Here is a 57671-nt window from a genome sequence, read left to right as displayed (position 1 = left end):
ATGTGGATGAATCAAACAACAAGATCAAGATCATACGCGGAGGCGGGGCATTTATTTTCCCAGTATTCCAGCAAGCGAAGCCACTCAGCTTATTATCTAGCAAGCTAGAGGTTATGACTCCCGAAGTTTATACAGAACAAGGAGTACCGGTTATGGCTGACGGTGTCGCCATTATCAAAATTGGCGGGTCTATTACAGAGATTGCAACAGCTGCAGAGCAGTTTTTAGGAAAAGAGAAAACAGACCGTGAAAATGAGGCGAAGGAGGTCCTTGAAGGTCACTTACGCTCCATTCTTGGGTCGATGACGGTTGAAGAAATCTATAAAAATCGTGATAAGTTCTCACAGGAAGTCCAGCGTGTTGCTTCACAGGACCTTGCTAAAATGGGTCTTGTTATCGTTTCATTTACCATTAAAGATGTGCGTGATAAAAATGGATACCTTGATTCTCTCGGTAAACCAAGAATTGCACAGGTAAAGCGCGATGCCGATATTGCGACTGCTGAAGCAGAGAAGGAAACAAGGATTAAGAAAGCTGAAGCGGCAAAAGAAGCGAAGAAATCGGAGTTGGAAAGAGCTACAGAAATTGCAGAAGCAGAGAAGATCAATCAGCTGAAAATTGCTGAGTTCCGTCGTGAACAGGATATTGCCAAGGCACATGCCGACCAGGCATACGATCTGGAAACGGCTCGTTCAAGACAAGATGTTACTGCGCAAGAAATGCAGGTTAAAATTATCGAGCGTCAAAAACAAATTGAGTTAGAAGAAAAAGAGATTATGAGACGTGAACGACAATACGATTCAGAAGTGAAGAAAAAGGCCGATGCCGACCGTTACTCCGTTGAACAGGCAGCGGCGGCTGAGAAAGCAAAACAGATGGCTGAAGCGGATGCGAATAAATATCGAATTGAAGCTATGGCACGTGCCGAAGCGGAAAGAGTAAGAATCGATGGTCTCGCTAAAGCAGAAGCACAAAAAGCGCAAGGGGAAACAGAAGCAGAAATTATCAGATTGAAAGGTTTGGCTGAAGCCGAAGCGAAGCAAAAAGTAGCTGAGGCATTCGAGCAATTCGGTAAGGCTGCCACCCTCGATATGATTCTAAAAATGCTTCCTGAGTATGCGAAACAAGTGGCAACTCCATTATCTAATATTGATAAGATTACTGTAGTGGATACAGGTGGCAACGGTGCAAATGGTGGAGCGAATAAGATTACCGGTTATGCAACAAATCTGATGGCAGGACTGCAAGAATCATTGAAGGCATCAAGTGGGATTGACGTGAAGGAATTGATCGAAAATTTCTCCGGCAAAGGGAATGTAAAATCGAAAGCCACTGAAGTTCACGAAGCTAAATAATAGCTGTTTTCGCATTGATTGTTGCTTTTCGGATGAAACTCTCATCCCGCATTCTTTATGGCTTCGGGGCTCTTTTCGAGAAGTTCCTAAACCAAGAATTCATGAAAAACCGTGAAAATCCAGAAGTCCTAAAAGCAAAAAAGGCGATCCAGTAAGTCTTAAACTTACTGATCGCCTTTTTGTTATTTCTGAAGCTGTGATAAGATCGTTTGAATATTCCATTCCATCATACTCAAGTACGTATCGCCATCTTCTCCCGGTTTTCCGAGGGAATCTGTGAATATTTTTCCACCGATAGGTACTCCGGTTTCCCTTGAGACCATCTCCATGCTCCGTGGGTCAATACTTGTTTCTAAAAATAAAACTTTAATATCATGTGAACGAATAAAATCAACGACTGTACTCACTTGTTGTGGAGTGCCTTGATTCTCTGAATTGATTTCCCAAATATAGCCTGCTTCAAAATCATAGGCTTCGCTAAAATATTTGAATGCGCCTTCGCTCGTAATTAACAAGCGGTCTTCCTTAGGAATCTTGTTAAAACTCTCGACTGCCTCTTGATGAAGTTTTTCAAGTTTGCTGATATATTCAGCTGCATTTTTCTTATAATCTTCTTCATGCTTAGGGTCCACTTTAATAAGAGCATCGCGGACATTTTCTGCGTAAATGATTCCATTGCGCACATCAAGCCATGCGTGAGGATCCTCTTCGCTTTCTTTACCCTTAGTTGTTAAATGCTTTGCTTTAACCCCTTCGCTTACCATGAATACAGGAGCATCTTTCCCTGTTTTTCCAGCTGTTTTCATTAGATTATCAAACCAGGCATTTCCGGCTTCTAAGTTCAAGCCGTTATAGAAAACGGCATCCGCATCGGTCGTTTTTTGAACATCCAAGGGCAGGGGATCGTATTCATGTGGATTCGAACCAATCGGTGCCAAACTATGAATCTCTACATGATCACCGCCGACGTTTTTGACAATGTCATAGATAATCGAGTAAGTCGTCACGATTTCCACTTTGTCGCTTTTATTGGAGTCTGTATTATTGCATCCAGATAAGGCAAACAACATAAGCGAAAGGATGGAAAGACCTTTAAGCCATTTTTTAATCATTTTTGTGTACCTCCTTTGATTCCTATAGAGCAGCTCTATTTTTTCTCGTTCTAAATGTTCTCCAGACGATACCGTTTTTCGGCGAAAACAAAAGTGTAATCATAAATAATCCTGTTGCTACGAGAACAATCGTTGCTCCTGAAGCCATGTTAAATGTAAAGCTGAAATAAAGGCCGATAATGGCTGAAATAACACCCACTAAGGATGATAAAAAGATCATGACAGAAAGGCGATCTGTTAACAGATAGGCTGTTGCGGCAGGTGTAATTAACATGGCCACAACCAGCACGATTCCAACCGTTTGAAGGGAAGCAACTGTCACGATTGTCAATAATGTCATCAGGAAATAGTGAATCATCTTATTAGGTAAACCGTAAGCTGCTGCCATCGTTGGATCAAATGATGTTACGAGCAATTCTTTATAAAAAGCAAATACGGCTAAAAGTACAAAGAAGCCGAGTATAATTGTCGTCCACATATCAGTCGGTTTGACGGCCAAAACATTTCCAAACAGGATGTGATAAAGGTCTGTGCTACTCTTTAACATTGTTACAAGCACGATGCCTGAAGCAAAAGCAGCGGTGAACATGATCCCAATGGAAGTATCATGCTTAATCCTGCTGTTCTGACTGACAAAACCGATTCCAATCGCTGTTAGGACGCCAGTAAAAACAGCGCCGAAGAAAAAATTAATACCGAGCATATAAGAAATCGCTACACCTGGCAACACTGCATGGGAAATGGCTTCGCCCATTAATGCCATGCCTCGTAAAATGATAAAGCATCCGATGACACCACAAATGATTCCTACTACAGAAGAGGTTAACAGTGCCTTTTGTAAAAAATCGTATTGAAATAAAGCGTCTATGAAATTCATTACAGACTCACCCCGACTTCATCTAAAAATGAAAATTGTCCACGATATGCTTTCGCCATCACCTCGGGACGGAAGACGGTGCTTACATCCCCATACTCAATCAATTCCTTGTTGATTAGTATCAGTTGATTAAAGTAAGTACTCGCTTTACTCAAATCATGATGAACGACAATGACCGTCTTTCCTTCGTCACGAAGGCCCTTCAAGATCTTCACAATCGTCTCCTCACTATCAACATCCACTCCAACGAATGGTTCATCTAGGAAGAAGACCTCGGCATTCTGTGCCAAAGCTCTAGCCAAGAACACACGTTGCTGCTGTCCGCCGGACAATTGGCCGATCTGTTTATGGGCAAATTTCTCCATCCCGACTTTTTCGAGGCATTCATGCGCCCACTCTTTATGGTGTTTTTGTGGTCTCTTAAAAAGGCCAAGATTCGGATACGTGCCAATTAAAACAGTATCAAGGACACTGATGGGAAAATCCCAATCGATATCACTGCGTTGGGGAACGTAGGCGATTTTCTTTCGAACATCCTGGATTCTTTGACCAAGAATCTTTACATCGCCTTTATCGGTCGGAATCAATCCGAGCATCGACTTTAACAAAGTAGATTTACCTGCACCATTGGGACCGATAATACCAACCAAATTGTGATTATGAATGGAAAATTGAATGTTTTTTAATGCTTCATTTCCATGGTAGGAAACGAAGAGATTTTGAACGTCAATGGCATAGCTCATTTTCTTTCCTCCTTTAGTTGGGTAAGAGAGTTATTATTTTGAATATATAAATACATTGATTTATACATTATATTTTTATATGACTATAATTATTACCCTGGGCTTAAAAAGTTTCCTTGGTGCAACTTTCTGGGATATGGATATCATATGCCTGCAAAAGAAAAATGTCAAACAATATTCAATGTTTGAAGAAAACGAGAATGGGAAAGGGCATGGGGGGCGGTTGGTGGGGATAGCAGGATATCTGGAATCAGGAAGTATTACGATGAGAGCCCGGAAAAAGGAAATTGAAACGTCCCAATGCCCCAAAAAAACGAAACCATTTTGGCTTAGCCTTAGTCTGTCGGGGCTGAACACAAAGGAAATCTATTTGGAAAAACAGCGCAGGCACAAGTGGTCTTTACTTTTGTCGAGGGCGTCTGCGCTTTTATAATTTAGAATTTATCTGCATACTGCAAAGCTAAAATCGCAATTCCTAATGCCCATACATAGAAGGCAAACGGTTTTAGGGAATGCTTTTTCAAAAAGTTAATCATCCATTTTACTGCGATGTAACCAAAAATAGCTGAAGAAAGAATCCCGATTGAAAGGGCCGTCAGCGATATCTTTTCTCCACCTTCACTTACCAAGTCAATGGATTGCAGTAAGATAGCCCCAGCTATTGCAGGAGTGGATAAGAGGAAGGAGAAGTATGCTGCTGTTCCTCGGTCCAAATTTCGCATAAGTGCTGCAACGATTGTTAAACCAGAGCGAGAAAGAGCGGGCATGATGGCCGCTGCTTGAAAGACGCCGATGATGAATGCATCGCGATATCCTATATCATTAAGCTTTTTATGACCATTTTTAACAGAATCGGCTATCCATAGGAATGCACCCGTCATCAAGAACTCCCAGCCGATGGTGACACCCGTTTTTGATATGTCTTCGATATAGTCCTTGAGAAGTAATCCGGCGGCAACCGCAGGAAGAGTACCGACGATAAGAAGGAAAGTCATCTTGCCGAAAGGGTTTTTGATGATTTTCATTAATTCTTCTTTGTAAAAAAACAACACGGCAAGCAAAGTGCCGACATGCAGCATGGTGTCAAGCAAAAGGCCCGCTTCTTGGAGACCGAATAGTTTTCTGCCTAAGTATAGGTGTCCGGTAGAACTGATTGGAAGGAATTCTGTTAAACCTTGAATAATTCCTAAAATAAAAGCTTCAAGTTTCGATAACATTCATATACCCTCGCTTCCTGATAAAATGCTCCATCTATACTTATGAGAAGCGGGACAACTTTTATTCGCAAATCATATCAAAGTGCGTGTAAAGAGATGCAAGAAATTAGTAAATTGGAACAATATCTCATACAATATACGGTAGAAGAGGGGGATGCATGGGTGAAAAAGAGACATTTGCAATTCAATACAACCATTGGGGCCAAGAAGCCTGAAAATATACGAAATACACAAAATCCTTGTCCTTTTTGCGATCGAGGGTCGTTAACCGATTTCATAGATGAAGATGGTTCTATTCTTCTATTAAAAAATAAATTCCCGGTCTTAGGAAATTCCTATCAAACGGTGTTAATTGAAACGGATGATTGCAAAGGGGAAATGTCCACTTACACGAAGGAACATCTATATCGGCTCATTCAATTTGGATTGAAGCATTGGTTAGCAATCGAGGCAACAGGTGAATATGAATCGGTGATTTTCTTCAAGAATCATGGTCCTTTCTCTGGGGGCACGCTTGCTCATCCGCACATGCAAATCATTGGGCTTAAAGATGTTGATTATCATGAGCATGTCATGGATGAATATTTTGAAGGCATCGAAATTTACCGTAATAAAGGGGTAACCTTTTCCCTTTCAACGAAACCACGCGTTGGATTTTACGAATTTAACGTGAAATTAGAGGACATGTCGCAAGTGAACGACTTTGCGGATTGCTTGCAGGTGGCCACTCATTTTATTTTGAACGGTTTTTCTTATTCATGCACGAGCTACAATATTTTCTTTTATCATCATCGTGAAGATATCTATGCAAAAATTGTTCCTCGCTTTGTAACAACGCCAATTTATATTGGATATAGCATTCCACAGGTTCCGAATAACTTGGAATCGATGGCAGAAAAAGTGAGGCAGACATACTTCACACTATCATCGGAAAATTTGTAAAAATAACCAACACCCTTTTAGAAGTTGTGATTTTCTTCTATTAAAAATATAATGAAGTATTGTAAGGAATCCTTTTCGAATGGATTCTTTTTTCAATTTGACATACTACGAAAACATAAATGAGATAACTGTCTAGCTACAGCGCTTAGAAGAAGCGTGCGCTTTTCTTAATAGAGGAGAATGACAAATGACTTCAAGAACGAATTCAACTTCAAGGGTTGATTATAACCTTGTTTTTATACTTTTCTTACTGTTTATCGCGAGCTGTGTTGCCATTTATAGTGCACAGTCTACTGGGCAATATGGCAGTAACTTTCTGTTTAAACAAATTATTTACTACATGATTGGCTGTGGAATCATTGCATCAGTCATCACCTTGGATTCGGATCAATTGAAAAAGATTTCCTGGTACGCGTACGGATTTGGATTGTTCTTGCTGACATTCCTCATCATTGCGCCAGAAAGTATTGCAAGGCGCATTAATGGGGCGAAAAGTTGGTATAACGTTCCCGGCATGGGTTCTTTACAGCCATCTGAGTTTGTAAAGGTGTTTATTATTTTGTCGCTTGCGCGAGTGATTGTTGATCATCATCAAAAAAATCCGATTAAAACCATTCAGACAGATCTTTGGCTCTTAATCAAGATTGGTTTGACAACCATGGTACCGTTGCTTCTCGTTATGCAACAGCCAGACCTTGGGACATCCCTCGTTTTTATTGCCATTATGCTAGGGATGATATTTATCTCAGGAATCACATGGAAATTACTTGTTCCGATATTCTCAGTAGGAGTAACGCTAATATCGGTCATCTTTTACTTTGTCTTATGGCAGCCAGACTTATTGGAAAAGTATTTAGGTGTTAAAGAGTATCAATTCGGCAGGATATATTCCTGGATAGACCCCTATAATTATCAAAGTACAACAGGATTCCAGCTTACAAAGTCGCTCTTGGCGATTGGTTCTGGGGAAACCGGTGGTAAAGGCTATGGGGAAAGGGAAGTCTACCTTCCTGAAAGCCACACCGACTTTATATTCAGTGTTGTTGGTGAGGAGTTTGGCTTTGTGGGTGCGAGCGTCCTGATTAGCTTGTTTTTCCTGCTTATTTACCACATCACAAAGGTGGGTATGGAAACAAAAAATGATTTCTACACGTATGTGTGCGTTGGGGTTATCAGCATGATTACGTTCCACGTTTTCCAGAACATTGGGATGACGATCGGATTGCTGCCTATCACAGGTATCCCGCTTCCGTTTGTAAGCTACGGAGGAAGCTCGCTGATGGGGAATATGTTGGCCATCAGTTTGATTTTTTCCATCCGTTACCATTATAAAAAATATATGTTTTCTGCATAAAAAGAGGCTGTTCCACTATTATAGTGGGACAGCCTCTTTCTCTTATAGATGAGATTAGAAGCAGTTTCAAATTGTCTAGCACCAAATGATATTTGCGCGAGATTATATGAAAGTACTTGTTTTCAAAATAGTCTCTTCGCTTGATTTATTCAATCGTACCCGCTTCTGTAATATTTACTTCTGTATTGAAGTTGAATTTTACGTTTTTATAATTTGCTTCCCACTTTTTTAAATCAAAGCCACGCGTCTGAGTTTTAGCGAAATGGCCGAAACCGACAGGGTCAATTTCCTGTTCTTGAAATCGTTTGGCCAACTTAGCGCAATGTTTATTTACTTTTTTTTCGAAATTCCTTTCAATTTGGTTGATTTCTTTTTGCGTTAATTTCGTACCGGAATATTCCAGAAGAATACCTCTAATTTTGATATTCATTGTAATTTCAGTTGGAGAATTCAGTTTCATTTTATGCTTAGATTTAAGACTTCGAATGATTGCCTCATCGTTTTTGATTTTTACTTTATGATGACCTTCGCTATAGCGATCTACCATCAACTTGAAAAAAAACATTTCATCTGGTACGAGATTATCTACTACAGCATCATCCTTAAATAAACTAATTCCGGTGAGAGTTACTTTATCCTTTTCAAATTTCCCTAAACGGGGCAAAAAAACGGTTTTTCCTTTTTGATAATAATCAGATAAGAACAACTGAAGATTTGTATCGGGTAGATCTCTATCCTTAATATTGTGTGATATTAAGTTTGAAATATATATGGCTTTGCCACTTTCACCATAATCCCCTTCAAGAATATTCTTTGCCTTTCCGTCTACTACTGCCAAAAATAATCTGGAACCTATACTTGCATCACGTTGAAACGAATCGACAAGTTCAATGACTCCGCGATTAGCAAGTTTTTCCCCAAATAAAGCAATTTCAAGACTCCCCGTTACTAAAGGCTGCTCAGATTGTCTTTGCATATCTCTGAGAAAATCTCTGCTTATGGTGGATGTAGCTGTGTACATGACATTCTTTACACTTTGATCAGGAAGATAGACAGGGATGATTGCGCTTCCCATTACTTTATTTTTACCAACGTAATCATAAGCTACCGCCCGCTCTAAATTTATATCATCCAAAATTTCCCTATCTACACAACCGGAAAGAAGGAGCAAGATAAGGAGCACGATCATAAAATATCTAGTTAGCATTTTTCTTCACCCTTTTCATAATCGAAACAACGATAAAGAGTAAGGGGATGTATCCATAATTCAGGTAAAGTGAAAACTTCCCTAAATAATTATTTAACATATTCACTTGCTCACGGCCTGAGAATAGATTCACGACAATTAAGCTGAATATGCTGACGAACAGGACTCCTTTTCGTTGTCGAAGATTTACAGTCTTTTTTAAGATTCTGCTTGCAATCCAAAGTGGTATACAAACATTTGGCAGGATAATGAGATTCCAATTTGCGATTCCGATATACTCAAATCGTTCCACAAAGGGAAGCTCAACGATTTTCCACATGGCCAGTGTTGCCCAAATGTTTTTTTGTAGTTGCCCCTCGGAAAAATAGGCAAAAGTGACGAAAGTCAATAAGGTATACAAAACGGTTGTGGTCAGAACCGCCAAATGAGCCCACTTTTTCGACCTTTTTGGCTCCTTAATGAAAGGGTAGACAAAAAGTAAGATTTCATAGCCTAAGTAAGTCAAAGCCATGTCTTTAGAGGCTTTCGCTAAGTCCTTAAAGGAATGGTCAAGGATTGGCAGCATATTAGTAGGGTCTGAATATGGAATGGTAAAGCCAAACATTAATATCAAATAAGCGGGTAGAACGGCTCCGAAAAATGCGATACCAGTTACAGTCCGGAATCCCCCGTAAACAATATAGATGGCGAGTAATATGAATCCAAGGGAAAACCAAAATGTGCTTAACTCTGGAAACATCCATACTTGGATCACTTCGATATAGGTTCGAATCGTTGTTACGGTTAGCATGCAAAAATAGAATATAAATATAAAACTGATGAAATTCCCCATCTTTTTACCAAGTAAATTGACATGTACAGTAATCAAATCGTCTTCGGCTGATTCGTTGATTTTGTAAATCATCCATATAATGATGTGAATGGCGAGTCCGGCTACGATGACAGAAATCCAAGCATCATAACCTGCCGACATGGCGATGATTCTTTGAAAACCAAGGATTCCGATTCCAATCTGCATCGAAATAATGAGGTAATACACTAAGAACGAGGAAACTTTATGTCTTTCTGGAATCGGTGTCACAAGTCATTCCTCCAACTGCTATTCGTCAATGTCCTTTTGTTTTTGTTTCTCTTGTTTTGGGAAACGAACAGGATTTTGTGTTCTTAAATATTGCGGTCGCATCCTTTGACGTCTAAAAGGAAGCCTGATAATCGCATCTTTTAAGTCGACCATTCTTGGTGGATATAGCGGCTCTAAGAACGGTCTATTTAAAGAAGTAAGTCTTAAAAGATGAGTCATTAATAAGCAAAAGCAATAGACGATCCCAAGTAATCCCCAAAGTTGTGCAAAAAGGAGAAACGGGAATCTAAGTAAACGAATGGTGTTGCCCATTTTATATACAGGAGTCGTAAAGGAAGCGAGTGCAGCAAGCGCAACAATAATCAAAAGGACATTACTTGTTAGCCCAGCTTCTACCGATGCGGTTCCTATTACGATCCCGCCTACGATACCGATTGTCTGACCGACCTTTGTCGGAAGTCTGGCTCCAGCTTCCCTTAACAGCTCGATTGTTAATTCTAGAAAAACGGCTTCTAATATAGGAGGCAATGGAATTTCCCGACGGGATGTGACCAATGTACTCAATAAATCTCGTGGGATTAATTCATAATGGTATGTGAGCGTTGCGACATAAATCGGTGTAACGAGTATAGAGAACGCTACCGCGAATAAACGAATTAAACGGAAAAAAGACGATAAATACCAATTTAGAAAGTAATCCTCAAAAGAACTGAAGAACTCAACTAAAGTAGTGGGTGCAATCAGTGCATGTGGAGAACCATCTACTAATACAGCAATCTTTCCTTCAGCTAGAATCGCGGCGACACGGTCTGGTCTTTCTGTATCGAGCAGCTGAGGAAAAGGGGAATTCTGATTATCAGAAATCAACTGCACAATGTAGGAACTGTCAGTGATTTCATCAAACTGGACTTCCTTGATCCGTTTTGTAATGGTCTCGACGTTTGTAGGGTCAGTAATTCCATCAATATGGAGAATGGCAACCTTTGTTTTGGACAAACTTCCGACAGTTACTTCTTCCATAATCAACTCTTTGATGGGAACCCTTTTGCGGATCAAATTTATATTTTGATCGATTGATTCCACAAAGGATTCTTTCGGTCCGATAACACTGAATTCAACCTCAGGTTGGGTGACCGATCGAACCACTTCTTTTTGAGCAGCAATAAAAGCGATTTGATTAGGTTCGGTTACGAGGGAGAGCACAGCATAACCATTGAACAGTTTCTGTTCAACTTGTGAAAAATCATCGCTGATTTGCACATCGGCGAGCGGAATGATTTTCTTGATATCCTCAAGCTTCTCGAATGGCTTTTCAAGCAGATAGGGAGTCGCATTCATTTGGATGGTACCTTCATCAATCAGGGAAGTCATAAAGGAAAATGAAAAACGTAAATTCGTTTTCTGATTGTAGTAGAAAACTTTCTTAAAGTCGTTAGATTTGGAAAATACAACTTCCCATTCTGCTAGATCCACATTTTGTTGTGTGTTTTCGCTCTTCTCACTTTGTTTATTCTGTGGGCTTTTATCACTTTTCTCGCTTTGTTCATTCTTCTGACTTTTATCACGCTTCTCGCTTTTTTTATTCCAGAATTTCATTTTCTCACCGCTTCGTCTAACTTTTATTCCGTGACTAAGGAGACCAAATTAGATATTTACCTTATTGTTACCGCATTTGGAGGAATTATGAATAAAAGGGAGTAAGAAATGTGGATGTGTTTGGTTTATTAGTGCGAAAGGAACGGAGCACAGAGGTAAATGCACAAAAAAACCCCACCGAGAGTCGGTGAGGTTTTATGATTATTTCAAGAATTTATTTTCAATATCATCAAGCATCAAGTTTGCTGCCAAAACGCCACCAGCCGTGTTCCAGATTGTGTCGCTTACTTTATGAACTTGACCTTTTTTAGATGCTTCGAGGTTTTTGAATAATGGATCTTCAATCCAGTCTTTTTCAACTGCAGAAGCTTTTCCATCTCCTTCTTCATAAGTGAAGTAGAAGACAATATCTCCGTCCATTGCAGGGATACGCTCTTTTGTTACACCTTTTTCTGCAAAATCATTTACATCTTGGCTTTCAGGACGAGCAAATCCTAGGTCTCCAAGAATAACGCCAGAGAAAGTATCTTTATGATAAATACGAACGTCCCCAGCCATGAAGCGTACCATTGAAACCTTCATGCTGAGTTTGTCGCCAAGCTTGCCTTTAAGATCCGCAATGCGATCGTCATATTTCTTTAGAATTTCGTTACCTTTTTCTTCTTTATTTACTGCTTTAGCGTAAAGTTTGAAGTTTTCTTTCCAGTCACCACGAAGAGTTTCAGCAAAAATTGTAGGTGCAATAGCATTTAATTGCTCATAAACAGCTTCTTGACGCATTTTATTACCAATGATTAAATCGGGCTTTAATGCCGCGATTGCTTCCACGTTTACTTGACTCTCAATACCAACAACTTGTGTATCTTTTAATTGTTTCTCAGTGTGGTCGTACCAAGGATCACCATTGAATGCTTCAACTGCTCCAACTGGTGTAACACCCATTGCCAATAATGCCTCAGTTCCTTCATTTGTTAAAATAACAACTCTTTCAGGAGTTTTCTTCAGTTCGGTTGTGCCCATTGCGTGTTCAACCGTATAGCTTTTTTCTTCGACTTTCTTTGGTTCCGTTTTCTTTTCAGCCGTTTTTTCTTCGCTTCCGTTACCACAAGCAGCAAGGATAAACAGTGCCGCAATAGCTAAAAAGGTAAAAAGAGATTTAATAGATTTCATTGAATTGAATCCTCCTATGTAATTGTTAATGATAATCATTTTCAATGACAACTTAATCATAAAAGGGAAAATAATGCATGTCAATACTTTAATTGAAATTGGTTCTCATTTATTTTTACAGAATTGTGAACGAAGTTAATATTAATTGAAAATGATTATCAGAGTCATTGACAGTAAATATCAGTAACATATAGACTGAAATTATAAAGTTTCTTCTATATTGATGGTAGAAAGGTCACATAATCATGATTTTAAAAAATTCCGGCTTGAGATGGCTTGGTCTGGTCTTAGCTATTTTCGCATTACTATTCTTAATGTGCGCAAGTATTGTCTATGGTTATACAGATACTACTTGGAAAATGGCAATAGACACTTTCACAAACAATAACGGTTCGAATGAACATATTATTATTCAATCTGTCAGACTGCCACGTGCATTTATTGCCGCAGCGGTTGGAGCCAGTCTTGCTGTTTCTGGGGTGCTTTTGCAGACATTAACAAAGAACCCACTTGCTTCTCCTGATATTTTTGGTGTGAATGCAGGAGCAGGAGTCGCAGTAGTTGTGGCAGTTACCATTTTCCAATTACAGAATTTGCAGATATTTACATGGATTTCGTTTTTAGGTGCAGCGATTGCTGCAGTGAGTGTATATACAGTCGGTTCGCTTGGCCGAGAAGGGCTAACTCCCATGAAGCTTACTTTGGCAGGAGCAGCATTGACAGCCATGTTTGCTTCTTTTACACAGGGGTTGCTTGTGATGAATGAAGCGGCTTTAGAACAAGTTCTATTTTGGTTAGCAGGATCTGTTTCAGGAAGAGAACTTGAAAATTTGATTGTCGTTTTTCCCTATTTGTTAATTGGTATGGTGGGAGCAATGTTAATCTCCGGTAAAATGAATGTCATGAACATGGGTGAAGATGTAGCCAGAGGTCTAGGATTAAACACGGGCAAAATCAAAATCATGGCTGGAATCATCGTCATCCTTCTTTCTGGGGGAGCGGTAGCTGTTGCAGGGCCGATTGGATTCATCGGTATCGTAGTTCCGCATCTTACCCGTGCAGTGACTGGAATCGATCATCGTTGGGTCATTCCGTTTTCGGCATTATTCGGTGGGATACTATTGCTTGCCGCTGACATCGCATCAAGATATATTATCATGCCACAGGAAGTTCCTGTAGGTGTTATGACTGCGATCATAGGAACCCCGTTTTTCATTTACATTGCAAGAAGGGGGTTCAATGCTAGATGAGTCAATTTAAGAATCTTCGAATGGGAAAAGGAAGAGTTTCCTTTCTAGTTGATCGGAAAGCAATTGTAGTTTTCTTTAGTCTCGTGCTTGTATCTGCTGTTGTTTTTGTTGTGAGCACAGGGATGGGAGAAATGAAAATGAGTCCGCTTACTGTAGTCAAAGTTCTACTAGGGGGCGGAACTGAAATGGACCAGCTTATCATCACATCCTTTCGGTTACCAAGGATTATCGTTGCTTTGGCGGTTGGGATGGGACTCGCTGTTGCTGGAGGTATTCTCCAGGGGATGATAAGAAATCCTTTGGCTTCTCCTGATATTTTAGGCATCACTGGTGGAGCCGGAGTCGCAGTCGTCACTTTCTTAGCTGTATTTAGTGATGAAAATAATGCATTGACCGTCAGTATTAAATGGATGCCTGTCGCAGCATTTGTTGGTGCGACAGTTGCAGCATTACTCGTCTATTTTCTGGCATGGAAGAACGGTGTATCGCCGATTCGTCTCGTTTTGATCGGAATCGGAATCATGACTTTAATGAAAGCATTGACGACATTGATGATGGTATTTGGCCCTATTTATCAGGCTAGTCAAGCAAACATTTGGATTACAGGAACGGTTTATGGGTCAAACTGGGCGAATGTTTCTGTCCTTGTACCTAGTATACTGATTCTATTACTTATAGCTTTCATGTCGACTAGGCATGTTAATATTCAAGAACTAGGTGATGATGTGGCAACGGGAGCAGGAGCTAAAGTGCAAAAACACCGATTCATTCTCTTACTTGTAAGTACAGGATTGATCGGTACATCCGTTGCTTTTGCAGGTGGTATCGGCTTTGTTGGCTTAATGGCTCCTCATATGGCCCGCAGGCTAGTAGGCTCTTCGTTTGGTGCACTGTTGCCTGCAGCAGCCATTATCGGTGGAATTCTTGTCATGTGTGCAGACTTAATAGGAAGAACCCTATTTTCGCCACTTGAGGTTCCGGCAGGTGTCTTCACGGCAGCAATTGGAGCGCCTTACTTTATTTATCTACTTTTTAAAACAAGGAACTCGTAATAGTTACGTCTCTAAAAAGGAGCTGGCAACATGGTGCAAGCGATTGAAACGAAAAATCTATCCCTTTCCTATGGGGATTCCATCATTATAAAAGAACTCGATTTGAAAATCCCTAAAGGGGAGATAACCGTATTCATAGGTGGAAATGGTTGTGGAAAATCGACCTTGCTTCGATCCATTGCCAGACTGTTAAAACCGAAATCTGGGACAGTTTTGTTAGAAGGAGATGCAATTGCAAACTTATCTACCAAAGAAGTTGCGCGTCGTATGGCAATCCTCCCACAATCACCGGTTGCTCCTGAAGGGTTGACGGTTCTGCAACTTGTTAAACAAGGACGGTATCCGTATCAATCATGGTTGCGTCAATGGTCTGAGGAAGACGAAATGAAGGTAGAGAAAGCTTTAAAAGCAACGGGACTCACTGGTCTCAAAGATAGATCTGTTGATTCGCTATCAGGTGGACAGCGTCAAAGAGCGTGGATTGCTATGACGCTTGCTCAAGATACTGATATCCTTTTGCTGGATGAGCCGACTACTTATTTAGATTTGACGCATCAAATTGAAATTTTGGATTTGCTATTTGAATTAAATGAACAAGAACAAAGAACGATTGTAATGGTCCTTCATGATTTGAACTTAGCATGCCGTTATGCCCATAATATTGTGGCTATAAAGGACCAAAAGATTTTTGCAGAGGGAAAACCTGAAACGGTTATCAATTGTTCCCTCGTTAAAAATGTTTTTGGGATGGATTGTGAAGTCACGATGGATCCTTTATTCGGTACACCTATGTGTATTCCTTATGGGAAGGGCCGCTGTATTGTAAAGAAAGTTGGGGCTGCCAATGGTGTCTGAGCTTAGTAAACAAGAACAGGAAGAATTGAGTGAGTTTCGTCTTAGTTTTATTGGGGATAAGAAGGAAGCCATCCATACGGTGCAGTTCTTGGATCCGTTATTTTTAAAGACGTATTTGCAGGAACTGAGCTTGAAAATAGGAAGCCCTTCTTTAAAAGTAACGGCCTCTATCTTCATGAAAAGATATGCTTTCTTGGCGGTCATTGGGCTATTTGCGATGTCACGATGGGATAAGCGAATTGATCTTTCGATGAAAAATGTATGGCTCGAAAACGCTAGTAACAGTTTCATCTGGCTGCCTGCCTTTTCTTTAGACAATCCTGTAGCTGTCGAACTGGATTCTACAACCGAACGTGATGAATGGAGAAAAAGTGTCATTGATGAACTATTTTCTCAGCACATTTCTCTATTAATTGAGCAATTAAATAAAGTGACCAAGATTTCTAAGTTGATATTATGGGAGAACATTGCTGTATATGTATTTTGGCTTTATGAAACCGTATTGAGCGGGGCAGGGGATGAAGAACGTCAGCAGATGATTGAAAATGATTTTAAGTTCATTTTCACAGGCGCAGGTGGTCAATTATATGGCCAATATAACCATAATCCGCTGGCAAGGTTTAATCACCCTAAAAAGCATTTTGTTGAGACAAACGAAGAAATTCGGATTCGAAAAACGTGCTGCTTCTCGTATAAACTTGGTTCTAGTATGAAAAGATGCAAAACATGCCCATGTCAGCCAATAGACGGAAGCTGTGCGGCAGGACAGGGGATATGTGAAGTGGATAAAAATGAATAAACAGCTAAAAGGGATTGCGCTCTGCAATCCCTTTTGCTAAGGAAAGAAACTTCAATTTCAGGAAAATAACGGTCTAGCTCAAGTGCCAAAGCCGGGCGCTTGCACTTTTCTTATTGAATCGTGCCATTCCCGTATGGAAATTGATTTGTGTAACCAGTGAATTGTTGGAATGACTGTTGCAGTTTTTGTTGTTCTGCTGGCTCAAGTTTGTACCAGCCTTTTTCAAACATTAAGTTGTAGATTTCTCTTTGTTTATTCTGGGTCTCCGTAAATACATTCAGTAAATCCTGATATAGTGCATCATGACTTGCTTCATGCAGTGCCACAGAATAGGATGTCGTCATATATTTTTCGGTTGATAACAGGTCGTTAATTAAATCACGATCATTCATTTGAGGCGTTTTTTGGATTGGTGATTCTGGATTTTGAATCTTTTGTCCGCTTTGTTGTTGTTGTTGTTGTTGTTGAAATTGAGGCTGCTGTTGTTGGTACATAGTCATGCTCCTTTCTCGATTAGCTATATGTGTTTGTTTGCTGCTGGGGAGTCGTGTTCAAATGACCTAGAATTGTTTGGTAATGGCGTTGATGCATTTGACCACAAGCTTCCATAGCCGCTTTAAGTTGCTGGTCTTGGCAATGCTCGGCAAAAAAGTGTGACTTTTTCATCGCAAGCAAATTCCAGGAAAGCATATCGGTTAAGTAAAGGGAATCTTTTGTTGTAACAACCTGTGGGGGTTGTTGCATGATGTGCTGCTGATTTTGAGCATTCATCATTGGTTGCTGTTGCATGAAAAAACCTCCTAATTAAATAATTTTCCTACCTGTTTAGCGTGACTCACGAGCGTGAGAAATATGCAATGAGAGTTGATTCGACTTTTTTCGCACAATTATTGTAGTAAAACATATTCAAAGCCAAGGAAAGATGATAAAATATTGTTGGATTAACTAGTCCAATGGATGTAATCGTTTTCAAGGGGGATATTATAATGGAACAATTAATGAAGGATTTCTTTCTTTTCTTATCAAAAAATAAGTTCTTTACTAAACTAGCAAAACGATATGGATTACGATTTGGTGCAGCTCGTTTCGTGGCAGGAGAAACGATAGTGCCTACTGCACAAGTCATAAAAGAACTTAATAACAAAGGTCTTTGTGTTACCATTGACTATTTGGGAGAGTTTGTTGATAACGAGAGAGAAGCCAATGAAATGGCAGATAGTTCAATCGAAGCAATTAAAGTCATTGGTCGTGAAAAATTGGATTCTCAATTATCGTTAAAAATGACTTCAATGGGTCTTGATATCTCTGATGAAATCGTTATGAAAAACATGCGTCGCATTTTGGATACTGCCAAAGAAAATAATGTATTCGTTACCATCGACATGGAAGATTACTCTCGTTGTCAAAAGACAATTGAAATCTTTAAGGAACTAAGAAAAGACTACGATAACGTCGGAACGGTATTACAGGCATACTTATATCGCGTAGAAGGCGATATCGCTGACTTGAATGAATATCATCCAAACCTCCGTCTTGTAAAAGGGGCTTATAAAGAATCTCCAGAAGTTGCTTTCCCTGAAAAGAAAGACGTGGACGAAAACTACAAGAAAATCATTAAGCAACATTTATTAAATGGAAACTACACAGCGATTGCCACTCATGATGACGCAATGATTGAATATACAAAGCAATTGGTAAAAGAGCATAACATTCCAAATAGTCAATTTGAATTCCAAATGCTTTATGGAATCCGTGCTGAGAGACAATTGGAACTTGTAAAAGAGGGCTATAAAACGCGCGTTTATGTACCATTCGGAAATGACTGGTACGGTTATTTCATGCGCCGCCTTGCAGAACGTCCAGCAAACGTTGCCTTCGTATTAAAGGGAATGTTGAAAAAGTAATAAGAGTAGCAGGCTGATCATATGTCAGCCTGCTTTTTTTATTTCTTATATTGGCTGTTTTGGCTGTTCACTTTGCCGTGGCCGCCGACATTTTCGTTGTGTGGTCCAGCATTACCTTTTACACTTGCTGCACTAACGCCTCTTTTTGAAGGTTCCTTCTTTAAACGTGACAATTACTTTCACCTCGCTTTTTCTTTGAAAACTTATTTTGTCCCAAATGTCTCTCTTTTAAAAAAATGGATATGTTAAATTACAATGTTGAGTTTCTGCAATTAGTTAATTGGAGCGGAGGGAGCTTGACTCTTCAGAAAGTAAGCGACTGGAGCGTAAATCAACGGGCAATATTAACAGAGCATATTTTTTAGGAAATCGACGGGTTTTTCTTTGATTTCGGGTTATTTCTAAAAGTCGTATATGAACTTAGCGAATAAATTTTTGAAAACGTTCATTACCATGAAAAAACAAGCGATAACATTTTTAAATTGGCGATTACGACCAAAAAACACGAGTATAAAAAAGGTTGTAAACCCCTTGAGGGTATAACAGGAAATTCTTATATCCACTTTAAAATAGATAATTACGCCAAAATCTCCATATTTAATCATGCACATTTTTGTACAAGTAGACTTTTCGTGCTCTGTGCCAGTATTCCTGAAAAATAAAGGTAAATTAAAGTGAATTGTTGATTTTCTGTACTTTGTAAATTGAGTGGAAGGCGCGGGAGTCCTCAAAATCCGCAATGATGTTATCGCATCATTTCGTGCGGTGATTATTCAAAGATGCTTTCCTAGTGCTACCGCATTTACCTCAAGCGTGGGTTCTTTCGAGGAAGATCATCAGTGTCTTGGGGGATTAGCGATACAGGCGCGGCGAACGCCCCGAAGACGAATTTTCCCATGAAAAAGCAGGCATTAAGGCTTTTTCATAATTAGTACAGGAAACCAAACGTTAGAACGTAAATTAACAGGCAAGCTGAATAGTGAAAAAATAAACTTTTCAAAAAATTTTCATTTTTAGGCAGGTAATTATTGCTTAAATATTTAAAATATTTTATAGTTAAAGAAAGTAAGACTCATTCGAGGGCAAAATTTTTTTGTCATAAAAATGAATGAGTATTCATTCAAAAAGTTTTAAAGGGGGAGACAAAGTTGATCCAAACGATTAAAAAGGCAGCGGTACTGGGGTCTGGTGTCATGGGATCAGGCATTGCCGCACACTTAGCTAACATTGGAATTCCTACGTTACTACTAGATATCGTACCTCGTGAATTAAATGATGATGAGAAGAAAAAAGGACTTACTCTTGAAAATAAACAAGTACGTAACCGCATTAGTACGACAGCAGTACAAAAATTATTGAAACAAAAGCCAGCTCCATTAACAGCGAAGAAAAACTTAGCACTTATTGAAGCAGGTAACTTTGAAGATGATATGCAGCGATTAAGCGATGTAGACTGGATTATTGAAGTTGTAGTTGAAAATTTAGAAGTAAAAAAACAAGTGTTCTCAAAAGTGGACCAATACCGCAAACCTGGTAGTATTGTCAGCTCTAATACTTCCGGTATTTCAGTTGAAGCAATGGTTGAAGGACGCTCAGAAGATTTTCAAAAGCATTTTCTTGGAACGCACTTCTTTAATCCGCCACGTTATTTGAAGCTTTTGGAAGTTATTCCTACTAAGCGAACTGATCCTGAAGTGCTTGCGTTCGTTAAACACGTTGGCGAAGATGTTCTTGGAAAAGGTGTTGTAGAAGCAAAGGATACACCTAACTTTATTGCAAACCGAATCGGAACCTACGGTCTCTTGATTACATTGCAGGAAATGTTAAAAGGCGGATACAGTGTTGGGGAAGTCGACTCTGTGACTGGCCCATTGATTGGCCGTCCAAAGAGTGCCACATTCAGAACACTTGATGTAGTTGGGCTTGATACTTTTGTCCATGTAGCTAAAAACGTATATGACCAAGTAGATGGAAAAGAAAAGGAAGTATTCCAAGTGCCAGCTTTCATGAAAGAAATGCTTCAAAACGGTTGGCTTGGAAGCAAGTCAGGCCAAGGTTTCTTCCTAAAGCAAGGGAAAGAAATTTTGGAACTTGATCCAAACACTTTGGAATACGGTCCTCGTAAGAAATTGAAAACTGCTTCTACAGAAATGAGTAAGCAGGCAAAAGGTCTTGCTGATAAAATGAAAGCGCTTGTATATGCAGATGATCGTGCAGGCCAATTATTGTGGAACATCATCAGCCCGGTTCTCGTTTACTCCGCTGATTTGTTAGGGGAAATTGCCGATGATGTGGTGGCGATTGACCGTGCAATGAAATGGGGCTTTGGTTGGGAAATGGGTCCTTTTGAAGTTTGGGATGCAATCGGTCTTGAAAAATCTGTTTCGAAGCTCCAAGCTGAAGGTGTCGAGGTCCCAGCATGGGTTACTGAAATGATTGCAAACGGTCATACTTCTTTCTACAAAGAGGAAGAACGTGAAATCTTATTTTTCCAAAACGGTGAATACAAAGCTCTTGAGGAAAACCCTAAAGTAATCAATCTAAAGCAATTAAAGAAGCAAAAAGGCGTTATTAAGAAAAACAGCGGAGCAAGTTTGATCGACCTTGGAGATGGCGTAGCATTGCTTGAATTTCATTCGCACAGCAATGCGATTGGCTTAGATATCATCCAAATGATTAACTTTGCTGTTGAAGAAGTTGAGAAGAACTTCAAGGGGCTTGTCATTGGGAACCAGGGAAAGAACTTCTCTGTTGGAGCCAATCTTGCCATGATTCTGATGGAAGCTCAAGATGACAACATTTTTGAACTTGATATGGTCGTTCGTCATTTCCAACAAGCGATGATGAAGATAAAATACAGCTCCAAGCCAGTAGTAGCAGCACCATTTGCGATGACGCTTGGTGGTGGAGCAGAAGTGTGCTTACCGGCTGCGCATATCCAAGCTTCGATGGAAACTTATATGGGCCTTGTAGAAGTAGGTGTTGGTCTGATTCCAGGCGGCGGCGGAAACAAAGAGCTTTACATTAAGCACTTGAACAATCTACCTAACGGCGTTGAATTCGATTTACAAAAGGTAGCAAATAAAGTATTTGAAACAATCGCCACAGCTAAAGTTTCAACTTCAGGTGAAGAAGCTCGTGAAAATAACTTCCTTAACTTTGCAGACGGTGTGAGTGTAAATGGTGACCACCAATTATACGATGCTAAGCAAGCAGTACTTGCACTTTATGAAAAAGGCTATCAAGCCCCTGTTAGAAAGAAAATTCCAGTGGTTGGAGAAACGGGATATGCAACGCTTCTATTAGGAGCACAAGCCATGCTTTCTTCAGGCTATATTTCTGAGCATGATTTGAAAATAGCTAAGAAACTTGCCTATGTCATTGCAGGTGGAAGAGTGCCATTTGGTACAGAAGTGGATGAACAATACTTATTGGACCTTGAGAGAGAAGTCTTCTTGAGTTTAGTGGCTGATCCAAAATCTCAACAAAGAATGCAGCATATGCTTGTAAAAGGAAAGCCGTTGCGCAATTAGTTTTATTAATAGATTATTAGTTTCATATTTGTATAAACAGATGGAAAGAGAGGGAACGAAATGAGAGAAGCTGTTATCGTTGCCGGAGCACGTACACCGGTCGGAAAAGCCAAAAAAGGGACACTTGCTCAAGTTCGTCCGGACGATCTCGGAGCCTTAGTGGTAAAAGAAACATTAAAGCGTGCCGGAAATTATGAGGGAAATATTGACGATTTGATTATCGGATGCGCAATGCCTGAAGCTGAACAAGGATTAAATATGGCGCGTAATATCGGTGGATTAGCAGGTCTTTCCCATACAGTGCCTGCCATTACAATCAACCGTTATTGCTCTTCTGGATTACAGGCAATCGCATATGGAGCAGAAAAAATTATGATTGGTCACGCAGATACGATTATTGCGGGCGGAGCCGAATCTATGAGTCTTGTTCCAATGATGGGGCATGTTGTACGTCCGAACGTAAAGTTAGCTGAAACTGCTCCACAGTACTATATGGGAATGGGGCACACAGCTGAAGAGGTAGCAAAGAAATACGGCATCTCGCGCGAAGAACAAGATGCATTCGCGGTACGAAGCCACCAGCGCGCGGCGAAAGCCATTGCAGAAGGAAAGTTCATTGATGAAATCGTTCCTGTAGATGTAACTTTACGTAGCGTTGGGCATGACCATAAATTAGTTGAAAAGAAAATTCTGTTTTCACAAGATGAAGGCGTTCGCCCAGATTCAAATATCGCATCACTTTCGAAACTCCGCCCGGCATTTAACGTCCTAGGTACTGTAACCGCTGGAAATTCATCGCAAACAAGTGATGGTGCAGCTGCAGTAATGGTAATGGACCGTGAAAAAGCTGACTCATTAGGTCTTGCACCAATGGCTAAGTTCCGTTCGTTTGCAGTTGGCGGTGTACCGCCAGAAATCATGGGTGTAGGTCCAGTCGTGGCAATCCCTAAGGCATTGAAAATGGCAGGTTTGGAGCTATCAGATATTGGCTTGTTCGAATTGAATGAAGCATTCGCATCTCAATCTATTCAAGTCATTCGTGAGTTGGGTCTTGATGAAGACAAAGTAAACGTCAATGGTGGGGCAATTGCTCTAGGACATCCGCTAGGCTGTTCCGGTGCAAAGCTTACATTAACTCTGCTTCATGAAATGAAGCGCAGAAATCAGCAATTTGGAGTCGTAACAATGTGTATCGGCGGCGGAATGGGTGCTGCTGGAGTATTCGAATTACTATAACCTTAAACATATTATTTCTTAAAATAGAATGGAGGAAGTTGAATGTCTAATCAAACAGATCGCTTAATTAAAGGCGGAAGTTTCCTAATCGATGATGTATCTTATGAGAGTGTTTTTACACCTGAGGATTACACTGACGAACAAAAGATGATTGCAAAAATGACTGAAGATTATGTTGTAAACGAAGTAGTACCTCAAGTTGAGCACCTTGAAAATCATGAATTTGACCGTTCAGTAAAGCTGTTAAAACAAGCAGGTGAACTTGGCCTTTTGGGTGCGGACGTACCAGAAGAGTACGGCGGCCTTGCATTAGACAAAGTTAGTTCCGCTTTAATCGCTGAGAAAATGTCTCGTGCTGGCGGATTTTCAATTACTCACGGAGCTCACGTTGGAATCGGCTCCCTTCCAATCGTTCTTTTCGGAAACGAAAATCAAAAACAAAAGTACCTTCCAGAGCTTGCTACCGGTGAAAAAATTGCAGCTTACGCTCTAACAGAACCAGGTTCAGGATCTGATGCACTTGGTGCAAGAACGACTGCAAAGCTTAATGCAGATGGAACACACTATGTTCTTAATGGTGAGAAACAATGGATTACAAACGCTGGCTTTGCTGATGTATTTGTCGTCTATGCAAAGATTGATGGCGAACAATTCTCTGCTTTTATCGTAGAAAGAGAATTCCCAGGTGTTTCTACAGGGGCAGAAGAAAAGAAAATGGGGATCAAGAGTTCCTCAACACGTACACTGATCCTTGAAGATGCTCAAGTTCCTGTTGAAAATCTTTTAGGTGAAGCTGGTAAAGGACATATTATCGCATTCAACATCTTGAACATTGGACGTTATAAGCTTGGAGTAGGTGCAGTAGGTGCTTCCAAACGTGCTTTTGAAGTAACGGTTCAGTACGCTAACCAACGTCAACAATTCAAAACGCCGATTTCTCAGTTTAACTTAACAAAGGAAAAAATCTCGACGATGGCTTCTAAGCTATATGCTGCAGAAAGCTCTGTGTACCGCACAGTTGGTCTATTTGAAGACCGTATGAGCAAGCTTACGGCTGAAGAAGTGAAAGATGGTCGCGGAGTGGCAAGTTCAATTGCTGAGTATGCGATTGAATGCTCATTGAACAAATTCTTTGCAACGGAAGTACTAGATTATATCGCTGATGAAGGTGTACAAATCCATGGCGGTTATGGATTCATGGCTGAATATGAAATTGAAAGAATTTACCGTGATTCCCGTATAAACCGTATTTTTGAAGGAACGAACGAAATCAACCGTTTGTTAGTTCCAGGTACATTCTTAAGAAAAGCAATGAAGGGTGAACTTCCACTTCTTCAAAAAGCTCAAACGCTTCAAGAAGAGCTTATGATGATGATGCCTGAAGAGCCAGGAGATGAGCCATTAGCTCAAGAAAAGTACTTAGTGAAGAATGCGAAGAAAATCGGTCTTCTAGCTGCAGGTCTTGCTGCACAGAAATTTGGTAAAGCTTTAGAAAAAGAACAAGAAATTCTTGTGAATATCGCTGATATCGTTTCAAACGCTTATGCAATGGAATCTGCTGTGTTACGTACTGAAAAAGCGATTGCCAAAAATGGCTTAGAAAAGAACAAGCAAAAGCTACTTTACACTCAAATTTTCTGTCAAGAAGCATTCAACGAAATCGAACAGCATGCGAAAGAAACATTGGTGGCAACAGAACAAGGAGATGCGCTCAGAATGCTCGTATCTGCATTGCGCAAATTCACAAGACATACTCCAATCAATGTAATCGCGAAGAAGCGTGAGGCCTCTGAGAAGCTCATTGATGCTGAAAAATTCATCGTTTAATTCTTAATGATCATTTTCCCCTTCTTCGAGTATATTTGAGAAGGGGATTTTATTTTTTCTTTTTAAGAAGAAGGAATTTTGAAAGATAAAGTCGAAATTAATTTATTTGAGATGGCTTTATGCTTGCTAGTTAGTATTTTATGAAAACATATGATACTATTTCTTTGAATCAATCGTGAAGGTGGTGGAATATGTGGCTTTAACCTTTTATTGGTATCCGAAATGCGGAACATGCAGAAATGCGAAGAAATGGCTCGATTCTCATGAGCTAGAGTATAAGGAAGTACATATTGTTGAAAATCCTCCTTCTAAAAGCGAACTGGAAGAAGCGTATAAGCAAAGTGGTCTCGACCTAAAGAAGTTCTTCAATACTAGCGGTCTAAAGTATCGTGAATTAGGTTTAAAAGATAAGCTTAAAACGATGTCAGAGGATGAAATGTTAAGCTTGCTTGCATCAGATGGCATGCTTATCAAAAGACCTCTTTTAACCGATGGCCAAAAGGTAACTTTAGGTTTCAAGGAAGCAGACTACGAAGCGCAATGGAGTAAATTGCATTCATAGAGCAAGAAACCATTAATATTGAAATCGATCATTTTCGATTATAGATTGTAATGAGAAAGCGGAGGGATTTTAAATGAGTACACCAAAAGAATTGCGTTATTCTGAAGAGCATGAATGGGTAAAAGTTGAAGGGGAACAAGTGCGTGTTGGGATTACATATTTCGCACAATCTGAACTTGGAGACATCGTATTCGTTGAGCTTCCAGAAGTAGGCGACGAAGTATCTGCTGATGAGCCTTTCGGAAGCGTTGAATCCGTAAAGACGGTATCTGAATTGTATGCACCAATCAGCGGAAAAGTAGTCGCTGTAAACGAAGATTTAAACGATAACCCTGAGTTTGTTAACGAATCTCCGTATGAAAAGGCATGGATGATCGTGGTTGAACCAACTGATAAGAATGAAATTGAAAGCTTAATGACGGCTGAACAATACGAAGAAATGATCAAGTAATATTGCGAGCACCCTTTTTTAAGGGTGCTTTTTCTATTTAATGGCAAACCAAAAATCACGAAAGGAGGGAATGCTATTTGTAAATTAAGAGAGAGGAAGTCATATTATGACATTGAAACATCATAAACTTGAAATCACAGACAGAGTAATTGGGAAGTTAGAAAACGGACAAATACAACTATATTTAGAAAATGAAAAAATCGGAAATATTGAGTTGCCAGAAGGATTTCAAATTCATTTAGAACATCATTATGAAGCAGAACAGCAAAAAATATATCAAAATGTCACTGCAACTGAAGGAAAAGATGCACGCTACACTGATTGTGATGAAGGTGGCTGGTGTTAAAAACGTCTAGTAAATGGCATATTGTTTGCAAAACTAAAATAAAACAGGGACAATGTTGTTAGAGAATAACGGCACGTAAAGACACCAAAACGACAAACTTGAATATGTTAACAATAACCAACTACTTCGTCCCGGGTGATCATAATGAATGAAACGACTGTTGATAAGGTGATTATTGTTGAAGGTACATCCGACAAGAAAAAAGTAAAAAAAATCGTAAAAGAACCAGTGGAAATCATCTGCACGAATGGCACGATTAGTTTAACAAAACTTGATGAATTGATAGAAATGCTTTTTGAAAAAGATGTCTATATATTGGTTGATGCCGATGATGCTGGTGAAAAGCTTCGTAAGCAATTCCGAAGGGAATTCCCGGAAGCTGAACACCTTTATATTGACAGAATGTATCGGGAAGTAGCTACGGCACCTCAGCGCCACCTGGCTACCGTTTTACTAGGGGCAAACATTGATGTGCATACCGAGTTTTTAGAATGGACTGACTGAAAAATGATAGAGTGGACTAAAGAGGAATTTAATGATTTTTTAAAAAGCCAATCGACAGGATTGGCCTATTTTTATACGCCGTTATGTGGAACCTGTGCTATGGCATCCAAGATGTTGGAAGTAACAGAAGCGGTTATGCCTGAATTGAAGATAGCCAAAATCGACTTAAATTACATACCGGAACTTGCCTTGAAATTTAAAGTCATGAGTGTACCATGCCTTGTGTTCATAAAAGAAGGTGAAGTGAAAGAGATGATATATGCTTTTCGATCCGTTCCCTATTTATTAACGAAAGTGAGAGAGTTCTTTGCCTAACTGGTACGAGGATAGGAATAAGGAGTGTAGTGTCCGACATATTTCTCGGGAAATGATTGTGTTTCGAGGGAATATTTAGGAATTATTGGTGTATACATAGATATTGTCGAACGATTATAAAAGGAAAAGAGAGTCTAAAACATGAATTATCACCGTAGAGTAGTTAAGGAACGGAGTGATATTCATGCAAGAATTTGTAGAACAGTTCTCAAAATCTCTGCGTTCAAAAAAGCATCTCCTTCAACTAGTGCAAACTAAGGATCTTGGAATTCTTTTTGATACAGGTGAGGACAGGAGTTTTCTTCATTTCAAAGACGGAGAAATCGTGGACAGGGAAAGTGATGCTTCAAAAAAAGAGCTCGTCCAGCTCCAATGTAGTAGAGAAGTTCTGAATGATTTATTGGGTGGGAGAATTAAATTGAGAGAGCTTTCGAATGAAATTAAGGTGAAAGCGTCTTTCAGAAACGTATTGTTAGTGGAATCGTTATTTTATTTAAGTAAGTCGGGTTCCTAATTTTTTTAATAAAAGGTATTGCATGTTTCAGATAATGGTGTTAATATTTGATTTAAATATTCTGATAACAACTAAAACTTAATATGATTCTTATCAAGAGTGGCGGAGGGAAATGGCCCTGCGAAGCCCGGCAACCGGTTTATTCACGGTGCTAAATCCATCAGAGCAACAGCTCTGAAAGATAAGAAGAGTGTAAATCCCTCTTCTTAATGAAGTGGGATTTTTTATTTTAACCAAAGGAGAGATGCGTGTTGGGTGAAAAGAAGAAGCAATATCGGCTTGAAACGATTGGTGTTCATGGAGGATTATCAGCAGATCCCGTAACAGGTGCGCGTGCTGTGCCTATTTATCAGAATAATGCATACCAATTTCAAAACACAGAACACGCGGCCAATTTATTTGCACTAAAAGAGCCTGGCTACATATACACCCGCATTCATAATCCAACTGTCACCGTTTTTGAAGAGCGTGTCTCCTTGCTTGAAGGGGGAGTAGGAGCGCTGGCAGTAGCCAGTGGAATGGCAGCCATATCATTAGCTATTTTAAATCTTGCAGAAGCAGGCGATGAAATCGTCGCCTCATCACAGCTCTATGGTGGAACCCACAATCTTTTCGCTGTTACGTTACCTAAATACGGTATTAAAGTTCATTTTGTTGATCCAGATGATCCAGAAAATATCCGTAACGCCATCACTGAAAAAACAAAAGCTGTTTTTGCTGAAACAATCGGTAATCCAAGCTTGCGTGTCCTCGATATCGAAAAGGTTGCTTCAATTGCACATGAATATGGAATTCCTTTGATTGTTGATAACACGTTTGCAACACCTTACTTGTGCCGTCCGATTGAACACGGAGCTGATATCGTTATTCACTCTGCAACGAAATGGCTTTTAGGTAATGGAACCACTCTTGGTGGTGTTATCGTGGATGGAGGAAAATTCGATTGGAAGTCGCCTAAGTTTCCAGGGTTTACAAAACCAGATCCTAGCTATCATGACCTTGTTTATAGTGAGGCGCTCGGACCGCTTGCGTTTATCATTAAGGCAAGAGTGCAATTGCTTCGGGATCTTGGACCATCTTTGAGCCCTCAAAACGCATTCCAATTCACTCTTGGACTTGAAACGCTTCATGTCCGAATGAAAGAGCATGTTGCAAATACAAATAAAGTAGTAGAGTACTTAGAGCAGCACCCAGCGGTTGAGTGGTTATCCTATCCTGGTAATAAAACGCATAAAGACAAAAATTTAGCCGACAAATATTTGCCGAAAGGTGCCGGAGCAATTGTGGTGTTTGGCATCCGTGGAGGAAGGCGAGCTGGAGCGAAACTTATCGATACGGTAACACTATGGGCACATGTGGCGAACGTTGGGGATGCGAAGAGTTTAATTATCCATCCCGCCAGTACAACGCATCAGCAACTCGATGCAGAGGGATTACGCTCTTCAGGTGTCACAGAAGATCTAATCAGACTGTCAATTGGAATTGAAAATGTAGAGGATCTAATTGAAGATTTGGAGTTTGCGATCGAGCAAGCAACAGGGGTGACATCACAAACGACCACTGTATAAAGCTATTTTTAGAAAATTGATTTTTTTGTTGACACTCATTTTTATCCATGTTACGATAGCTTTCGTAATGAAATTTACTGCTTAAATCCATTAAAGTGTTAATTGAATATAGTTGTTTTACTCTTATCAAGAGAGGTGGAGGGATGTGCCCGATGAAGCCCGGCAACCGTCAATGAATCGTCATTGAAATGGTGCCAATTCACACAGAGCGTTATGGCTCTGGGAGATGGGAGAAAGGATATCGTTTATTATGCCTTTCTGCCTGCGCAGAAAGGTTTTTTTAATATAATAAGATGATTATTCGAACACTAATTGGGAAAAGAAACAAGCAGGCTTAATCGGAATAAAAGTGGGTGAATCTATGATTTCAATAAAAAATGTCAAAAAGACCTTTTCTTCAAAGCACGGACAGGTAAAAGCAGTTGACGAAGTGAACCTCGAAGTAAAAGAGGGAGAGATCTTTGGTGTAATAGGTTACAGTGGTGCTGGTAAAAGCACGCTGATCCGAATGTTAAACGGTTTGGAAATCCCAACAGAAGGTTCCATAACAGTTGCCGGAAGAGTGGTTTCGCAAATCAAGGGTTTACAGCTTAGGAAAGCACGTCAGGAAATCAGTATGATTTTCCAACATTTCAACCTTCTATGGTCGAGGACGGTTGCGGAAAACATTGCGTTTCCATTAGAAATTGCCGGTGTTGGAAAACAAGAGAGAAGCAAGAGAGTAAATGAGCTAATTAAGCTAGTTGGTCTTGAAGGTAGAGAAAATGCTTACCCTTCCCAACTCAGTGGCGGACAGAAACAAAGGGTAGGAATTGCTAGAGCGCTAGCCAATAACCCAAAAGTACTCCTTTGTGATGAAGCCACTTCCGCTCTTGATCCACAAACAACGGATAGCATACTAGACTTACTGGTGGATATTAATAAGCGACTTGGATTAACCATTGTTCTTATTACGCACGAAATGCATGTCATTCGAAAAATTTGTCACCGAGTGGCAGTGATGGAGGGTGGACGTATCGTTGAACTTGGTCCGGTGCTTGATGTTTTCAAAAATCCAGAGCAAGCCATAACGAAACGTTTCGTTCAACAAGTGACAGAACCAGAAGAAACGAAGGAAACAGCGGATCATTTGATAGAACTTTATCCGCAAGGACATATCGTTCAACTGACTTTTGTTGGTGAATCGACGGAGAGTCCACTCATTACGAATCTTGTTCGCAACTTTAACGTTACGGTTAATATCTTGCAAGGAAAGATTTCACAAACTCAAAATGGCTCTTATGGAACATTGTTTATTCATATAGATGGAGATGGTGAAGAAGTCGAAAGAGCAGTTGACTTCATACGCTCTCAGCAAGTCGGAGTGGAGGTTGTTAACAATGCTTGATAAATTGCTGCCGAATGTAATTTGGGATAATATGTGGCAAGCGACGATTGAAACCTTATATATGTCCGCAATTTCAGTTGTCGTGACGTTCTTTTTAGGGGCTTTGCTTGGACTTCTTTTATTCCTGACTTCAAAGGGGAATATTTGGGAAAATCGTCCAGTTAATATAGTCATCAGTGCTTTTGTAAACATCTTCAGATCGATTCCATTTATCATCCTGATTGTGTTGCTCATACCATTCACGAAACTGTTGGTAGGCAGCATGATTGGGGAAGAAGCTGCATTACCGGCATTAATAGTCGGTGCTGCACCGTTTTATGCGAGAATGGTTGAAATCGGCTTGCGTGAAATTGATAAAGGTGTCATTGAAGCGGCAAAATCAATGGGTGCTAAAACAAGTACAATCATCTTTAAAGTATTACTTCCAGAATCTATGCCAGCGCTTGTTTCTGGTATTACGGTTACAGCAATCGCACTTGTCGGTTATACGGCAATGGCCGGTGTAATCGGAGCCGGCGGTCTTGGAAATCTTGCGTACCTTCAAGGATTCCAAAGGAGCCGTCATGATGTAACCCTAGTTGCAACAATTATCATTCTTGTCATTGTTTTCGTTATTCAATTTATTGGTGATAGAATCACTACAAAATTAGATAAAAGATAAGGGAGAGGTCAAAATGAAAAAATGGTTGAGCGTTCTTTTAACATTAGCAGTTGCACTTGTTTTATCAGCTTGCGGAAAAAGCGGTAGCGAAGATTCAAAGAAATTGGTTGTTGGTGCATCAAACGTCCCACACGCTGAAATTTTAGAAGAAGTTAAGCCTTTGTTAAAAGAAAAAGGCTATGAGCTTGAAATCAAGACGTTCCAAGACTATGTATTACCAAACCAAGCTTTAGAATCAAAAGAATTAGATGCGAACTATTTCCAACACATTCCTTACCTTAATGCTCAAAACAAAGAACATGGCTATGGATTTGTTAATGCAGGCGGAATTCATATCGAACCAATCGGTGTTTACTCTAAGAAATACAAGAGCCTTGATGAGCTTCCAGAAGGCGCGCACATCATCGTAAGTAGTTCAGTCGCAGACCATGGACGTATCCTTTCATTATTAGAAAAGCAAGGTTTAATCAAACTAAAAGACGGTATTGAAAAAACTGAAGCAACAGTTGAAGACATCGTTGAAAACAAGAAGAACTTGAAATTTGACGCAGAATACGAAGCATCACTTCTTCCACAAATCTACAACAACAACGAAGGCGATGCAGTTTTAATTAACTCTAACTATGCAATCGATGCTGGTTTAAATCCATTGAAGGATAGCATTGCTATCGAAGAAAGCGATTCTCCATACGTTAACGTAATCGCAGTTCGCAAAGGTGACGAAAACAAAGCAGGTATCAAAGCACTTGTTGAAGTTCTTCACTCTAAAAAAATCCAAGACTTCATCCTTGAAAAATACGAAGGTGCAGTCGTACCAGTTAAATAATATAGTTTTATTGGCAAAAAAGCAGACCTTTGAGGGTTTGCTTTTTTGTATGGGGTGGTCTGTGTCGGAAAAAGTGGCAGCACCGTCGGATTTAAGAAGGAAGCCGACCTAAGGTTCGAGGGAAAAGTACAACAAAATCGAACTAAATCAAGGACACTTAATCTTCGCTAATTTCATCGCATACTTTTTCCCCCTCGAATCCATACTAAATGGGAAAATGACGAGATTGGAGTGTTTAAGATGGAGCATCATTATGAGCCTAGGAATTCGATTGACGCATCATTACACAATTATAAGATGGGCTTAGGTGCCTTTACGCAGAAAATGCCAGAACTTGTTCAGCATTATAATGCTTTTACGCAGGCATGTTTTGCCGAAGGGCATCTTTCTAAAAAAGATAAGCAACTTATTGCACTTGGAATCAGCCTATATTCACAAGATGAGTATTGCATGATCTATCATGTAAAGGGGTGTCTTGATGAAGGGGCTACTGAACAGGAAATTCTTGAGGCGGTAGGCGTGACGGCGGCTTTTGGTGGAGGAGCAGCAATGAGTCAAGCTGTTACATTAATCCAAGAAGCGATGACAGAATTGAATCAACTTAAGCAATAACTGTAAAGAGCTCCATAAATTGGATTGAATAAAGACGTTTTTTCCAAAAACCATAGGGTACATGTTTAAAGTAACTCTTAATGCATACAAATCTGGAATGCAAAAAGGAAGGGACGGAAAAACATGAACACAATCAAAATGAACTACACGGGTGAAATGGAAAAGGCGATGCAGGGTGCACATGGAATTGGATACGCAGAATACAGCAAAAGCCATGAAGTGCGAATGGAAGTAGAGCAACGACGCGAAGAAGACTATTTGCAGAGTCAACGCATGGTTGCAGATTTGGATAGAAAAGTACATTCTTAAATAATAGACATATATAATAATGAAGAAACTAGGAAGCCGGTGATGATTTCACTGGCTTTCTTCACTTTTCATAGCAGTCAATTCCCCTATACATGAAAGCTTTCACTTAGGTAAAAATAAAGATGAGTGCAAAGTCATTATCAATCTTAGACCCCCTAATTGAATTAGAATCTTTCAACATCCTCCAATTGTTTATTACTGTGAAAGAGTTGCTAACACTTTTCATTTGTTATAAGATTGTAATGAGAATAAAATGAGAATAGAAGTAAATGACCTCTCAGGTCTCAAAGATACAAAACTTTTTTTATTTATCGGAGGTATAACAATGGCTGGATCAACTTTAACGATTAAAGATTTACATGTTGAAATTGACGGAAAAGAAATTTTAAAAGGTGTAAATCTTGAGGTAAAAGGTGGAGAAATCCACGCAATCATGGGACCAAATGGTACAGGTAAATCAACTTTATCTTCTTCCATCATGGGCCACCCAAAATATGAAGTAACTAGCGGAAGCGTTACATTAGATAATAAAGATGTTCTTGAAATGGAAGTTGACGAGCGTGCACGCGCAGGTCTATTCCTTGCAATGCAATATCCAAGTGAAATCAGCGGTGTAACAAATGCTGACTTCTTGCGTTCTGCAATGAATGCACGTCTTGAAGAAGGTAACGAAATTTCACTAATGAAATTCATCCGTACAATGGATTCAAAAATGGATTTCCTTGAAATGGATCAGGATATGGCTCAGCGTTACCTTAACGAAGGTTTCTCTGGTGGTGAAAAGAAGCGTAATGAAATTCTTCAATTAATGATGCTTCAACCAAAAATCGCTATCCTTGATGAAATCGACTCCGGTCTTGATATTGATGCATTGAAAGTTGTTTCAAAAGGAATTAACGAAATGCGCAGCGAAGATTTCGGATGCTTAATTATTACACACTATCAACGTCTTTTAAACTACATTACTCCTGACTTCATCCACGTAATGATGCAAGGCCGCATTGTTAAATCAGGCGGACCTGAGCTTGCACAGCGTTTAGAAGCAGAAGGTTACGACTGGATTAAGAAAGAACTTGGCATCGAAGACGAAACTGTTGGTCAAGAAGCGTAAGTGTTGGGGGGATTAAAATGACAACCGAATTGAAATTACCGTTTGACAAGGAGTTTGTTAATTCCTTCTCTAAAAATAACGGCGAACCGGTATGGCTAACTGAGCTTCGTCAAAAGGCTCTTGCTGATGTTGAAACACTGCCAATGCCAAAACCAGATAAAACTAAAATTAAGAATTGGAACTTTACTCAATTCGAAAACCACACAGTTGAGAGTAATGGCCTATCTTCTCTTGACGAATTAACGGAAGAAGTAAAGGCTCTTATTGATGCAGGAGCGGAAAATAAGAACCTCTATGTACAACAAAATCAAACAGCAGCTTTCCTTTCTCTTTCAAAGGAATTAGCGGATAAAGGTGTTATTTACACGGATATCTTCACGGCTGCTCGCGATCACAGTGAGTTACTTGAAAAATATTTCATGACTCAAGGTGTGAAAACGACTGAACATCGTTTAACGGCTTTACATGCAGCATTGATGAACGGTGGAGCTTTCTTATACGTTCCTAAAAACGTAGAAATTAGTGAGCCAATTCAAGCTGTGTATCTGCATGACAATGAGAAGGCAAACCTTTTCAACCATGTTTTGATTGTTGCCGATGAGAACAGCTCTGTAACCTACGTGGAAAACTATATTTCTACTGTAGAAAATGCAACGGGCATTTTTAACATCGTTACAGAAGTCATTGCAAATGCAGGAGCTAAAGTTCAATATGGTGCGGTTGACACGCTTGCAAAAGGAATTACAACTTATGTGAACCGTCGTGGAACAGCTGGGCGTGACGCTCGTATCGAGTGGGCATTAGGCTTAATGAATGACGGCAACACGATTTCTGAAAATGTTACAAACTTAATGGGCGACGGCTCTTTTGGCGATACAAAAACGGTTGTAGTGGGCCGTGGAGAACAGACACAAAACTTCACAACCAGCGTCGTTCACTTTGGTAAAAACACTGAAGGCTATATTTTAAAGCATGGTGTTATGAAAGATTCTGCAACTTCTATCTTTAACGGAATCGGCAAAATTGAGCACGGTGCTTCTAAATCTAATGCAGAACAAGAATCACGTGTTCTTATGCTTAGTGAAAAAGCTCGTGGAGATGCTAATCCAATCTTGCTTATCGACGAAGACGATGTAACTGCAGGACACGCAGCTTCTGTTGGACGTGTAGATCCACTTCAGTTGTACTACTTGATGAGCCGTGGGATTTCAAAGAAAGAAGCAGAGCGCTTAATCATCCATGGTTTCCTTGCACCAGTTGTAAATCAGCTTCCAATTGAAGGTGTAAAAAAGCAACTTGTCGAGGTAATCGAAAGGAAAGTAAAGTAATGAATATCAAAGATATTCGCCAAATGTTTCCGATCCTTGACCAGGAGGTAAACGGGAAGCCGCTCGTTTACCTTGATAGTGCAGCAACTTCTCAAAAGCCAATCCCAGTTATTGAAGCGGTAAACGAATATTACCGTCAATATAACTCCAACGTACACCGCGGTGTTCATACACTTGGTACTCGAGCTACTGACGGATACGAAGGGGCAAGGGAGAAGGTTCGTAAGTTTATTAATGCGAAGTCAACTCAGGAAATCATCTTTACTCGTGGAACAACAACAGCGTTAAACACTGTTGCGGGAAGCTATGCTGCTGCCAATCTAAAGGAAGGCGATGAAATCGTGATCTCCTATATGGAACATCACAGTAACATCATTCCTTGGCAACAAGTAGCTCGACGTACGGGAGCGACACTGAAGTATTTGCCACTTCAAGAAGATGGAACAATTTCGATTGACGATGTGCATGCAACGATTACTCCCAACACAAGACTTGTCTCTATCATGCAAGTTTCAAATGTACTGGGTGTCATGAATCCTATTAAAGAAATAGCCAAGATTGCTCACGAAAATGGGGCAGTTATGGTCGTCGATGGTGCACAAAGCGCACCTCACATGAAAATAGATGTTCAAGATCTAGACTGTGATTTCTTTGCATTTTCAGGTCATAAAATGTGCGGTCCTACAGGTATCGGTGTTCTTTACGGAAAGAAACAATTGCTCGAAAACATGGAGCCAATTGAATTCGGTGGAGAAATGATCGATTTTGTTGAATTGCAACAATCAACTTGGAAAGAGCTTCCGTGGAAATTCGAAGGCGGTACACCAATTATTGCAGGAGCAATTGGTCTAGGCGCAGCCATCGACTTTTTACAGGAAATTGGTTTAGATAATATTGAAGCACATGAGCACAAGTTAGCTGCTTATGCTTTGGATAAGATGTCTTCCATCGATGGAATGACTATTTACGGACCTAAGGATCCTGCAAAACGTGCAGGTCTTGTCACATTCAACTTAGCAGATGTACATCCTCACGATGTTGCTACAGTTCTTGATGCAGAAGGCATTGCTGTCCGAGCAGGACATCACTGTGCACAGCCATTGATGAGATGGTTGAAAGCCTCCGCTACAGCGAGAGCAAGCTTCTATCTATACAATTCAGAAGAGGATATCGATAAGCTAGTTGAAGGGCTTGTTAAAACAAAGGAGTATTTCAGCGATGTCTTTTAATAATTTAGATACCCTATATCGCCAGGTAATTATGGACCATTATAAAAACCCGCGCAATAAAGGCGTTTTAGAAGAAGGCAGCCTTACAGTGAACATGAATAACCCTACATGTGGTGACAGAATTCAACTCACGTTAAACGTCGAAGATGGTGTTGTAACAGATGCCAAATTTGAAGGCGAAGGCTGTTCGATTTCAATGTCTTCAGCTTCCATGATGACACAGGCAATCAAAGGTAAAAAGATTGATGAAGCCATTAAGCTTTCAAAGATTTTTTCCGACATGATGCAAGGAAAAGACTATGATGATGATATCGATCTTGGAGATATTGAAGCACTGCAAGGAGTGGCTAAGTTTCCAGCCCGTATCAAGTGTGCGACATTAGCTTGGAAGGCAATGGAAAAGGGCTTGCAGGAAGACGGAAAATAATAGAGTGGAGTAGAAATTTTCATAATTCCTAATCCATTCGATAAGGAGGAATACGACGATGGCTAAAAAAATGCCTGAAATCGGTGATTATAAATATGGCTTTGCCGATAAAGACGTTTCCATCTTCCGATCAAAACGCGGCTTGACGCGTGAAATCGTAGAGGAAATCTCAAAACTGAAGGATGAGCCTCAATGGATGCTCGACTTCCGTTTAAAATCTCTTGAACACTTCTATAATATGCCAATGCCACAATGGGGCGGCGACATGGCTTCATTAAACTTTGATGAAATTACGTACTACGTAAAGCCTTCTGAAAAAACAGAACGCTCTTGGGACGAAGTACCTGAGGAAATCAAAGCGACATTTGATAAGCTTGGTATTCCAGAAGCAGAACAAAAATACTTGGCAGGGGTTTCTGCACAGTATGAATCAGAGGTTGTTTACCACAACATGCAGGAAGACCTTGAAGCACTAGGAATCGTATTCAAGGATACGGATTCAGCTTTAAAGGAAAACGAAGATATTTTCCGTGAGCACTTCGGGAAAGTAATTCCTCCTACTGATAACAAGTTTTCTGCATTGAATTCGGCTGTTTGGTCGGGTGGATCTTTCATTTACGTTCCTAAAGGAATCAAAGTTGATACACCGTTACAAGCATACTTCCGTATTAACTCAGAAAACATGGGTCAATTTGAACGTACACTGATCATCGTTGATGAAGGTGCACACGTTCACTACGTAGAAGGCTGTACAGCTCCGGTTTATACAACTAACTCACTTCACAGTGCTGTTGTAGAAATCATCATCAAAAAAGACGCTTACTGTCGTTATACGACGATCCAAAACTGGGCAAACAACGTCTTTAACTTAGTTACTAAGCGTGCGGTTTGTGAAGCTCATGCTACTATGGAATGGATTGACGGCAACATCGGTTCTAAATTAACGATGAAGTATCCAGCTGTTATCTTAAAAGGCGAAGGTGCTCGTGGAATGACACTTTCCATCGCCCTTGCTGGTAAAGGACAGCATCAGGATGCAGGTGCAAAAATGATTCACTTGGCTCCTAATACTTCATCTACAATCGTTTCAAAATCGATTTCTAAGCATGGCGGTAAAGTAACTTACCGTGGAATCGTACACTTTGGCCGTAAAGCTGACGGTGCTCGTGCGAACATTGAGTGTGACACATTGATCATGGATAATCAGTCTACTTCTGATACAATTCCGTATAACGAAATCCTAAACGATAACATTTCTCTTGAGCACGAAGCGAAAGTATCGAAGGTTTCTGAAGAGCAATTGTTCTACTTGATGAGCCGTGGTATTTCTCAGGAAGAAGCAACTGAAATGATCGTAATGGGCTTCATCGAGCCATTCACGAAAGAGCTTCCAATGGAGTATGCAGTAGAAATGAACCGTTTAATCAAGTTTGAGATGGAAGGTTCCATCGGATAAAAGATACCGCTTGCCGAATCTGGCAAGCGGATTTTTTTTTGGTCTAGGAAATTTTAAAATAAATTGATGTGGATAACTTTCTACGATTTTCTAATAATCCAGCTCCAGCGCCCAGCCCCTCGGGGTTGTTTCCTAAAGCCGAAACAACCTTGGTCATAAGCTAAATCACTTCAGAAATCAGGACAAGGAACGCTTCGGCAGCATTAACATCGCATGAAGAAAAAGCGGTAGCTTTTTCGAGGATGACTGCGTGATTCGTCTTATGCCTGTCGGGGCTAAACAGGGCGCCTGCGCCTTTTGTTCTTTTTCGATTATTTAGTTTAATATGTCAATAAACATTCAACTCATAAGTTTACTTTTCTAACCATGTGCTATTATGAAATAGGGAGGTGCCACTATGATTTACATAGGCGTTACGGGGTGGGGAGACCATGATAGCTTATATCGGTCGTGCATAGCTTCTCGCGACAAGCTGAAGGACTATGCAGGACATTTCCCCATAGTAGAAGTCGATGCTTCATTTTATGCGGTTCAACCGAAAAGGAATGTAGAAAAGTGGGTAAAGGACGTTCCTGATTCCTTTCAGTTCATTGTGAAGGCCTATCAAGGGATGACGGGGCATCTGCGTGGCGATATTCCGTTTGAAAGCCGTGAAGAGATGTTTACTGCATTTATAGAGTCATTAGAACCATACATAAAGAGCGGAAAATTGGCTGTGGTGTTATTTCAGTTCCCTCCATGGTTCGATTGCCGAAAAGAGAATGTAGAGTACTTACGTTGGTGTAAACAACAGATGGGTAATATTCCATGCGCCCTTGAATTTCGTCATCAATCATGGTTCTTACCGCAATTTCGTGAAAAGACGGTTGCGTTTATGAGAGACGAGAAATGGATTCACAGTATTTGTGACGAACCTCAAGCGGGTTCAGGTTCGATTCCGACCGTTCTGGAAGTGACGGATTCTAAAAAGGTAATGGTCCGTTTTCATGGCAGGAATGTACATGGTTGGGAAGGAAGAGGGCAGCAAAACTGGCGAGAGGTCCGCTATCTGTACCGATATAACCGTGAGGAATTGAGCGAGTGGTCGCAACATTTAAACTCACTTGCGAGAGAATCTAAAAACGTATATGTACTTTTTAACAATAATTCAGGCGATGATGCCGCTGACAACGCTAAGGAAATGATGGGCATATTAGATATTGAATATGAAAATCTTGCTCCAAGGCAGCTTGATTTATTTTAATTTTGGAGAAAGAAATGGGATGAGTTAATGGCATGGTTTGTGTTAGTTTTGATTGGCCTTTTGGCTAGTGCGTTAGGTTCTTTAATCGGCCTGGGCGGAGGTGTGATTGTAGTGCCGGCCCTGTTATCATTAGGTGCTTTCACGGGTGCTTTTGGAGAAATTACCCCACAGGTAGCTGTTGGGACATCACTATTTACAATGATTTTTACTGGCCTATCTTCAACTCTTGCTTATCTTAAACACAAGACAGTGGATTATAAAAGCGGTCTTATTTTCCTCATCGGAAGTGGACCGGGAGGCATACTAGGTGCCTGGTTAAATAAAGAACTCGATCTAGATAGTTTTAATATTTATTTTGGTTTTTTCATGATTTTTGTTTCCATAATCCTAATGATTAAAAGTAGATTAAAACCTCTTCCGTATCAGCCAGGAAAGGGTATTAACAGAACGTTTACAGATCCAAGCGGGGAAACGTATCAATACGGTTATAGTCCTATATTGGGCATCCTCATATCATTTGCAGTGGGCTTTTTATCAGGTATCTTTGGAGTCGGAGGCGGCTCATTGATGGTACCTGCAATGATTGTATTTTTCTTTTTCCCTCCCCATGTTGCTGTAGCAACGTCTATGTTTATGATCTTCCCATCTTCACTGCTCAGTTCGATAACTCATATTGGTCTAGGGAATGTCGATTGGTTCATTGCACTTGCGCTTGTTCCTGGTGCTTGGATTGGTGCAAAGATAGGGGTATTACTAAACTCAAAGTTAAAGAGCAGTACACTGGTCATTATTTTGAGGTTGATTTTGATCATCGTAGGTATCCGAATGATATATGAAGGATTTTGGGGCTGATTTCACAATTCAGATTCACGCTTTTTCTTGTTCATTCATAATGTGTTATGGATAGAAAGGAAGTGTAGGTCATGATTGATTTGTCGCCTGTTGAAATCGGAGGACACACCTTTTTAAGCGTTACTGTAATATTGCCGAAAACTACATTGCTTGTTGTTACAAGCGATCATGGATATATAATGTGTGGAGCTTTGGATGTCGGTTTATTAAATGCTAAGTTAAAGGATCGTAAAATCATTGCCGGAAGGGCGGTTGGTGTGAAAACGATCCAGCAACTGCTTGATGCTCCGTTGGAATCTGTGACTGTTGAAGCAGAAGCCCGTGGCATTACCAAAGGCATGATTGGGAAAGACGCATTATTAAAGATGATTTAAGGAGCTTGCCAATAACGGCAAGCTTCTTTTTATGATTACAATCTCACCAATTTTCTTGTCATATTCTTTTCCCAAGGTTCTTTTCGTAAACTTTGTTGTTATTGGAGCAAGAAAAAGCCGGCAGTAGGGCTTTTTCTATACTAAAACCAGACGATATTTTGCGTTTAGAATTAAATTTTGAGGAAAAGAGCACGAAATAAGAATCTATGCGTGTTTTTGCTCTGATCGTAAAAGCAACAATCTATGCGAAAACAGCATTTCCCAATTATTCTTTATGAAAATTAGCTCGATTTGGGGTTGAAAGTTGTTTAACATAAGGATAATAATAGGAACATAGAGAAATATGTCGATTTCTGTAGTATTTTATTTGTTTGAATGGATGGGATTACAATATGAGGCTTGTTGAGACATCATCAATAGTAGAAGGTGCCGTATTAGGCAGGACGATATATAACGAAAAGGGCCAAGTTCTATTAAATGAAGGCGTACAGTTGAACAATAAATTAATAGAGCTCTTAATGATCAAAGGCATTCATCATATACATATACAAGATGATAAAACGAAAGATATTAAATTCCATGAAAAGATTTGCCCAAAGTTGCGCTTGGAAGCAATCGGCACGATAGAGTCTACTTTTAAGCAAATACAGGATGAAGCATTCTTATCTAATTCCTTTGTTATTGAGAAAGCTTCCAAGCGTTATACAGAGCTCATTCGCAGCTTATTGATAGAGTTGAAAAAAGATGATGAATTATTAGCACTTATGTCAGAAGTGTATGTGTACGACAACTACATATTTACCCATTCATTGAACGTTACAATGTATTCCCTTGCTATCGGTATGCAGTTGAAACTTTCACAGAAAGAACTTGAAACACTTGGTCTGGGGGCTATCCTCCATGATGTGGGGAAAATGAAAATACCTGAACATATCTTGCTGAAACCGGGAAGATTGACATTGGAAGAGTACGAAGAAGTGAAAAAACATGCAGAAGAAGGATTTCACTTACTGCGAAATGTACAGACTTTGCCTTTACTTGTTGCTCATTGTGCATTTCAGCATCATGAGAGGCTGAATGGAACAGGATATCCTCGTGGAATTATGGGCAATGACATCCATGAGTTTGGAAAAATCATTGCTGTCGCTGATGTTTTTGACGCGGTTACATCTAATCGGGTTTATCGTCAGGCCATGCTTCCCCATGAGGGTCTAGAGATTTTATATGCAGGATCAAATACTCTATTTGATTCGAAAGTTATTGAAGCCTTTAGGCAGTCTGTAGCGATTTATCCGATTGGACTCACAGTGGAATTAAGTGATGGACGTAAAGGGGTTGTATCCCGCCAAAATATTGGCTTAAGTGAAAGGCCTATTGTGAGGATACTTCAAGAGAATGGTGCAGAAGTTTCTCCTTATGATCTGGATCTGAGAGATGAACTAGCAATCGTGATCCGTAACTGTGATACGACTTTTAAAAACGAATAAGCCTAATATTTCCCCCCTTCAAAGCATACATATAGCTAGGAAGGGGGGATTTTTATGGTTAATATTCGCAGGCGCATGACGCGGCGTGGCCCGTTGCCTTTTAGATATGTTTTTTTGCTAACATTTGTTTTTTTTATCTTTTCGACAGCTGCCAGCTTATTTATTATCGACAAAGGGATAGAACCGACATTAATGAGTTATGCCGATTCCCAGACCCGAAGAATTGCTTCCCTCGTAATCAATAATGCCGTTAAAAGCAATGTAACGAATGTAAAAGACATCCGGGATATCATTGAAGAAGACTCATCAAACCAAGGGAATTCATCCGTAAGAAGGTTGAATACCGCTACGATTACCCAAATTCTTTCGGAAACCCAGAGTCTTGTGCAAAAAAACCTTTCTCAGGCTGAGAAAGGAAATATTGCTGAATTGGAAGAATCCTTCGATATTGAAATTGATGAAAATGGTTCTGCAAAAGGAGAGGGAATTGTTTATCATATACCACTGGGGCAAGCGACAAACAATGCTTTATTGGGGAACTTAGGACCAAAAATCCCTGTGCGTTTTACACCTATTGGTGACGTTAGCACAAATATTGTTTCAAAGGTTCAAGATCATGGAATCAACAATATGTGGATTGAAGTTTACGTGAAAATAGAGGTAAACGTACAAATCATTGTTCCATTCGCAACAAAGATTACGAAGATGGAACAGAGCATTCCGGTTGCGATGGGACTATTTGAAGGTGATGTACCACAGTTTTATAATAACGGTGGTGACTCTGCTCCTTCATTGGAACTACCGATGGAATAAAAATGCGGTTGATTATGATTTAGAGCGGTCTTATTGTAAGTACGATAACCGCAGTAAGGAAATCTCGATAAATAAAATGGTTAAGATGACTCCTTCATCCATAGAAGGAGTCATCTTTTTATCTCTTTCGTGCTCGTTGTCTTTCCATCCTTTCCCACAGTCTTAAGTGTGGATAAGGATCAAATGACCATTCTGTATAACCGTTATCTTTATACATTCCGTAATGTAAGTGGGGAGGGAACTTTCCAGATGTTCCAGGAGGCCCATATCCCGAGCTGCCAACCCCACCAATAATCATCCCAGGTTCAACGATTTGTCCCACTTCTAAATCCTTGGCAAAACCACTGAGATGGGCGAAATAATGATACGTATTATTGACGTCGCGGATCCCTATTCTCCAACCTCCGTAACGGTTCCAGCCTTTCATCTCGATAATGCCATATTTTGTTGCACGTACAGGAACGCCATAATCCGCAAAAATATCTGTACCTTCATGTATTCTTCGACCACCCCAGCCTCGTGCATCACCCCATGTATTCTTATAGCTGTGATTACTTCTAATAGGAACAGGGAAAGAACTGGTTTCTAAATCGATTCTTCCATAATGTCTGTAAATTTTAGAAAGCCCGATAATGATGCCTACAGTCTTATCTCGCTTATAATAATTCCAAAGCCCAATCTTTATATGATCATGATCAGCTCCATAGTTCACCAGATAACGTGCAAAGGCATATAGAACATCTTCGTCGCTTTTTCTACTAGCTTTTCCATCCCCATCGCCATCAGCTCCCATTCCATTAAAAAATTGAATGGATGTTGGGTTTTCATCTTCTGGGTTTGGATTTATCATCCCAGTCCACACTTCTGGACGAATGTAGATACCAATGTTGCCTTCGGCTTTAGGAAGATCTTTCCGTGCTAGTCTGACATTTCTTTCATATTGATCAATGCCAGCAAAGTAATACCATGGGATTTGAGTAATGGTTTCCATTTTTTTGTAAAGGTCTATTCGTTTCTGATAAACACCAGGTTCTTGAGCATAAACCCCTGAATTTGTTGTTGAAACGCTTAAGGTTATCATTACGGTGAGAATTATTAAGAAAAAGCGCACAGGAAAACTCCTTTCCGAGTAACTAGTAAATATAGTTTGTGGCAAGCTGGGAAATTCATTAGGAGTAATAATTGGTAATCAAAAAAATCCTTCGGCTTGTCCGGTTTTTTTTTGTATGATAAAGTGAAACAGTGGTATTTTTACCGTTTATATTGTAGTTACTATAGTTCCACGATTGTTTAAGAACGGAGTGAAATGATGAGTACAAAAGAAGAATATTTACGTAAACCGGATTGGTTAAAAATAAAGCTTAATACAAATGAGAATTATAATGGCTTAAAGAAAATGATGCGTGAAAAGAACTTGCATACCGTTTGTGAAGAAGCCAAATGTCCAAACATCCATGAATGTTGGGCAGTAAGACGAACAGCAACATTTATGATTCTTGGTGGGGTTTGCACGAGAGCTTGCCGCTTCTGTGCCGTTAAAACAGGCTTGCCAAATGAGCTTGATTTGAAAGAACCAGAGCGCGTTGCGGATTCAGTACAACTCATGAATTTAAAGCACGTCGTCGTTACGGCAGTTGCGAGAGATGATTTAAAAGATGGCGGAGCAGCTGTTTTTGCTGAAACTGTCCGTGCAATCCGCAGAAAAAATCCGTTTACAAGTATCGAAGTCCTTCCTTCTGACATGGGTGGAGTGGAAGAAAACTTAAGAATGTTGATGGAAGCGAAACCAGATATCCTAAATCATAATATTGAAACAGTCCGTCGTCTTACTCCGAGAGTTAGAGCACGTGCAACCTATGAGCGTTCACTGGAATTTTTACGCCGATCTAAGCAAATGCAGCCTAGTGTTCCAACAAAGTCCAGCTTGATGATTGGACTCGGGGAAACAAGGGAAGAGATTATCGAAACGATGGATGATTTACGTGCAAACGATGTTGACATCATGACAATCGGTCAATACTTGCAACCATCCAAAAAACACATCAAGGTTGTTAAATACTATAGCCCTGAAGAGTTCCAGGAGTTTAAAGAAATTGCCATGAGCAAAGGATTTAGCCATTGTGAAGCAGGCCCGCTCGTTCGCTCATCATATCACGCAGATGAACAAGTGAATGCTGCTGCAAAGCAAAAGCAAATGCTTGGAGAACAAGAAGCAAAAGAAGCATAAACATGAGGAAGCAGAGCTATGGTAGCTCTGCTTCTTTTTACCGACTACATACCCATATCTTCGGCTGTTTCTCCGTTTTCATTTTCACTTTGATTGATTCGCTTTCCTTGTGGGGAAGCTTTCATTTTTTCAATGAGATTGTCGACAATACTATTTACATCACGACTGTCAGAATCTAATTGGGCATGACTTTCGAGATTCTTCATCAAGTTTTTATCATCACTTACATAGACATGATAAAATCTCGGTACGACTGACAATGCTGTTCTCTTTACTTGGTCGGCAGTCAGGTTGCGATCCTTCGTATCTGTATCGTAAATGACTAAGACTTCTGAGTCAGTAACAAGAGTAGCCACATCATTTACGTTAGGAAGATCTGTACTAAGTTTGCTGATGGTATTGGCGAGTTTCTCTCTATCCAATGCCTCATAATGACCATTGGAATTGTTTCTGCCCATTGGATTTTTTTGATGGCGAACATATCCAAAGTCTTCACTTACATTTTTCATCTTACTGCCATTTTCATTGTATAGCTCGGAACGCTTGTTATTGACGTTGATGGTATTGCCACTTTCCTGATAGATATCTCCTCTTGCTTCATCTTTGTCTGCTCCACAACCAGCGAGTGCGGTCATACTGCACAGTCCTAAGATGACAATGGATTTTTTCAATTAAGCCACCTCCTCTTATTAGAATGACCAGAGAAAGTATTTTTTCTATTAGTAATTGATTGGGAATAAGTTATAATGGATATAACATATGTGGAGTATTTGAGGTGATGATGTGATTATTATTAATAATGCTACTTATGAAATCATGGAAGATAGCAGAGACGGTTATAATGAGGAAGCTCTAAAGGCGAGGTACAGTGATATTTTATCGAGATATGATTACATTGTCGGCGATTGGGGCTATGGACAACTCCGTTTGCGTGGCTTTTTTGAAGATCAGAATCAGAAAGCATCTTTTGATACAAAAATCAGTACTCTAAGTGAATATCTTTACGAATACTGTAACTTTGGCTGTCCTTATTTTGTTTTAAGGAAAGTGAAGAAATAAGAAAAACGGGTCAGACTCTTATAAGAGTCTGGCCCGTTTATTTTTCTTAAACATGCACTTTTCTATGAATACGGTCTTTGATCATCCTTATCAGGATCGTCATGAGGAGGATGTGCACCCTCCATTTGACGGGGCAAATCTTGATGTAGCGACTTGAATTCATAGTTGAAAGCACTCTGATAACGCTGCCCCTTTTCCCAAGGCGTACTTTTATTTTGTACGGGCTCTGTTTTGCCTCTCGGAGAACCGTAAGGACCTTCAGGCAAATCCTCTGGGATTAAGTAATTCCGTTGCTTTTCAACATTGGAAAAATCAGAATATAGATCATCATCGTCTTGAAATTCAGTCATATTCTCACCTCTGCTTCCATTTTTAATATTGTTGCCATGGAAGCAGGAATGATGTGTTTATTAAATCATTTCCATTAAAAAGGATCGCAATTCTTCGGCATCGCTTTCATTTAACTGATAAGCGTACTCCAGATAACCTTCTTCTTGTAAATCATCAGGGCCAATAATCGCAAAACGGCTTCCTTGCATATCAAGAACAAGCGCTTTTCCGTAATGACGGTCTGTTTGGGTAATGGCTAAATCAAAGCGGTGATTTTCACCTACAAAGCTGACAAAGCGTGTTTTTGTATTTTCAGTATCATCGTATAGAAAAAAACGTTCTCCCATAGTAAAAAACTCCTTTTGTACAAAAAGTTACTCTTCTTATCTTAACAGAATTTTGCCTTTTTCTCCGTCAATTCGGCGGAAAAAATACGAATTCTTTTAAAATGTGATAAAATATTTGCATCATGAAGTCGTTTTCATTGACTGTTTAACATCACATATCGAAAGGAAGTCCTCTATGTACTTTGTGGATCGTGATAAAATTGAAGAAACACTCGTTTATCTAGATAGACAATTAGAACTTTTTCTATCCCAAAAAGATTGGCGTTCCCCAATTGAAATAGCTGCGCTCGAACGTTTGACCCATACTATGCTTGAGGCGGTATTGGATGTTGGTAATAGCATCATTGATGGATTTATCATGCGTGACCCAGGAAGTTACGAAGATATAGTTGATATCTTAATGGATGAAAAAGTGATTACTTCATCAATGGGTGAAAGCTTGAAATTACTTGTACAGACTCGTAAAAATCTTGTCCAATCCTATTTAGACATTGACCATTCATCACTCGTGAATCTGTTTCAAAGTCATTCCAGTGCATTAAGTGAATTTCCAACAGCTGTCCGAAATTATCTTGTGAATGAATTAGGACCTGTCACGGCTTTCAAAAATTAGACAAAACTCGCCTATGTGTCGGGTTTTCTTTATAGTGATTTTTGCGGTAAGATAACAGTGGGAGTGATATAAGTGAAGAAATATGCTGGTTATTTAATTGACCTAGATGGAACTATGTATAAAGGTTCAGAACGTATTGAAGCGGCGTCTGACTTTGTAAAAAAACTTGTTGACGCTGGAATTCCGTATTTATTTGTGACGAATAATTCTTCTCGTACACCTGCACAAGTGGCGCAAAAACTAAGGGAGTTTGATATTCCTGCTGAAGAAAAACTGGTGTTTACGACGAGCCAGGCTACAGCTAATTACATATATGAACAAAAAAATGATGCCAAAGTATATGTAATCGGTGAGGAGGGAATTCTGCAGGCAATTGAAGAGAAAGGTCTAAAGTTTGCAGGTGAGGACGCAGATTTTGTGGTGTGCGGAATTGACCGTGGAATTACTTATGAAAAATTGGCAGTGGGCTGTTTGGCTGTCAGAAACGGTGCAAAGTTTATCTCCACGAATGGAGACATAGCGATTCCGACAGAAAGAGGGCTTCTTCCTGGGAACGGCTCACTTACATCTGTAATTGCCGTTTCTACGCAAACAAAACCTACTTTTATCGGAAAGCCGGAGTCGGTTATTATGGAACAGGCATTAAAGGTATTAGGGACTCGTAAAGAAGAAACGCTTATGGTAGGAGACTATTACGACACCGATATTTTGGCGGGCATGAATGCAGGAATGGACACTCTGCTAGTTCATACTGGAGTTACAACCAAAGAACTACTAGCGGGTTATGACCGTAAGCCAACGTATGCAATTGATTCACTTGAACACTGGGAACCATAAAAAAGGATGGCGGATGCCATCCTTTTTCTTTTAGTTCTCTTAAACTTGAGGCAGGCGTTTACTCTACATTTTCAACGCGGTGAGCTAGGCGACTAGAGGCTGCAGCTGCAATCGCGCCGACGATATCATCGAGGAAGGTGTGACACTGCCCCGTAGATTTATCATTTAATCTTCTTAATATACCTGGTTTTTGCTTATCGATATACCCGTAATTCGTGAATCCGATGGATCCATACACATTCACAATAGAGAAAGCCAGGATTTCATCTACCCCATACAGACTTTCATCCGTGCCGATAATGGATTGAAGCGGTTCCTCGAGCATTTTTTTCTCCGCAAGCATATCAAGCTGGATGCCTGTGAGAATGGCATTTTGAACCTCACGTTTTGATATGACTCGCTCTACATTATGGATGCAATCCTCTATTTTTAATTCTTTATGATAGCTTTGCTGCAAATAATAAACGAGGTCAGCGATGTCTTGAATTTCGACGCCTCTTTCATGAAGCCATTTACGAGCTGTTGATTCGGATAAATTCACTTTTTTTCCTTCGGCCATATGCTTCACCTTTTTTCTTATAATTTGACTATATATATACAACTTTTTTATTGAAATTATGTCTTATTTCCATAGGCTGTTTTATAACTTTCTTTTTAAAAAATAGTAGTGGTCGATTTCCACTCCAGGATGCTCGCTTTCCGCGGGGCGAATTATGAAAAAGCCCTAATGCCGGCTTTTTCATGGGCAAATTCTCCTTGGGCGGGCGGTGAGCCTCCTCGTCGCTAGCGCTCCTGTGGGGTCTCACCTGTCCCGCTGCTCCCGCAGGACATTGAATAGCTTCCTTGATTGGACCCACGTACGAAGAAAAGGCGTTAGCCTTTTCGAGGAGTCTCGCACCTTCCGTTACAATCAACTTCAATATCAATGGTTTGCTCTCATGATATAAATAAAAACCCTTTTCAAGAAAAGTACTTTCCTAAGATAGGTTACTCTCTTTCAAAAGCTTCTAGTCAGTTTTGGCATTGGAAACGTAACAAGTTTTTGATGATTGAAACATATATATGACATAAGAATAGGAATGTGAACGGGGTGGAGAAATGTTTCAAAGACTACTCGAAGAAAAGTATGGAATAAGTGCCGAAGAACAGATGAAAGTGGATAAATATGATGCTTGTCGAGGATCAGGAGGCATTTACCTCATTGTTAAAACGGGACAGCGTAGCGAAGAAGATCTTTCAGAACTCAACGACATTACAAACCATCTTATTCAGTATGGAGATCGACAAGTACCAGCATTTATTAAGACGAAAGAGGATGAACTTTTAACAGAATGGAAGGGAGAGAAATATTGTGCCTTCTTAAATAGACAGTCAGAAGAGTGGCGACAAGACAAAGCCGGTAGAAAGCTCGCAAAATTCCATGTGCGGGGAAGGGCAATACCGTTTCAGGTACAAAAGGCGAGTAGGATCGGGCAGTGGAAGGGGTTATGGGAAAAGAGACTTGATCAAATGGAGAAAGTATGGAATGGTTTGCTTTTTCAAACGCCTGAAGATGAGTTTGAAAGACTATTCATAGAGACATTTCCGTATTATATGGGATTGACGGAAAATGCGATTCAATATCTAGTTGATACAGAATTGGATGAAGAGGCGTTGGAAGTGGATAATGGCACCGTATGTCATGAACGATTTTCTGCAAGGACCTGGGGAAAGCAAGTGTTGATTAAGGACCCTTTTGATTGGGTATTTGATCATGCGAGCAGGGATTTGGCTGAATGGACAAGAGAGCGCTATTTTTTGAATATCCAAACGTATCAACGTGAAGTAAAACAATTTTTTGATGATTACAGAAGCATTGTATCTATATCACCATTTTCTTGGAGGCTCTTATACTCAAGATTGTTGTTTCCGCTTCATTATGTCGATTGCGTGGAAAGTTATTATGGTTCGAGGTCCGAACAAGAAAAAAAACAACTAGAAGATAGGCTTCAGAAAATTTTAAAGCAATCAAGAGAGTATGAGCTATTTCTTGGAGGCTTTTTTCAAATGGTAGAGGCACCAGTCAGCAAGGCAAGACTGCCTTTGCCAGAGTGGCTTCAAAGTATATAACTGGCAGCATTCAATTATCTATTTTTGAAGCATTTTCGTTATAATGATATCAATACCTTGCATGGAAGAAGGAAAGATATTGAAACAGACACTTTTTATAACAAGAAAATTACCCGACACAATCGTTTCCAGGTTCAATGAAAAGTATGAAATTCGTATGTGGCAACATGAAGATATTCCAATTCCATATGAAATATTAAGAGATGAAGCAAGAAATGCAGACGCGTTGCTGACGATGCTTTCAGACAAAATTGATGAAGAGGTTCTTGCAGCTGGAGAACGGTTAAAGGTAGTGGCGAATCTTGCAGTAGGTTTTGATAATATCGATGTGAAAAAGGCCAATGAAAAAGGAATCGCGATCTGTAACACTCCAGATATTTTGAAAGATACTACGGCAGACCTCACGTTTGGCTTGCTCATGGCAGCGGCAAGAAGGATTGTTGAAGCAGACAGATTCGTAAAAGAAGATAATTGGAATAGTTGGAGCCCTCTCTTATTGGCTGGTAATGATATCCACCATAAAACAATCGGCATTGTTGGTATGGGGAAGATTGGGGAAACAGTTGCCAAGCGTGCAACCGGTTTTGATATGAAAATTCTTTACCATAATCGTTCGCGGAAACCAGAACTTGAAGAGAGATTGGGTGTTCATTATTGTACCTTTACCGAGCTCGTGAAAGAGTCTGATTTTATCGTTTGTTTAACTCCTCTTACGGAAGAAACGAAACACTTGTTTACGAGACAAGTTTTTCAACATATGAAGAAATCAGCAATCTTTGTTAACGTATCAAGAGGACCTGTCGTGGATGAAAATGCTTTGTTTGATTCTTTGGCAGCAGGTGAGATTGCTGGAGCAGGCTTGGATGTATTCGAAAAAGAACCAATCAGTGCTAGTCATCCTCTTCTTACACTAAAAAACGTTGTTGCTTTACCTCATATCGGCAGTTCGAGTATTGACACAAGAACGGCGATGATGGAGATGTGTTTTGCCAATATTGATGCAGTTTTAAGTGGTAAAGAGCCTATAGCGCAAGTGAATAAATAATATGAACCATATCAGAACTTCTATACTCCTCTAATCGGGAGTATATTTTTTTTATTAGAATATACCCTTGTAAATTCAGAAAATAAGAAATATAATGTCTACTATGAAAATGCAAATGTATTTATAGAGTAGACAAAAGGCGGTGGCATGATGAAGGCAATCTCAATAGGACTTCTCGGGTTGGGAACAGTTGGCACTGGGGTAGTAAAGTTGTTGCAGAACCATCAAGATAAACTCATTCATCAAACAGGATGTCCTGTACACATTAAAAAAGTGCTCGTACAGGAAAAGGAAAAAGAGAGAGCTATTGAAACAAATGGCTTTGTTTTGACCACCGATTATCAAGATGTTGTGAACGATCCGGACATTGATATCGTTGTCGAAGTGATGGGGGGAGTCGAGCAAACGAAAAATTACATGCTGCAAGCCCTTCGTAACAAAAAGCAAATTGTCACTGCCAATAAAGATTTGATGGCCTTACATGGTTCGGAATTACTTACTGTAGCTTCTGAGAATGGTTGTGATTTATTTTATGAAGCGAGTGTGGCTGGAGGGATCCCTATTTTAAGAAGTGTTGTAGAGGGGTTAGCTTCTGATCGGATTACAAAGATGATGGGGATTGTGAATGGTACCACAAACTTTATTCTGACGAAAATGAGCAAGCAAGGACTTAGATATGAAGATGTATTGAAAGAAGCACAAAATCTAGGTTATGCCGAAGCAGATCCATCGGCAGATGTGGATGGGCTTGATGCTGCGAGGAAAATGGCTATTTTGGCTACACTCGGTTTTTCCATGAAGATTGATTTAGATGATGTCCAAGTTGAAGGGATAACGAAAATTACAGAACAGGATCTTCTGTATGGGAATCAACTTGGTTACACAATGAAGCTGATAGGAATAGCTCAGCGTGAAGGTGATAGGGTAGAGGTAAGTGTTCAGCCAGCATTTGTGGCAGACGCGCATCCCCTTGCTTCCGTCAACGATGAATACAATGCGGTGTATGTATATGGCGAGGCAGTAGGTGAAACGATGTTTTACGGTCCTGGGGCGGGGAGTTTGCCAACTGCAACAGCAGTCGTTTCCGATTTAGTGGCTGTAATCAAGAATATGCGCCTTGGTGTGACAGGTCAAAGCGCAATTGCGCCACAATATGATAAACAATTGAAAGATAAGGAAGAAATCCAATCCAAGTTCTTCCTCCGTCTTCAAGTAAAGGATGAAGTAGGGGTCTTTTCTGAACTAACAACCATTTTTTCTGAACATAAAGTGAGCCTTGAAAAAATACTGCAGCTTCCCGTCAAGAAAAATGAAGTAGCAGAAATTGTTCTTGTTACTCATCGAGCATCTTTAAGTAATTTTGAAGATGTCTTAGTAGAACTAAGAGATATGCGGGCGTTGATAGAAATCAAGAGCCATTTTCGCGTTGAAGGGTGTCGGGAATGATGAGATGGGATGGATTGATCAGAGCTTATGAAGAATGGCTACCTATAACAGAAAGAACCCCCCGCTTAACTTTGAATGAGGGCAACACTCCACTTGTGAAATTAGAAAGACTATCCAAAGAGTGGGGAGTAGAGTTGTTTGCCAAAGTGGAAGGAGCCAACCCAACGGGTTCTTTCAAAGATCGAGGCATGGTAATGGCTGTGGCAAAAGCGGTAGAAGAGGGGAGCAACACGGTCATATGTGCCTCTACGGGGAATACTTCTGCGTCTGCGGCTGCATATGCCGCCAGGGCGGGATTAAAGTCTATTATCGTCATCCCAAAAGGTAAGATTGCACTGGGCAAGCTAGCACAAGCCATGATGTACGGTGCTGAAATCATATCGGTCGATGGTAACTTTGATCAAGCTTTAAAGCTTGTACGTGATATCAGTAAGAAAGAGCCTGTTACGCTTGTGAATTCCGTTAATCCTTACAGATTAGAAGGTCAAAAGACGGCAGCCTTTGAATTATGTGATACGCTCGGGCGTGCTCCTGATTTTCTAGCCATTCCAGTTGGGAACGCGGGAAATATTAGTGCCTATTGGAAGGGATTCAAGGAATACTCGGATGTGAGGAACACGGGTTTGCCTCACATGCATGGATTTGAGGCAGCGGGTGCTGCCGCAATAGTTCACAACAAGGTGTTTGAAGAACCCGAAACGATCGCGACTGCCATTAGGATTGGTAATCCAGCTAGTTGGGATTTGGCCGTCAATGCCTGTCAGGAGTCAAAGGGAAAAATTGATGAAGTCACAGATGACGAAATCTTAAGTGCGTATCGATTATTAGCAGCAAAAGAAGGACTATTCGCAGAACCTGCCTCATGTGCTTCTCTGGCGGGAGTAGCGAAACAAATCCAAAGCGGTGTCATTTCAAAAGGGGCGACGGTTGTAGCGGTCTTAACAGGAAATGGTTTGAAAGACCCTTATACTGCCTTAGAGACCGGTCAAATTAAGCCTATAGAATTACCGAATGATGAACATGAGATCTCGAAATATATTAGAGGAGTCGTTCATCAATGAGTTTAAACAACTTCATCATCCGTGTGCCCGGTAGTACAGCTAATCTAGGGCCGGGCTTTGATTCAATGGGACTGGCAGTAGATTTATTTTTAACAATAGAAGTTGAAAAAAGTAATAAGTGGGAAGTCATTCCATTAGGTGACCCGGATGACGAAAAAGAATACCCTTGTGATGAATCGAATTTGATTTGTAAAACGGCCATCGGGATCGCCGAAAGATTCAATAAAAGCATAGAACCATGCCGGCTTACGATTAAAAGCGATATTCCGTTGGCTAGAGGACTTGGCTCAAGCGGGGCAGCCATTGTGGCAGGAATTGAGTTAGTGAACGTATTGGCTTGTCTAGACTTATCAGATGCAGAAAAGTTGAATTTGGCAACCGACTTGGAGGGACATCCTGACAATGTTGGGGCATCAATTTTTGGGGGATTATTTGTAGGCAGCAGGCATGATAAGATAGTGTCCGGTTTGTCTTTTAAGGATTTGCCGTTCGAGCTTATTGCCGCTATCCCGAAGACGCCATTAGCGACGGAAAAGTCCCGTTCGGTTCTCCCAGTGACGCTACCATTTTCGGAGGCAGTCACTGCCTCAGCTATCTCTAATATGTTATTAGCCGCCCTTCTCCAACAGAAATGGACAATTGCAGGGGAAATGATGGGGAAAGATCTGTTTCATCAGCCATATCGCTATGAATTAGTTCCGGATCTCATGAATATGAAAGAATACGTTTCAGAAAATCACGCTTTTGGTGTCTATTTAAGTGGTGCCGGACCAACTATCATGCTTTGTTGTGTACCCGGAAATTGTGATAGATTAGCGGAGGAACTCCGATTGAAGTATGGAAAATTCGAAATTAGGCATTTGCAAATTGTAAATAAGGGAAGTGGAGTCATTAAAACACAAAAAAGGTGATGATCCATAATGGACATCACCTTTCCAATTTATTCATTAATATTAAAATACTTGTTCTACTTCAACTACGCCTGGAACTTCTTCTAAAAGAGCGCGTTCAATTCCAGCTTTTAACGTAATTGTTGAACTTGGGCAGCTTCCACAAGCTCCTAATAAGCGTAGTTTTACGATCCCGTCTTCGATGTCAACTAGTTCGCAGTCACCACCGTCGCGAAGTAAAAATGGACGCAATTTATCTAATACTTCCTGAACTTGAGCAATCATATCTTGTTCTGACATGTATATCGACTCCCTTCCTAATTTCTATTATAATCACATTGTCATTAAAAATCCATTATGGAAAATCGAATTTGAACGCTTATTTGTCGCATCCTACTAAGGTAATAAGCTATGATTAAAGAAAAGTGCAGAGGAAGGTTGGCAATGGAGAATAAGGAGATTGAGATTGTGGTTTATGGGGCAGAACAGATTTGCCCGAGTTGTGTAAATATGCCTTCATCTAGAGAAACATACGACTGGCTGCAAGCTGCGGTGGCTAGGAAATATCCTAATCAACCATTCAAAATTTCATATGTAGACATTACGATTCCTCACGAAGATGAAGAGAAAAGAATCTTTGCGGAAAGAGTTGTAGAAGAAGATATGTTTTATCCGGTTGTACTTATCGAAGGGAAAATCGTTGGAGAGGGCAATCCTCGTCTTAAGACCATTTATGCTGAAATGGAGAAGTACGGATATAACGCATAGTATATTTTCAATCCATACTAATAACAGCCATGTCGGACGTCTTCTATCGGCAAAGCTCTGCATGGATGGAATAAATAACAAAAGCCCTTCTCATCTGAGAGGGGCTATAACTCATTACATTAAAAGATGATTATGTGTTTAATCTTTTGTGTTTACATGAACAACAACATTAGGATTAGCTCCGCTTCTTAATAGGTTAGCCATACGGACTTGGTTGGGTAATGTAAATAAATCGTAAATAAGTCCAAAACCGAATAATCCCCAAGTAAGTAAGTATAAGATACCTGTTCCGATTTTGCCTAAGTAGAATCTCTGAATTCCAGCAAATCCAATTAAACTAAATAACATTAACAAATATGCAGTACCAGTTGATTTTTGATCCATCTCCTTCACCTCCCCTTGTAAGTTAATTCGGATTTCTTCTTTTTTATTCCATATTCTTTTAAACAACAATTAACTTGCCAAATTGGGGAAAAGAAAAAAGGCGAGGGAACTCCCACGCCTTTTTATCAACCATTATGATATTTGTACATCCAAAGGATACCTGATTTTAATAATCTTGCTACACGGCCAGTGATGGCTCTATCAGCTACCATGCCAAATCCTTGTTTTTTGCCGAGTGAGCCAAGGACTCCTTTTAATTTGATTGGCGGGAATGACTCTGGAGGAGCTTCTCCATTCCAACGTTTTAACAGCACTTGAACAATTTGTTCAGCTTGTCCTTCGGCCAGTTGAGCACTCGGTGCATGAGGAAGACTTGCACAATCCCCAACAACATATACATGCTCGTCATTAGGCAGGTTATGTTGAGGTGTCAAAATCGCGCGGCCGAGTTTGTCTGTTTCAACTTCAAGATTTCGTACAATTACATTCGCTTGAATGCCAGCAGTCCAAACAATCACATCGCAATGAACTGGTTCATCATGATTATAGAGGGTGTTCTCTTCAACCCTAGTGATGTTTGAGTTATTAATAATCTCAACTGAATGTGTGTTGAACCATTTTTCAACATATTTACTTAGACGGTCAGGAAAGTCAGACAAAATGTGATTTCCACGGTCGAATAGTTTTATTTTTAGGTCTGAGCGGCTTTCGCTCAACTCACTTGCCAATTCAACGCCACTTAAACCAGCACCGACAATCCCAACAACTGAATTAGCAGCCAAGTTATTTAAAAGTTGATAGGTGTTTCTTGATTTGCCGATCGTTTGGATACTATGAGTGAACTCTTGAGCTCCGGGGACATTGTGATACTTATCTTCACAGCCTAGTCCGATTACAAGGTCGTCATATTGTAACGTATCTTCGCCTAAATACACTTTCTTTTCTTCAAGATTAATTCCGGTTACTTCGCCATATTTTACGGTAAGGCGTGGGTGTACCGGGAAAGTAACGCGGATATCATGATCGGAAATTGTTCCTGCAGCCAATGCATAATATTCTGTTTTTAAGCA

Annotated in this window: 62 protein-coding genes, 1 pseudogene and 2 riboswitches (2 of these 65 running past the window's edge); of the genes and pseudogenes, 44 read left to right on the top strand and 19 right to left on the bottom strand. The window is 40.1% G+C overall.

What is annotated here, in order from left to right:
• Positions 1 to 1355: the 3' portion of a flotillin family protein gene (locus tag BMZ31_RS16850; protein ID WP_090833093.1), read on the top strand. It extends 142 nt beyond the left edge of the window; only the last 1355 of its 1497 coding nucleotides appear in the window; its start codon lies off the left edge, out of view; the stop codon is at positions 1353 to 1355.
• A gap of 182 nt (positions 1356 to 1537) precedes the next feature.
• Here BMZ31_RS16850 and BMZ31_RS16845 read toward each other — a convergent pair whose 3' ends face one another.
• Genes BMZ31_RS16845 through BMZ31_RS16835 form a run of 3 tightly spaced genes read right to left on the bottom strand, consistent with a single transcriptional unit; the run spans position 1538 to position 4087 of the window.
• On the bottom strand, positions 1538 to 2464 hold the full coding sequence (locus tag BMZ31_RS16845; protein ID WP_090833173.1) for a metal ABC transporter substrate-binding protein: 927 nt from the start codon (positions 2462 to 2464) through the stop codon (positions 1538 to 1540).
• Between the two features lie 25 nt (positions 2465 to 2489).
• A complete protein-coding gene (locus BMZ31_RS16840) occupies positions 2490 to 3344 on the bottom strand; it encodes a metal ABC transporter permease (RefSeq protein WP_090833092.1) in 855 nt (284 codons plus the stop codon).
• Positions 3344 to 4087, bottom strand: coding sequence for a metal ABC transporter ATP-binding protein (locus BMZ31_RS16835; RefSeq protein ID WP_090833091.1), 744 nt, complete (start codon positions 4085 to 4087; stop codon positions 3344 to 3346). The genes BMZ31_RS16840 and BMZ31_RS16835 overlap by 1 nt, the downstream gene beginning before the upstream one ends.
• 55 nt (positions 4088 to 4142) lie before the next feature.
• Here BMZ31_RS16835 and BMZ31_RS20450 point away from each other — a divergent pair, with 55 nt between their 5' ends.
• Positions 4143 to 4520: a hypothetical protein gene (locus BMZ31_RS20450; RefSeq protein WP_090833090.1), complete on the top strand. Its 378-nt coding sequence runs from the start codon at positions 4143 to 4145 to the stop codon at positions 4518 to 4520.
• A 1-nt stretch (position 4521) separates the two neighbouring features.
• Here BMZ31_RS20450 and BMZ31_RS16825 read toward each other — a convergent pair whose 3' ends face one another.
• Positions 4522 to 5304, bottom strand: a complete 783-nt coding sequence (locus BMZ31_RS16825) for an undecaprenyl-diphosphate phosphatase (protein WP_090833089.1) — start codon at positions 5302 to 5304, stop codon at positions 4522 to 4524.
• A 162-nt stretch (positions 5305 to 5466) separates the two neighbouring features.
• Between BMZ31_RS16825 and BMZ31_RS16820 the strand changes: the two genes are divergently transcribed.
• Together BMZ31_RS16820 and BMZ31_RS16815 are read left to right on the top strand one after the other, a co-directional pair.
• On the top strand, positions 5467 to 6246 hold the full coding sequence (locus BMZ31_RS16820; protein WP_090833088.1) for a DUF4931 domain-containing protein: 780 nt from the start codon (positions 5467 to 5469) through the stop codon (positions 6244 to 6246).
• Positions 6247 to 6433: 187 nt separating this feature from the next.
• Positions 6434 to 7600: an FtsW/RodA/SpoVE family cell cycle protein gene (locus BMZ31_RS16815; protein WP_090833087.1), complete on the top strand. Its 1167-nt coding sequence runs from the start codon at positions 6434 to 6436 to the stop codon at positions 7598 to 7600.
• Between the two features lie 145 nt (positions 7601 to 7745).
• On the opposite strand, the gene BMZ31_RS16810 is transcribed toward BMZ31_RS16815, so the two are convergent.
• The 4 genes from BMZ31_RS16810 to BMZ31_RS16795 form a co-directional block, all read right to left on the bottom strand.
• Positions 7746 to 8807, bottom strand: a complete 1062-nt coding sequence (locus BMZ31_RS16810) for a Ger(x)C family spore germination protein (protein WP_090833086.1) — start codon at positions 8805 to 8807, stop codon at positions 7746 to 7748.
• The gene (locus BMZ31_RS16805) at positions 8797 to 9888 is read right to left on the bottom strand and encodes a GerAB/ArcD/ProY family transporter (RefSeq protein ID WP_090833085.1); all 1092 of its coding nucleotides are present in this window, start codon (positions 9886 to 9888) and stop codon (positions 8797 to 8799) included. The genes BMZ31_RS16810 and BMZ31_RS16805 overlap by 11 nt, the downstream gene beginning before the upstream one ends.
• An 18-nt stretch (positions 9889 to 9906) precedes the next feature.
• The gene (locus tag BMZ31_RS16800) at positions 9907 to 11484 is read right to left on the bottom strand and encodes a spore germination protein (protein ID WP_090833084.1); all 1578 of its coding nucleotides are present in this window, start codon (positions 11482 to 11484) and stop codon (positions 9907 to 9909) included.
• A gap of 201 nt (positions 11485 to 11685) precedes the next feature.
• A complete protein-coding gene (locus BMZ31_RS16795) occupies positions 11686 to 12654 on the bottom strand; it encodes an ABC transporter substrate-binding protein (protein ID WP_090833083.1) in 969 nt (322 codons plus the stop codon).
• A gap of 245 nt (positions 12655 to 12899) precedes the next feature.
• On the opposite strand from BMZ31_RS16795, the gene BMZ31_RS16790 reads away from it, so the two are divergent.
• Genes BMZ31_RS16790 through BMZ31_RS16775 form a run of 4 tightly spaced genes read left to right on the top strand, consistent with a single transcriptional unit; the run spans position 12900 to position 16610 of the window.
• Positions 12900 to 13904, top strand: coding sequence for a FecCD family ABC transporter permease (locus BMZ31_RS16790; protein ID WP_090833082.1), 1005 nt, complete (start codon positions 12900 to 12902; stop codon positions 13902 to 13904).
• On the top strand, positions 13901 to 14956 hold the full coding sequence (locus BMZ31_RS16785) for a FecCD family ABC transporter permease (protein WP_090833081.1): 1056 nt from the start codon (positions 13901 to 13903) through the stop codon (positions 14954 to 14956). Before BMZ31_RS16790 ends, BMZ31_RS16785 begins: the two co-directional genes overlap by 4 nt.
• A gap of 30 nt (positions 14957 to 14986) precedes the next feature.
• Positions 14987 to 15811 carry an ABC transporter ATP-binding protein gene (locus tag BMZ31_RS16780; protein WP_090833080.1) on the top strand — a complete coding sequence of 275 codons (825 nt, stop codon included), beginning with the start codon at positions 14987 to 14989 and terminating at the stop codon, positions 15809 to 15811.
• On the top strand, positions 15801 to 16610 hold the full coding sequence (locus BMZ31_RS16775) for an IucA/IucC family C-terminal-domain containing protein (protein WP_090833079.1): 810 nt from the start codon (positions 15801 to 15803) through the stop codon (positions 16608 to 16610). The genes BMZ31_RS16780 and BMZ31_RS16775 overlap by 11 nt, the downstream gene beginning before the upstream one ends.
• Before the next feature lie 110 nt (positions 16611 to 16720).
• On the opposite strand, the gene BMZ31_RS16770 is transcribed toward BMZ31_RS16775, so the two are convergent.
• The gene (locus tag BMZ31_RS16770) at positions 16721 to 17104 is read right to left on the bottom strand and encodes a spore coat protein (RefSeq protein WP_090833078.1); all 384 of its coding nucleotides are present in this window, start codon (positions 17102 to 17104) and stop codon (positions 16721 to 16723) included.
• 19 nt (positions 17105 to 17123) lie between these two features.
• Positions 17124 to 17399, bottom strand: a complete 276-nt coding sequence (locus BMZ31_RS16765; protein WP_090833077.1) for a hypothetical protein — start codon at positions 17397 to 17399, stop codon at positions 17124 to 17126.
• A 197-nt stretch (positions 17400 to 17596) separates the two neighbouring features.
• Here BMZ31_RS16765 and BMZ31_RS16760 point away from each other — a divergent pair, with 197 nt between their 5' ends.
• Positions 17597 to 18514, top strand: a complete 918-nt coding sequence (locus BMZ31_RS16760; protein ID WP_090833076.1) for a proline dehydrogenase family protein — start codon at positions 17597 to 17599, stop codon at positions 18512 to 18514.
• Between the two features lie 38 nt (positions 18515 to 18552).
• Here the strand turns inward: BMZ31_RS16760 and BMZ31_RS16755 are convergent, their stop codons facing one another.
• Positions 18553 to 18687, bottom strand: coding sequence for a YuzL family protein (locus BMZ31_RS16755; protein ID WP_090833075.1), 135 nt, complete (start codon positions 18685 to 18687; stop codon positions 18553 to 18555).
• Positions 18688 to 19662: 975 nt separating this feature from the next.
• On the opposite strand from BMZ31_RS16755, the gene BMZ31_RS16750 reads away from it, so the two are divergent.
• From BMZ31_RS16750 to yunB, 25 genes are all read left to right on the top strand, one after another.
• Positions 19663 to 22047, top strand: coding sequence for a 3-hydroxyacyl-CoA dehydrogenase/enoyl-CoA hydratase family protein (locus tag BMZ31_RS16750; protein ID WP_090833074.1), 2385 nt, complete (start codon positions 19663 to 19665; stop codon positions 22045 to 22047).
• Positions 22048 to 22107: 60 nt separating this feature from the next.
• Positions 22108 to 23283, top strand: a complete 1176-nt coding sequence (locus tag BMZ31_RS16745) for an acetyl-CoA C-acetyltransferase (protein WP_090833073.1) — start codon at positions 22108 to 22110, stop codon at positions 23281 to 23283.
• Between the two features lie 42 nt (positions 23284 to 23325).
• Entirely contained in the window at positions 23326 to 25110 is a 1785-nt protein-coding gene (locus BMZ31_RS16740) for an acyl-CoA dehydrogenase family protein (RefSeq protein WP_090833072.1), read from the top strand.
• A gap of 193 nt (positions 25111 to 25303) precedes the next feature.
• A complete protein-coding gene (locus BMZ31_RS16735; RefSeq protein ID WP_090833071.1) occupies positions 25304 to 25672 on the top strand; it encodes an arsenate reductase family protein in 369 nt (122 codons plus the stop codon).
• Positions 25673 to 25745: 73 nt separating this feature from the next.
• Positions 25746 to 26123 carry a glycine cleavage system protein GcvH gene (gcvH, locus tag BMZ31_RS16730; RefSeq protein WP_090833070.1) on the top strand — a complete coding sequence of 126 codons (378 nt, stop codon included), beginning with the start codon at positions 25746 to 25748 and terminating at the stop codon, positions 26121 to 26123.
• Positions 26124 to 26229: 106 nt separating this feature from the next.
• Positions 26230 to 26469 (top strand): YusG family protein, encoded by a 240-nt coding sequence (locus BMZ31_RS16725; RefSeq protein ID WP_090833069.1) that lies wholly within the window; start codon positions 26230 to 26232, stop codon positions 26467 to 26469.
• A gap of 144 nt (positions 26470 to 26613) precedes the next feature.
• Positions 26614 to 26973, top strand: coding sequence for a toprim domain-containing protein (locus tag BMZ31_RS16720; RefSeq protein ID WP_090833068.1), 360 nt, complete (start codon positions 26614 to 26616; stop codon positions 26971 to 26973).
• Between the two features lie 3 nt (positions 26974 to 26976).
• Positions 26977 to 27288, top strand: coding sequence for a thioredoxin family protein (locus BMZ31_RS16715; protein WP_090833067.1), 312 nt, complete (start codon positions 26977 to 26979; stop codon positions 27286 to 27288).
• 184 nt (positions 27289 to 27472) lie between these two features.
• Positions 27473 to 27802, top strand: coding sequence for a hypothetical protein (locus BMZ31_RS16710; RefSeq protein WP_090833066.1), 330 nt, complete (start codon positions 27473 to 27475; stop codon positions 27800 to 27802).
• Positions 27803 to 27889: 87 nt separating this feature from the next.
• Positions 27890 to 27990, top strand: a riboswitch (SAM riboswitch).
• A gap of 63 nt (positions 27991 to 28053) precedes the next feature.
• On the top strand, positions 28054 to 29370 hold the full coding sequence (locus BMZ31_RS16705; RefSeq protein WP_090833065.1) for an O-acetylhomoserine aminocarboxypropyltransferase/cysteine synthase family protein: 1317 nt from the start codon (positions 28054 to 28056) through the stop codon (positions 29368 to 29370).
• 120 nt (positions 29371 to 29490) lie between these two features.
• Positions 29491 to 29603: riboswitch (SAM riboswitch) on the top strand.
• A 128-nt stretch (positions 29604 to 29731) separates the two neighbouring features.
• Positions 29732 to 30757, top strand: a complete 1026-nt coding sequence (locus tag BMZ31_RS16700; RefSeq protein WP_090833064.1) for a methionine ABC transporter ATP-binding protein — start codon at positions 29732 to 29734, stop codon at positions 30755 to 30757.
• Positions 30750 to 31418, top strand: a complete 669-nt coding sequence (locus tag BMZ31_RS16695; RefSeq protein ID WP_090833063.1) for a methionine ABC transporter permease — start codon at positions 30750 to 30752, stop codon at positions 31416 to 31418. Before BMZ31_RS16700 ends, BMZ31_RS16695 begins: the two co-directional genes overlap by 8 nt.
• 13 nt (positions 31419 to 31431) lie before the next feature.
• On the top strand, positions 31432 to 32244 hold the full coding sequence (locus BMZ31_RS16690) for a MetQ/NlpA family ABC transporter substrate-binding protein (protein WP_090833062.1): 813 nt from the start codon (positions 31432 to 31434) through the stop codon (positions 32242 to 32244).
• 240 nt (positions 32245 to 32484) lie between these two features.
• Positions 32485 to 32856 (top strand): carboxymuconolactone decarboxylase family protein, encoded by a 372-nt coding sequence (locus BMZ31_RS16685; protein ID WP_090833061.1) that lies wholly within the window; start codon positions 32485 to 32487, stop codon positions 32854 to 32856.
• A 123-nt stretch (positions 32857 to 32979) separates the two neighbouring features.
• On the top strand, positions 32980 to 33165 hold the full coding sequence (locus tag BMZ31_RS16680) for a YuzK family famiily protein (RefSeq protein ID WP_090833060.1): 186 nt from the start codon (positions 32980 to 32982) through the stop codon (positions 33163 to 33165).
• Between the two features lie 325 nt (positions 33166 to 33490).
• A complete protein-coding gene (gene sufC / locus BMZ31_RS16675) occupies positions 33491 to 34276 on the top strand; it encodes a Fe-S cluster assembly ATPase SufC (protein ID WP_090833172.1) in 786 nt (261 codons plus the stop codon).
• A 17-nt stretch (positions 34277 to 34293) separates the two neighbouring features.
• Positions 34294 to 35604, top strand: coding sequence for a Fe-S cluster assembly protein SufD (gene sufD, locus BMZ31_RS16670; protein ID WP_090833059.1), 1311 nt, complete (start codon positions 34294 to 34296; stop codon positions 35602 to 35604).
• Positions 35604 to 36833 (top strand): cysteine desulfurase, encoded by a 1230-nt coding sequence (locus tag BMZ31_RS16665; RefSeq protein ID WP_090833058.1) that lies wholly within the window; start codon positions 35604 to 35606, stop codon positions 36831 to 36833. The genes sufD and BMZ31_RS16665 overlap by 1 nt, the downstream gene beginning before the upstream one ends.
• Complete coding sequence (gene sufU / locus BMZ31_RS16660; protein ID WP_090833057.1) at positions 36823 to 37260, top strand: Fe-S cluster assembly sulfur transfer protein SufU; 438 nt, start codon at positions 36823 to 36825, stop codon at positions 37258 to 37260. The genes BMZ31_RS16665 and sufU overlap by 11 nt, the downstream gene beginning before the upstream one ends.
• Positions 37261 to 37318: 58 nt before the next feature.
• The gene (gene sufB / locus BMZ31_RS16655; RefSeq protein WP_090833056.1) at positions 37319 to 38716 is read left to right on the top strand and encodes a Fe-S cluster assembly protein SufB; all 1398 of its coding nucleotides are present in this window, start codon (positions 37319 to 37321) and stop codon (positions 38714 to 38716) included.
• A 397-nt stretch (positions 38717 to 39113) separates the two neighbouring features.
• Positions 39114 to 39959: a DUF72 domain-containing protein gene (locus BMZ31_RS16650; protein WP_090833055.1), complete on the top strand. Its 846-nt coding sequence runs from the start codon at positions 39114 to 39116 to the stop codon at positions 39957 to 39959.
• Between the two features lie 27 nt (positions 39960 to 39986).
• Positions 39987 to 40811, top strand: coding sequence for a sulfite exporter TauE/SafE family protein (locus tag BMZ31_RS16645; protein WP_090833054.1), 825 nt, complete (start codon positions 39987 to 39989; stop codon positions 40809 to 40811).
• A gap of 71 nt (positions 40812 to 40882) precedes the next feature.
• Positions 40883 to 41185: a YunC family protein gene (locus tag BMZ31_RS16640; RefSeq protein ID WP_090833053.1), complete on the top strand. Its 303-nt coding sequence runs from the start codon at positions 40883 to 40885 to the stop codon at positions 41183 to 41185.
• Positions 41186 to 41577: 392 nt separating this feature from the next.
• Positions 41578 to 42672: an HD-GYP domain-containing protein gene (locus tag BMZ31_RS16635; protein ID WP_090833052.1), complete on the top strand. Its 1095-nt coding sequence runs from the start codon at positions 41578 to 41580 to the stop codon at positions 42670 to 42672.
• Positions 42673 to 42726: 54 nt separating this feature from the next.
• Positions 42727 to 43485 carry a sporulation protein YunB gene (yunB, locus tag BMZ31_RS16630; protein WP_090833051.1) on the top strand — a complete coding sequence of 253 codons (759 nt, stop codon included), beginning with the start codon at positions 42727 to 42729 and terminating at the stop codon, positions 43483 to 43485.
• A 118-nt stretch (positions 43486 to 43603) separates the two neighbouring features.
• Here yunB and BMZ31_RS16625 read toward each other — a convergent pair whose 3' ends face one another.
• The gene (locus BMZ31_RS16625) at positions 43604 to 44566 is read right to left on the bottom strand and encodes a M23 family metallopeptidase (RefSeq protein WP_090833171.1); all 963 of its coding nucleotides are present in this window, start codon (positions 44564 to 44566) and stop codon (positions 43604 to 43606) included.
• Positions 44567 to 44794: 228 nt separating this feature from the next.
• On the opposite strand from BMZ31_RS16625, the gene lipA reads away from it, so the two are divergent.
• On the top strand, positions 44795 to 45712 hold the full coding sequence (gene lipA, locus BMZ31_RS16620; RefSeq protein WP_090833050.1) for a lipoyl synthase: 918 nt from the start codon (positions 44795 to 44797) through the stop codon (positions 45710 to 45712).
• Positions 45713 to 45756: 44 nt separating this feature from the next.
• Here the strand turns inward: lipA and BMZ31_RS16615 are convergent, their stop codons facing one another.
• Complete coding sequence (locus tag BMZ31_RS16615; protein WP_090833049.1) at positions 45757 to 46383, bottom strand: YhcN/YlaJ family sporulation lipoprotein; 627 nt, start codon at positions 46381 to 46383, stop codon at positions 45757 to 45759.
• A gap of 112 nt (positions 46384 to 46495) precedes the next feature.
• Here BMZ31_RS16615 and BMZ31_RS16610 point away from each other — a divergent pair, with 112 nt between their 5' ends.
• Complete coding sequence (locus BMZ31_RS16610; protein ID WP_090833048.1) at positions 46496 to 46771, top strand: YutD family protein; 276 nt, start codon at positions 46496 to 46498, stop codon at positions 46769 to 46771.
• A 62-nt stretch (positions 46772 to 46833) separates the two neighbouring features.
• Here BMZ31_RS16610 and BMZ31_RS16605 read toward each other — a convergent pair whose 3' ends face one another.
• Positions 46834 to 47121: a cytosolic protein gene (locus BMZ31_RS16605; RefSeq protein ID WP_090833047.1), complete on the bottom strand. Its 288-nt coding sequence runs from the start codon at positions 47119 to 47121 to the stop codon at positions 46834 to 46836.
• 60 nt (positions 47122 to 47181) lie between these two features.
• Positions 47182 to 47448, bottom strand: coding sequence for a DUF3055 domain-containing protein (locus tag BMZ31_RS16600; protein ID WP_090833046.1), 267 nt, complete (start codon positions 47446 to 47448; stop codon positions 47182 to 47184).
• Positions 47449 to 47623: 175 nt separating this feature from the next.
• Here BMZ31_RS16600 and BMZ31_RS16595 point away from each other — a divergent pair, with 175 nt between their 5' ends.
• Positions 47624 to 48061, top strand: coding sequence for a DUF86 domain-containing protein (locus BMZ31_RS16595; protein ID WP_090833045.1), 438 nt, complete (start codon positions 47624 to 47626; stop codon positions 48059 to 48061).
• Between the two features lie 72 nt (positions 48062 to 48133).
• Positions 48134 to 48898 (top strand): TIGR01457 family HAD-type hydrolase, encoded by a 765-nt coding sequence (locus tag BMZ31_RS16590; RefSeq protein WP_090833044.1) that lies wholly within the window; start codon positions 48134 to 48136, stop codon positions 48896 to 48898.
• A gap of 58 nt (positions 48899 to 48956) precedes the next feature.
• Here the strand turns inward: BMZ31_RS16590 and BMZ31_RS16585 are convergent, their stop codons facing one another.
• Positions 48957 to 49457, bottom strand: a complete 501-nt coding sequence (locus BMZ31_RS16585) for a phosphatidylglycerophosphatase A family protein (RefSeq protein WP_090833043.1) — start codon at positions 49455 to 49457, stop codon at positions 48957 to 48959.
• Positions 49458 to 49996: 539 nt separating this feature from the next.
• Here BMZ31_RS16585 and yutH point away from each other — a divergent pair.
• From yutH to thrB, 5 genes are all read left to right on the top strand, one after another.
• Entirely contained in the window at positions 49997 to 51007 is a 1011-nt protein-coding gene (yutH, locus tag BMZ31_RS16575; protein ID WP_090833041.1) for a spore coat putative kinase YutH, read from the top strand.
• Between the two features lie 76 nt (positions 51008 to 51083).
• Positions 51084 to 52052, top strand: a complete 969-nt coding sequence (locus BMZ31_RS16570) for a 2-hydroxyacid dehydrogenase (protein WP_090833170.1) — start codon at positions 51084 to 51086, stop codon at positions 52050 to 52052.
• 147 nt (positions 52053 to 52199) lie between these two features.
• Positions 52200 to 53498: a homoserine dehydrogenase gene (locus tag BMZ31_RS16565; RefSeq protein WP_302846858.1), complete on the top strand. Its 1299-nt coding sequence runs from the start codon at positions 52200 to 52202 to the stop codon at positions 53496 to 53498.
• Entirely contained in the window at positions 53498 to 54559 is a 1062-nt protein-coding gene (gene thrC / locus BMZ31_RS16560; RefSeq protein WP_090833169.1) for a threonine synthase, read from the top strand. The genes BMZ31_RS16565 and thrC overlap by 1 nt, the downstream gene beginning before the upstream one ends.
• Positions 54556 to 55470: a homoserine kinase gene (thrB, locus tag BMZ31_RS16555; protein WP_090833039.1), complete on the top strand. Its 915-nt coding sequence runs from the start codon at positions 54556 to 54558 to the stop codon at positions 55468 to 55470. Before thrC ends, thrB begins: the two co-directional genes overlap by 4 nt.
• A gap of 42 nt (positions 55471 to 55512) precedes the next feature.
• Here the strand turns inward: thrB and BMZ31_RS16550 are convergent.
• Positions 55513 to 55749: pseudogene (locus BMZ31_RS16550) on the bottom strand (NifU family protein); the annotation flags it as partial.
• A gap of 144 nt (positions 55750 to 55893) precedes the next feature.
• On the opposite strand from BMZ31_RS16550, the gene BMZ31_RS16545 reads away from it, so the two are divergent.
• On the top strand, positions 55894 to 56217 hold the full coding sequence (locus BMZ31_RS16545) for a YuzD family protein (RefSeq protein ID WP_090833037.1): 324 nt from the start codon (positions 55894 to 55896) through the stop codon (positions 56215 to 56217).
• Between the two features lie 138 nt (positions 56218 to 56355).
• Here the strand turns inward: BMZ31_RS16545 and BMZ31_RS16540 are convergent, their stop codons facing one another.
• Together BMZ31_RS16540 and BMZ31_RS16535 are read right to left on the bottom strand one after the other, a co-directional pair.
• Positions 56356 to 56601: a TM2 domain-containing protein gene (locus BMZ31_RS16540; protein WP_090833036.1), complete on the bottom strand. Its 246-nt coding sequence runs from the start codon at positions 56599 to 56601 to the stop codon at positions 56356 to 56358.
• 125 nt (positions 56602 to 56726) lie between these two features.
• Positions 56727 to 57671: the 3' portion of an NAD(P)/FAD-dependent oxidoreductase gene (locus BMZ31_RS16535; RefSeq protein WP_090833035.1), read on the bottom strand. Its footprint extends 120 nt past the window's final position; the window shows 945 of its 1065 coding nt (coding positions 121-1065); the start codon falls outside the window, past its right edge; it ends in the stop codon at positions 56727 to 56729.

Origin of the sequence: Bacillus sp. cl95 (assembly GCF_900115925.1) — a bacterium.
In the GTDB taxonomy this organism is placed as follows: domain Bacteria; phylum Bacillota; class Bacilli; order Bacillales; family Cytobacillaceae; genus Neobacillus_A.
This window is presented reverse-complemented; position numbering and strand designations above follow the sequence as displayed.

Coding starts and splice junctions, on each gene's coding strand:
- sufD (WP_090833059.1), top strand. CDS start 34,294: ATGACAACCGAATTGAAATTACCGTTTGACAAGGAGTTTGTTAATTCC.
- BMZ31_RS16685 (WP_090833061.1), top strand. CDS start 32,485: ATGGAGCATCATTATGAGCCTAGGAATTCGATTGACGCATCATTACAC.
- BMZ31_RS16690 (WP_090833062.1), top strand. CDS start 31,432: ATGAAAAAATGGTTGAGCGTTCTTTTAACATTAGCAGTTGCACTTGTT.
- yutH (WP_090833041.1), top strand. CDS start 49,997: ATGTTTCAAAGACTACTCGAAGAAAAGTATGGAATAAGTGCCGAAGAA.
- thrB (WP_090833039.1), top strand. CDS start 54,556: ATGAGTTTAAACAACTTCATCATCCGTGTGCCCGGTAGTACAGCTAAT.
- BMZ31_RS16780 (WP_090833080.1), top strand. CDS start 14,987: ATGGTGCAAGCGATTGAAACGAAAAATCTATCCCTTTCCTATGGGGAT.
- BMZ31_RS16650 (WP_090833055.1), top strand. CDS start 39,114: ATGATTTACATAGGCGTTACGGGGTGGGGAGACCATGATAGCTTATAT.
- BMZ31_RS16775 (WP_090833079.1), top strand. CDS start 15,801: ATGGTGTCTGAGCTTAGTAAACAAGAACAGGAAGAATTGAGTGAGTTT.
- BMZ31_RS16835 (WP_090833091.1), bottom strand. CDS start 4,087: ATGAGCTATGCCATTGACGTTCAAAATCTCTTCGTTTCCTACCATGGA.
- gcvH (WP_090833070.1), top strand. CDS start 25,746: ATGAGTACACCAAAAGAATTGCGTTATTCTGAAGAGCATGAATGGGTA.
- BMZ31_RS16725 (WP_090833069.1), top strand. CDS start 26,230: ATGACATTGAAACATCATAAACTTGAAATCACAGACAGAGTAATTGGG.
- BMZ31_RS16635 (WP_090833052.1), top strand. CDS start 41,578: ATGAGGCTTGTTGAGACATCATCAATAGTAGAAGGTGCCGTATTAGGC.
- BMZ31_RS16800 (WP_090833084.1), bottom strand. CDS start 11,484: ATGAAATTCTGGAATAAAAAAAGCGAGAAGCGTGATAAAAGTCAGAAG.
- BMZ31_RS16740 (WP_090833072.1), top strand. CDS start 23,326: ATGTCTAATCAAACAGATCGCTTAATTAAAGGCGGAAGTTTCCTAATC.
- BMZ31_RS16785 (WP_090833081.1), top strand. CDS start 13,901: ATGAGTCAATTTAAGAATCTTCGAATGGGAAAAGGAAGAGTTTCCTTT.
- BMZ31_RS16600 (WP_090833046.1), bottom strand. CDS start 47,448: ATGGGAGAACGTTTTTTTCTATACGATGATACTGAAAATACAAAAACA.
- BMZ31_RS16710 (WP_090833066.1), top strand. CDS start 27,473: ATGCAAGAATTTGTAGAACAGTTCTCAAAATCTCTGCGTTCAAAAAAG.
- BMZ31_RS16770 (WP_090833078.1), bottom strand. CDS start 17,104: ATGTACCAACAACAGCAGCCTCAATTTCAACAACAACAACAACAACAA.
- BMZ31_RS16765 (WP_090833077.1), bottom strand. CDS start 17,399: ATGCAACAGCAACCAATGATGAATGCTCAAAATCAGCAGCACATCATG.
- BMZ31_RS16585 (WP_090833043.1), bottom strand. CDS start 49,457: ATGGCCGAAGGAAAAAAAGTGAATTTATCCGAATCAACAGCTCGTAAA.
- BMZ31_RS16605 (WP_090833047.1), bottom strand. CDS start 47,121: ATGACTGAATTTCAAGACGATGATGATCTATATTCTGATTTTTCCAAT.
- yunB (WP_090833051.1), top strand. CDS start 42,727: ATGGTTAATATTCGCAGGCGCATGACGCGGCGTGGCCCGTTGCCTTTT.
- BMZ31_RS16640 (WP_090833053.1), top strand. CDS start 40,883: ATGATTGATTTGTCGCCTGTTGAAATCGGAGGACACACCTTTTTAAGC.
- thrC (WP_090833169.1), top strand. CDS start 53,498: ATGAGATGGGATGGATTGATCAGAGCTTATGAAGAATGGCTACCTATA.
- sufB (WP_090833056.1), top strand. CDS start 37,319: ATGGCTAAAAAAATGCCTGAAATCGGTGATTATAAATATGGCTTTGCC.
- BMZ31_RS16595 (WP_090833045.1), top strand. CDS start 47,624: ATGTACTTTGTGGATCGTGATAAAATTGAAGAAACACTCGTTTATCTA.
- BMZ31_RS16700 (WP_090833064.1), top strand. CDS start 29,732: ATGATTTCAATAAAAAATGTCAAAAAGACCTTTTCTTCAAAGCACGGA.
- BMZ31_RS16720 (WP_090833068.1), top strand. CDS start 26,614: ATGAATGAAACGACTGTTGATAAGGTGATTATTGTTGAAGGTACATCC.
- BMZ31_RS16625 (WP_090833171.1), bottom strand. CDS start 44,566: ATGATAACCTTAAGCGTTTCAACAACAAATTCAGGGGTTTATGCTCAA.
- BMZ31_RS16825 (WP_090833089.1), bottom strand. CDS start 5,304: ATGTTATCGAAACTTGAAGCTTTTATTTTAGGAATTATTCAAGGTTTA.
- BMZ31_RS16795 (WP_090833083.1), bottom strand. CDS start 12,654: ATGAAATCTATTAAATCTCTTTTTACCTTTTTAGCTATTGCGGCACTG.
- BMZ31_RS16665 (WP_090833058.1), top strand. CDS start 35,604: ATGAATATCAAAGATATTCGCCAAATGTTTCCGATCCTTGACCAGGAG.
- BMZ31_RS16565 (WP_302846858.1), top strand. CDS start 52,200: ATGATGAAGGCAATCTCAATAGGACTTCTCGGGTTGGGAACAGTTGGC.
- BMZ31_RS16695 (WP_090833063.1), top strand. CDS start 30,750: ATGCTTGATAAATTGCTGCCGAATGTAATTTGGGATAATATGTGGCAA.
- BMZ31_RS16540 (WP_090833036.1), bottom strand. CDS start 56,601: ATGGATCAAAAATCAACTGGTACTGCATATTTGTTAATGTTATTTAGT.
- sufC (WP_090833172.1), top strand. CDS start 33,491: ATGGCTGGATCAACTTTAACGATTAAAGATTTACATGTTGAAATTGAC.
- BMZ31_RS16810 (WP_090833086.1), bottom strand. CDS start 8,807: ATGCTAACTAGATATTTTATGATCGTGCTCCTTATCTTGCTCCTTCTT.
- BMZ31_RS16680 (WP_090833060.1), top strand. CDS start 32,980: ATGAACACAATCAAAATGAACTACACGGGTGAAATGGAAAAGGCGATG.
- BMZ31_RS16760 (WP_090833076.1), top strand. CDS start 17,597: ATGGAACAATTAATGAAGGATTTCTTTCTTTTCTTATCAAAAAATAAG.
- BMZ31_RS16815 (WP_090833087.1), top strand. CDS start 6,434: ATGACTTCAAGAACGAATTCAACTTCAAGGGTTGATTATAACCTTGTT.
- BMZ31_RS16645 (WP_090833054.1), top strand. CDS start 39,987: ATGGCATGGTTTGTGTTAGTTTTGATTGGCCTTTTGGCTAGTGCGTTA.
- BMZ31_RS16745 (WP_090833073.1), top strand. CDS start 22,108: ATGAGAGAAGCTGTTATCGTTGCCGGAGCACGTACACCGGTCGGAAAA.
- BMZ31_RS16840 (WP_090833092.1), bottom strand. CDS start 3,344: ATGAATTTCATAGACGCTTTATTTCAATACGATTTTTTACAAAAGGCA.
- lipA (WP_090833050.1), top strand. CDS start 44,795: ATGAGTACAAAAGAAGAATATTTACGTAAACCGGATTGGTTAAAAATA.
- BMZ31_RS16790 (WP_090833082.1), top strand. CDS start 12,900: ATGATTTTAAAAAATTCCGGCTTGAGATGGCTTGGTCTGGTCTTAGCT.
- BMZ31_RS16545 (WP_090833037.1), top strand. CDS start 55,894: ATGGAGAATAAGGAGATTGAGATTGTGGTTTATGGGGCAGAACAGATT.
- BMZ31_RS16715 (WP_090833067.1), top strand. CDS start 26,977: ATGATAGAGTGGACTAAAGAGGAATTTAATGATTTTTTAAAAAGCCAA.
- sufU (WP_090833057.1), top strand. CDS start 36,823: ATGTCTTTTAATAATTTAGATACCCTATATCGCCAGGTAATTATGGAC.